General features: G+C 34.1%; 49 protein-coding genes and 1 pseudogene (2 of these 50 cut by a window edge). 23 read left to right on the top strand and 27 right to left on the bottom strand.

Going from position 1 to position 57,671, the window contains the following annotated elements; all coding sequences use genetic code 11:
• The 4 genes in view from ftsY to AAC084_RS13445 are tightly spaced (at most 59 nt apart) and all read left to right on the top strand, a layout consistent with a single transcriptional unit that may run on beyond the window.
• Positions 1-734 carry the 3' portion of a signal recognition particle-docking protein FtsY gene (ftsY, locus tag AAC084_RS13460; RefSeq protein ID WP_339840730.1) on the top strand. Its footprint begins 223 nt before the window's first position, so the window shows 734 of its 957 coding nt (coding positions 224-957); its start codon lies beyond the left edge, outside the window; its stop codon occupies positions 732-734.
• Positions 735-793: 59 nt separating this feature from the next.
• A complete protein-coding gene (locus AAC084_RS13455) occupies positions 794-1,618 on the top strand; it encodes a DUF2911 domain-containing protein (RefSeq protein ID WP_339840729.1) in 825 nt (274 codons plus the stop codon).
• A gap of 5 nt (positions 1,619-1,623) precedes the next feature.
• The gene (locus AAC084_RS13450; protein ID WP_339840728.1) at positions 1,624-3,303 is read left to right on the top strand and encodes an amidase family protein; all 1,680 of its coding nucleotides are present in this window, start codon (positions 1,624-1,626) and stop codon (positions 3,301-3,303) included.
• 15 nt (positions 3,304-3,318) lie between these two features.
• Positions 3,319-4,164: a metallophosphoesterase gene (locus AAC084_RS13445; RefSeq protein WP_339840727.1), complete on the top strand. Its 846-nt coding sequence runs from the start codon at positions 3,319-3,321 to the stop codon at positions 4,162-4,164.
• Between the two features lie 11 nt (positions 4,165-4,175).
• Here AAC084_RS13445 and AAC084_RS13440 read toward each other — a convergent pair whose 3' ends face one another.
• Both AAC084_RS13440 and AAC084_RS13435 read right to left on the bottom strand, forming a co-directional pair.
• Positions 4,176-4,778, bottom strand: a complete 603-nt coding sequence (locus tag AAC084_RS13440) for a nitroreductase family protein (protein ID WP_339840726.1) — start codon at positions 4,776-4,778, stop codon at positions 4,176-4,178.
• Between the two features lie 101 nt (positions 4,779-4,879).
• Positions 4,880-5,995: a serine hydrolase gene (locus AAC084_RS13435; protein ID WP_339840725.1), complete on the bottom strand. Its 1,116-nt coding sequence runs from the start codon at positions 5,993-5,995 to the stop codon at positions 4,880-4,882.
• A gap of 117 nt (positions 5,996-6,112) precedes the next feature.
• Between AAC084_RS13435 and rimO the strand changes: the two genes are divergently transcribed.
• Positions 6,113-7,414, top strand: coding sequence for a 30S ribosomal protein S12 methylthiotransferase RimO (rimO, locus tag AAC084_RS13430; RefSeq protein ID WP_339840724.1), 1,302 nt, complete (start codon positions 6,113-6,115; stop codon positions 7,412-7,414).
• A gap of 384 nt (positions 7,415-7,798) precedes the next feature.
• Here the strand turns inward: rimO and AAC084_RS13425 are convergent, their stop codons facing one another.
• From AAC084_RS13425 to AAC084_RS13410, 4 genes are all read right to left on the bottom strand, one after another.
• Positions 7,799-8,959, bottom strand: coding sequence for a DUF3999 family protein (locus tag AAC084_RS13425; RefSeq protein ID WP_339840723.1), 1,161 nt, complete (start codon positions 8,957-8,959; stop codon positions 7,799-7,801).
• Positions 8,960-9,011: 52 nt separating this feature from the next.
• On the bottom strand, positions 9,012-11,378 hold the full coding sequence (locus tag AAC084_RS13420) for a DUF2339 domain-containing protein (protein WP_339840722.1): 2,367 nt from the start codon (positions 11,376-11,378) through the stop codon (positions 9,012-9,014).
• Positions 11,379-11,552: 174 nt separating this feature from the next.
• Positions 11,553-11,747 carry a DUF4177 domain-containing protein gene (locus AAC084_RS13415; protein ID WP_339840721.1) on the bottom strand — a complete coding sequence of 65 codons (195 nt, stop codon included), beginning with the start codon at positions 11,745-11,747 and terminating at the stop codon, positions 11,553-11,555.
• An 8-nt stretch (positions 11,748-11,755) separates the two neighbouring features.
• Positions 11,756-14,209 carry a M14 family metallopeptidase gene (locus AAC084_RS13410; protein ID WP_339840720.1) on the bottom strand — a complete coding sequence of 818 codons (2,454 nt, stop codon included), beginning with the start codon at positions 14,207-14,209 and terminating at the stop codon, positions 11,756-11,758.
• A gap of 170 nt (positions 14,210-14,379) precedes the next feature.
• Here AAC084_RS13410 and bshC point away from each other — a divergent pair, with 170 nt between their 5' ends.
• Both bshC and AAC084_RS13400 read left to right on the top strand, forming a co-directional pair.
• On the top strand, positions 14,380-15,984 hold the full coding sequence (gene bshC, locus AAC084_RS13405) for a bacillithiol biosynthesis cysteine-adding enzyme BshC (RefSeq protein WP_339840719.1): 1,605 nt from the start codon (positions 14,380-14,382) through the stop codon (positions 15,982-15,984).
• A gap of 3 nt (positions 15,985-15,987) precedes the next feature.
• Entirely contained in the window at positions 15,988-17,361 is a 1,374-nt protein-coding gene (locus AAC084_RS13400) for a glycosyltransferase family 39 protein (protein WP_339840718.1), read from the top strand.
• On the opposite strand, the gene AAC084_RS13395 is transcribed toward AAC084_RS13400, so the two are convergent.
• A complete protein-coding gene (locus AAC084_RS13395) occupies positions 17,358-17,903 on the bottom strand; it encodes a pyridoxamine 5'-phosphate oxidase family protein (RefSeq protein WP_339840717.1) in 546 nt (181 codons plus the stop codon). The two genes, AAC084_RS13400 and AAC084_RS13395, sit on opposite strands and share 4 nt — an antisense overlap.
• Positions 17,904-18,309: 406 nt before the next feature.
• Positions 18,310-19,035, bottom strand: a complete 726-nt coding sequence (locus AAC084_RS13390) for an SIMPL domain-containing protein (RefSeq protein WP_339840715.1) — start codon at positions 19,033-19,035, stop codon at positions 18,310-18,312.
• A 76-nt stretch (positions 19,036-19,111) separates the two neighbouring features.
• Between AAC084_RS13390 and guaA the strand changes: the two genes are divergently transcribed.
• Genes guaA through AAC084_RS13370 form a run of 4 tightly spaced genes read left to right on the top strand, consistent with a single transcriptional unit; the run spans position 19,112 to position 23,759 of the window.
• Positions 19,112-20,644, top strand: coding sequence for a glutamine-hydrolyzing GMP synthase (gene guaA / locus AAC084_RS13385; RefSeq protein ID WP_339840714.1), 1,533 nt, complete (start codon positions 19,112-19,114; stop codon positions 20,642-20,644).
• A gap of 1 nt (position 20,645) precedes the next feature.
• Entirely contained in the window at positions 20,646-22,832 is a 2,187-nt protein-coding gene (locus tag AAC084_RS13380) for a LysM peptidoglycan-binding domain-containing protein (protein WP_339840713.1), read from the top strand.
• 1 nt (position 22,833) lies between these two features.
• Positions 22,834-23,238: an OsmC family protein gene (locus tag AAC084_RS13375; RefSeq protein WP_339840712.1), complete on the top strand. Its 405-nt coding sequence runs from the start codon at positions 22,834-22,836 to the stop codon at positions 23,236-23,238.
• On the top strand, positions 23,226-23,759 hold the full coding sequence (locus AAC084_RS13370) for a DUF922 domain-containing protein (protein WP_339840711.1): 534 nt from the start codon (positions 23,226-23,228) through the stop codon (positions 23,757-23,759). The genes AAC084_RS13375 and AAC084_RS13370 overlap by 13 nt, the downstream gene beginning before the upstream one ends.
• 75 nt (positions 23,760-23,834) lie before the next feature.
• Here AAC084_RS13370 and AAC084_RS13365 read toward each other — a convergent pair whose 3' ends face one another.
• Positions 23,835-24,704 (bottom strand): TIM barrel protein, encoded by an 870-nt coding sequence (locus AAC084_RS13365; protein WP_339840710.1) that lies wholly within the window; start codon positions 24,702-24,704, stop codon positions 23,835-23,837.
• Between the two features lie 49 nt (positions 24,705-24,753).
• Here AAC084_RS13365 and AAC084_RS13360 point away from each other — a divergent pair, with 49 nt between their 5' ends.
• From AAC084_RS13360 to yidC, 3 genes are all read left to right on the top strand, one after another.
• Positions 24,754-24,996: a DUF3820 family protein gene (locus tag AAC084_RS13360; protein WP_339840709.1), complete on the top strand. Its 243-nt coding sequence runs from the start codon at positions 24,754-24,756 to the stop codon at positions 24,994-24,996.
• A gap of 50 nt (positions 24,997-25,046) precedes the next feature.
• On the top strand, positions 25,047-26,684 hold the full coding sequence (locus AAC084_RS13355) for a CTP synthase (RefSeq protein ID WP_339840708.1): 1,638 nt from the start codon (positions 25,047-25,049) through the stop codon (positions 26,682-26,684).
• A gap of 68 nt (positions 26,685-26,752) precedes the next feature.
• Positions 26,753-28,606 (top strand): membrane protein insertase YidC, encoded by a 1,854-nt coding sequence (gene yidC, locus AAC084_RS13350; protein ID WP_339840707.1) that lies wholly within the window; start codon positions 26,753-26,755, stop codon positions 28,604-28,606.
• Positions 28,607-28,961: 355 nt separating this feature from the next.
• Here the strand turns inward: yidC and AAC084_RS13345 are convergent.
• Both AAC084_RS13345 and AAC084_RS13340 read right to left on the bottom strand, forming a co-directional pair.
• Positions 28,962-29,201, bottom strand: a pseudogene (locus AAC084_RS13345) (fasciclin domain-containing protein); the annotation flags it as partial.
• 18 nt (positions 29,202-29,219) lie between these two features.
• Positions 29,220-30,833, bottom strand: a complete 1,614-nt coding sequence (locus AAC084_RS13340; protein ID WP_339840706.1) for a fasciclin domain-containing protein — start codon at positions 30,831-30,833, stop codon at positions 29,220-29,222.
• Positions 30,834-31,174: 341 nt separating this feature from the next.
• Here AAC084_RS13340 and mnmA point away from each other — a divergent pair, with 341 nt between their 5' ends.
• Positions 31,175-32,365 carry a tRNA 2-thiouridine(34) synthase MnmA gene (gene mnmA, locus AAC084_RS13335; protein WP_339840705.1) on the top strand — a complete coding sequence of 397 codons (1,191 nt, stop codon included), beginning with the start codon at positions 31,175-31,177 and terminating at the stop codon, positions 32,363-32,365.
• Positions 32,366-32,432: 67 nt separating this feature from the next.
• Positions 32,433-33,374 (top strand): nitronate monooxygenase, encoded by a 942-nt coding sequence (locus AAC084_RS13330; RefSeq protein WP_339840704.1) that lies wholly within the window; start codon positions 32,433-32,435, stop codon positions 33,372-33,374.
• A gap of 32 nt (positions 33,375-33,406) precedes the next feature.
• Here the strand turns inward: AAC084_RS13330 and AAC084_RS13325 are convergent, their stop codons facing one another.
• On the bottom strand, positions 33,407-36,802 hold the full coding sequence (locus AAC084_RS13325; RefSeq protein WP_339840703.1) for a HEAT repeat domain-containing protein: 3,396 nt from the start codon (positions 36,800-36,802) through the stop codon (positions 33,407-33,409).
• A 198-nt stretch (positions 36,803-37,000) separates the two neighbouring features.
• Here AAC084_RS13325 and AAC084_RS13320 point away from each other — a divergent pair, with 198 nt between their 5' ends.
• The gene (locus tag AAC084_RS13320; protein ID WP_339840701.1) at positions 37,001-37,939 is read left to right on the top strand and encodes a DUF1080 domain-containing protein; all 939 of its coding nucleotides are present in this window, start codon (positions 37,001-37,003) and stop codon (positions 37,937-37,939) included.
• A gap of 51 nt (positions 37,940-37,990) precedes the next feature.
• On the opposite strand, the gene AAC084_RS13315 is transcribed toward AAC084_RS13320, so the two are convergent.
• The 5 genes from AAC084_RS13315 to AAC084_RS13295 form a co-directional block, all read right to left on the bottom strand.
• Positions 37,991-38,218, bottom strand: a complete 228-nt coding sequence (locus tag AAC084_RS13315; RefSeq protein WP_339840700.1) for a DUF2007 domain-containing protein — start codon at positions 38,216-38,218, stop codon at positions 37,991-37,993.
• A 7-nt stretch (positions 38,219-38,225) separates the two neighbouring features.
• Positions 38,226-40,418 (bottom strand): transferrin receptor-like dimerization domain-containing protein, encoded by a 2,193-nt coding sequence (locus AAC084_RS13310; protein WP_339840699.1) that lies wholly within the window; start codon positions 40,416-40,418, stop codon positions 38,226-38,228.
• A 25-nt stretch (positions 40,419-40,443) separates the two neighbouring features.
• The gene (locus AAC084_RS13305) at positions 40,444-41,547 is read right to left on the bottom strand and encodes a Gfo/Idh/MocA family oxidoreductase (protein WP_339840698.1); all 1,104 of its coding nucleotides are present in this window, start codon (positions 41,545-41,547) and stop codon (positions 40,444-40,446) included.
• A gap of 17 nt (positions 41,548-41,564) precedes the next feature.
• A complete protein-coding gene (locus AAC084_RS13300; RefSeq protein WP_339840697.1) occupies positions 41,565-42,935 on the bottom strand; it encodes an ATP-binding protein in 1,371 nt (456 codons plus the stop codon).
• Positions 42,936-43,378: 443 nt separating this feature from the next.
• Entirely contained in the window at positions 43,379-43,669 is a 291-nt protein-coding gene (locus AAC084_RS13295) for a pirin family protein (RefSeq protein WP_339840696.1), read from the bottom strand.
• A 182-nt stretch (positions 43,670-43,851) separates the two neighbouring features.
• Here AAC084_RS13295 and AAC084_RS13290 point away from each other — a divergent pair, with 182 nt between their 5' ends.
• A complete protein-coding gene (locus AAC084_RS13290; protein ID WP_339840695.1) occupies positions 43,852-44,313 on the top strand; it encodes a hypothetical protein in 462 nt (153 codons plus the stop codon).
• 2 nt (positions 44,314-44,315) lie between these two features.
• On the opposite strand, the gene AAC084_RS13285 is transcribed toward AAC084_RS13290, so the two are convergent.
• From AAC084_RS13285 to AAC084_RS13260, 6 genes are read right to left on the bottom strand one after another with little or no spacing between them, the layout of a single operon-like run.
• Positions 44,316-45,650, bottom strand: a complete 1,335-nt coding sequence (locus tag AAC084_RS13285) for a DUF58 domain-containing protein (protein WP_339840694.1) — start codon at positions 45,648-45,650, stop codon at positions 44,316-44,318.
• Between the two features lie 6 nt (positions 45,651-45,656).
• Positions 45,657-46,655: a MoxR family ATPase gene (locus AAC084_RS13280; RefSeq protein ID WP_339840693.1), complete on the bottom strand. Its 999-nt coding sequence runs from the start codon at positions 46,653-46,655 to the stop codon at positions 45,657-45,659.
• Complete coding sequence (locus AAC084_RS13275; RefSeq protein ID WP_339840692.1) at positions 46,645-47,865, bottom strand: DUF4350 domain-containing protein; 1,221 nt, start codon at positions 47,863-47,865, stop codon at positions 46,645-46,647. Before AAC084_RS13275 ends, AAC084_RS13280 begins: the two co-directional genes overlap by 11 nt.
• Before the next feature lies 1 nt (position 47,866).
• On the bottom strand, positions 47,867-48,589 hold the full coding sequence (locus tag AAC084_RS13270; RefSeq protein WP_339840691.1) for a hypothetical protein: 723 nt from the start codon (positions 48,587-48,589) through the stop codon (positions 47,867-47,869).
• A 1-nt stretch (position 48,590) separates the two neighbouring features.
• Positions 48,591-49,529 carry a hypothetical protein gene (locus tag AAC084_RS13265; RefSeq protein ID WP_339840690.1) on the bottom strand — a complete coding sequence of 313 codons (939 nt, stop codon included), beginning with the start codon at positions 49,527-49,529 and terminating at the stop codon, positions 48,591-48,593.
• On the bottom strand, positions 49,492-50,478 hold the full coding sequence (locus AAC084_RS13260) for a stage II sporulation protein M (RefSeq protein WP_339840689.1): 987 nt from the start codon (positions 50,476-50,478) through the stop codon (positions 49,492-49,494). The genes AAC084_RS13265 and AAC084_RS13260 overlap by 38 nt, the downstream gene beginning before the upstream one ends.
• Positions 50,479-50,511: 33 nt before the next feature.
• On the opposite strand from AAC084_RS13260, the gene AAC084_RS13255 reads away from it, so the two are divergent.
• Both AAC084_RS13255 and AAC084_RS13250 read left to right on the top strand, forming a co-directional pair.
• Positions 50,512-51,237 (top strand): RDD family protein, encoded by a 726-nt coding sequence (locus AAC084_RS13255; RefSeq protein ID WP_339840688.1) that lies wholly within the window; start codon positions 50,512-50,514, stop codon positions 51,235-51,237.
• A 3-nt stretch (positions 51,238-51,240) separates the two neighbouring features.
• Positions 51,241-51,852, top strand: coding sequence for a trimeric intracellular cation channel family protein (locus AAC084_RS13250; RefSeq protein WP_339840687.1), 612 nt, complete (start codon positions 51,241-51,243; stop codon positions 51,850-51,852).
• A gap of 42 nt (positions 51,853-51,894) precedes the next feature.
• Here AAC084_RS13250 and AAC084_RS13245 read toward each other — a convergent pair whose 3' ends face one another.
• On the bottom strand, positions 51,895-52,626 hold the full coding sequence (locus tag AAC084_RS13245; RefSeq protein WP_339840686.1) for a peptidylprolyl isomerase: 732 nt from the start codon (positions 52,624-52,626) through the stop codon (positions 51,895-51,897).
• Here AAC084_RS13245 and AAC084_RS13240 point away from each other — a divergent pair.
• Together AAC084_RS13240 and AAC084_RS13235 are read left to right on the top strand one after the other, a co-directional pair.
• Entirely contained in the window at positions 52,625-53,266 is a 642-nt protein-coding gene (locus AAC084_RS13240) for a CoA pyrophosphatase (protein WP_339840685.1), read from the top strand. The two genes, AAC084_RS13245 and AAC084_RS13240, sit on opposite strands and share 2 nt — an antisense overlap.
• Positions 53,267-53,292: 26 nt before the next feature.
• Complete coding sequence (locus AAC084_RS13235; RefSeq protein ID WP_339840684.1) at positions 53,293-54,099, top strand: lysophospholipid acyltransferase family protein; 807 nt, start codon at positions 53,293-53,295, stop codon at positions 54,097-54,099.
• Here the strand turns inward: AAC084_RS13235 and AAC084_RS13230 are convergent.
• The 3 genes from AAC084_RS13230 to AAC084_RS13220 form a co-directional block, all read right to left on the bottom strand.
• The gene (locus AAC084_RS13230; protein WP_339840683.1) at positions 54,096-54,746 is read right to left on the bottom strand and encodes a hypothetical protein; all 651 of its coding nucleotides are present in this window, start codon (positions 54,744-54,746) and stop codon (positions 54,096-54,098) included. The two genes, AAC084_RS13235 and AAC084_RS13230, sit on opposite strands and share 4 nt — an antisense overlap.
• A gap of 4 nt (positions 54,747-54,750) precedes the next feature.
• Positions 54,751-55,245, bottom strand: a complete 495-nt coding sequence (locus AAC084_RS13225) for a sigma-70 family RNA polymerase sigma factor (RefSeq protein ID WP_339840682.1) — start codon at positions 55,243-55,245, stop codon at positions 54,751-54,753.
• A gap of 126 nt (positions 55,246-55,371) precedes the next feature.
• A complete protein-coding gene (locus AAC084_RS13220) occupies positions 55,372-56,799 on the bottom strand; it encodes an amidohydrolase (protein WP_339840681.1) in 1,428 nt (475 codons plus the stop codon).
• 100 nt (positions 56,800-56,899) lie between these two features.
• Here AAC084_RS13220 and AAC084_RS13215 point away from each other — a divergent pair, with 100 nt between their 5' ends.
• Positions 56,900-57,671: the 5' portion of an NAD(P)/FAD-dependent oxidoreductase gene (locus AAC084_RS13215; protein ID WP_339840680.1), read on the top strand. 521 nt of this gene lie beyond the right edge of the window; the window shows 772 of its 1,293 coding nt (coding positions 1-772); it begins with the start codon at positions 56,900-56,902; its stop codon lies off the right edge, out of view.

Genomic DNA, 57,671 nt, shown 5'->3' with positions numbered 1-57,671 from the left:
CTCGCGATAAATATGTAAGTACCGATGAACTCAATTCAATTTTAAGGGAAGAAATAGCAGGGTTATTATCTGAAACTAATGATTCTGATGATTCCGAATTGGAAATACCAAAAGATAAAAGACCATATGTAATAATGGTAGTGGGTGTTAATGGAGTTGGTAAAACAACAACTATCGGTAAACTTGCTTATAGATTTAAAAAACAAGGTTTAAAAGTAGTTTTGGGTGCTGCCGATACATTTAGAGCTGCAGCTATAGATCAATTACAAGTTTGGGCGGATCGGGTAGATGTACCAATAATTAAGCAACAAATGGGGAGTGATCCTGCATCAGTTGCTTTTGATACATTAAGTTCTGCCGTAACACAAGATGCAGATGTAGTTATTATTGATACGGCCGGGCGGTTGCACAACAAGGTCAATTTAATGAATGAGTTGACTAAAGTCAAGCGAGTAATGCAAAAAGTAATAGAGAATACACCTCACGAAGTATTATTGGTTCTTGATGGTTCTACTGGTCAGAATGCTTTTGAACAAGCAAAACAGTTTACGAAAGCTACTGAGGTTACAGCACTTGCGATTACGAAGTTAGATGGTACAGCCAAAGGAGGTGTGGTCATCGGTATTTCGGACCAGTTTAAAATACCTGTTAAGTATATTGGTGTAGGTGAAGGTATAGAAGATTTGCAAGTGTTTAATAAGCATGAGTTTGTAGATTCTTTCTTTAAAATATAAAATTGAAATTCGTTAGGTTTATTGTTCCATTTTTTACCATTAGTCTTTGTTGGGGCCAGATGAGTCATCCGAAGGCTAGTCCTTTTGCAACAATAGAGCAGGAAGTCGGACTTTCAAAAATCATTGTAGAATATTCTCGACCATCGGCAAGGGGGCGTACATTATTCGGTAATCAGACTAATGGAGAACTTGGCTTAGTGCCTTATGGCCGTATTTGGCGGGTAGGAGCAAATAAATCTACCAAAATCACATTTGATACTGATGTTCAGATAGAGGGGCAAGACCTCCAAAAAGGTACATATGCCTTGTATGCATTTCCAGAGGAAAAGGAATGGCAAATTGTCTTTCATAAAAACACTACACATTGGGGAGACGGTAGATTAAATTATAATCCTCAAGAAGATGCTTTAAGACTTCATGTAATCCCAATAGAAACATTAGAATTCCAAGAAAGTTTTTTGATTTCGTTTGATGATATTAATCACAACGGAATTACAATGATTTGGAGATGGGGCAACACTAAGGTGTCAATTCCTATTCTGATAGATACACAGTTACTAATGCAAGAGCAGATTACTGAAAAACTATCTAATTCACCTTCTGCACAAACCTACTATGAAATTGCAAGGTATTTTCAAGAACAGAAAATCAAAGGTGTAGAGTCGCTAGGGTATGTTAATAAAGCTTTACAAATAGGAGGTGATACTTATTATTTTCACCGAGTTCGATCACTAATTTTAGCAGATTTAGGGGAGTACTCAAAGGCGATTGCAGCAGCTCGAATATCTTTAGAATTGGCTGATAAAGAGGGTAAAGATGAATTTGTAAGATTAAATAGCAACAGTATTAGAGATTGGAAAATTTTAGAATTAAAAAATAAATGAGCATTATGAAAAAGCATTTGTTGTTAGTGGTGATCATTATATTGAGTGCGTGTAAAAATGAGAAAGATTCAATGAAAGATGAACTGATTTTATGGACTCCATATAATGATTCAGTGGAAGTAGCAGCAAATGTAGACCATGAAAAAGGACGTATGCAATATAAATTGATTCAGTCTAAGGTGCTTGATAAAAATGACGTATTCAAACCTTTGTACGGTGAAGTTTCGAAATTAAGTGAGGCTGATTATGAGGCCTTAATTCCTATGATATTGGAACAGAATATTTTCACTATTCGTCATCACATTCAAGAGAATGAACTGACCTATGAAAATTTGGTATTATTTTATTTGTATCGTATTTATAAGTATGAGTTGAACAATGCTACTACCTTAAATACAATTATAGCACTAAATAAAGATGTTGTTAGGGAGGCACGAAGGTTAGATGAAGAAAAGAAGTTGGGAACCGCTTCACAATTACAACATCCTATTTACGGTATGCCAATTTTATTAAAAGATAACATCAATACCGCTGGTATGAAAACTACGGCTGGGTCTATTGCGTTAACTGATAATGAGGTTGAAGATTCGTTCATTGTAGAAGAATTAAAAAAGAATGGTGCGCTTATTTTAGGTAAAGTGAACTTAAGTGAATGGGCTTATTTCTTATGTTCGGGATGTCCTGTTGGGTATAGTGCTTATGGAGGTCAAACTCTAAATCCTTATGGGCGTAGAGTTTTTGAAACTGGTGGGTCAAGTTCAGGTAGTGGTACCGCTGTTGCAGCCAATTATGCAGTCGCTGCAGTTGGTACAGAAACTTCAGGGTCAATATTATCACCAAGTAGTCAAAATTCTGTAGTAGGTTTAAAACCTACAATCGGCTTGTTAAGTCGCTCTGGTATAGTTCCTATTTCTAGTACTTTAGATACTCCTGGCCCGATGACTAAGAATGTTGTTGACAACGCTATTTTATTGTCTGCTATGCTGGGTTATGATGAAATGGATTCAAAATCAGTTGACGACGACTTTCCTGGGATATTATCCGCAGGTCTTCATCCTAAGTCATTCAAAGAAATGAGATTGGGAGCTATTAACGAGTTAATGGAAACAGATAGTATATATCGAAAAACTGTTGAAGGTTTGGAAGATGCCGGCGCTACAATAATAGCGTTTACACCGCCAGAGGTTTCGATGGATGGTTTTCTAAGCATTCTGAATATTGATATGCGTATTGATTTACCTGCTTATTTAAAAGAATATACGAATGCTGATTTGGTAAAAATCACTTCCATTGCTGATGCGATTGCATTTAATAAGGCTGATTCTTTAACTAGAATTCCTTATGGTCAAGCACTTTTTGAAGGTATTATTTCTGATTCTACATCGGTGCAACAATTAGAGGAAATAAAATCAACTCTTGAAAAAAATGGGCGTGCTTTTTTTGATTCAGTAATGGATCAACATAAGTTAGATGCTGTATTATCTATCAATAATTATCATGCGGGTTACGCGGCCGTTGCCAAGTATCCAGCTCTTACAGTTCCTATGGGGTATAAGGCTTCGGGAGAACCAATTAGTCTTACTTTCATCGGCAAGCAATTTTCAGAAGCTAATTTGTTGTGTATTGGTAGAGCTTTTGAAAAACATTCAAAAATTCGAGTAATGCCTGCCGGATACGATAATTAAATTCTTTAGTTAAGAATGAAAAGGAGAAGGTTTATAAAGAAAACTTTTCAGTGGGGAGTTGGCTTAGGTGTTTTAACAGGATTGTATAGTTGGCAGATTGAACCTTTTTGGATGGAATTTGTTCATGTAAAAATGCCATTGAAAAATTTACCAAAAAAGCTTGTAGGTAAAACCTTAATGCAGATAAGCGACATACATATTGGTAATAGTTTTGATTACCAATATATTATAGATTCTTTTAAAGAGGCACAAGAGCTTAAGCCTGATTTTGTAGTATATACAGGTGACTATGTTAGCTATGATAATAACGAGCAAATTATACAATTGCAAGAGGTGCTGAAGCATGTAGTAACTGGTAGTTTAGGAATAATTGGTGTACTAGGGAATCATGATTATGGTTTAGATTATTCAGAAGAGTCGGTTGCGAGAAGCATTACAAAGAGTTTAGAAGATGTTGGTGTTACAGTATTAAGAAATGATGCTGTTGAGTTGAACGGAATCAATTTTTTAGGCATAGATGACCTTTGGGGAATAAATTTTCAACCTGAAGAAGCAACAAAGAAGTTTGATGCTACAAAGGCGAATATAGCTCTTTGCCATAACCCTGATGTTTGTGACCTGTCTGTTTGGAATAATTTCAAAGGTTGGATTCTTTCTGGGCATACCCATGGCGGACAAGTAAAACCACCTTTTTTACCTCCACTATTGCTTCCTGTAAAAAATAAAAAGTACGATGCGGGTGAAATAGACTTAGAAGACGGTAGAACACTTTATATAAATAGTGCTTTAGGTTGCCTTCTTCAGGTTCGTTTTAATGTTAGACCAGAAATAACCTTGTTTGAATTAATGAGGGAAGAATAACTATCTCATGCTTATTCAATAGAATTTATAACCTTATTAATTGCTAATCTAGATTTACCATTTATTTTAGGTTGATTACCATCTTCGGGATCACGATATCCTATGGCAACAGAAAATAACACCTTATGGTCTTTTATTTTGAGAATTTCCTTATATTTTTCTGGCTCAATACCTTCCATTGGGGTAGAATCTATTTCCATTGCAGCACAGGCAGCTAAGAAAAATCCTAGAGATAAATATACTTGTTGAGTCAGCCAATTAATGGTTTTTTCCGCAGGTTGCTCTTTAAGAAATTGCATATAGTAATTAACGGAACCCTCTGCTAAATTTTCCTCTACATGGCGTTCGAATTGTTCGAGATTGTCCTGAACACTAAAAACGACTAGATGACTTGCATTATTTATCTTAGGTGCGTTAAAGAAAGATGCTTCAGCTAATGCCTCTTTTGTTTCTTTATGAGAAACAAATGTAAATAGCCAAGGTTGGCTATTAATAGATGATGGGCTAAGCTTTAAAATATGCTTTAAATCTTCGATATGTGCTTCTGAAATCTTCTTGGAAGCATCGTACTTTTTTGTGGTATATCTTTTTTCAGCAAATTTTCTAAAATCCATCAAATTCTTTTTTTTACAAAAATAGGAATTGTTACTTCCTAAAATTGCACTAGGCTCTTAAGATATTTGTAAAAAGGATAATCGAAGTTTTAAAATTAAACTTATTGTATGATTTCGTTGATCAGTTCCCATAGTTCATTATCAAAACTTGAAGGACCTAATAGAATTTCGTTGCTAGCGCCACCCATTCTAACCACTACCAAGTCTAAACTTGGTACCATATATAATTTCTGGTCGTTTTTTCCTAAGCCAGCGTATAGATCTGCAGGTGCATTAGGTATTAAGCTTCCTGTAAATTCAACTTCAGAACCTGGTAATCGATAACTACTCTTTCCATTTAACCAATACAAATAACCGTAAGAAAGGTTTAAGTCTTGAGAAGAATTGGTCATAGAATTAAAATAGGAGATATCAGATAGGATAATCGTGTCATTCCAAACGCCTTTATTTAAATTTAAAATCCCGAATCGGGCCATACTTCTAGCCGTGCTAAAGAAAACATTGTTGTAGCCAACTTCGATAAACAAACCTTGCATACCAGTAGGCTCTTTTATTTTCTCAGAGAAATACGAATTAAAATCTGTGTTGGTAGCATTTGCAATTACGTCATCAAGTAAAGTGTACGGAGCATTATGATAAAACCAAGTGGTGCTTATTTCATTTAAGTAATTTAAACATTCAGGGTCTGTACAAAAGGCATCTTCGACATTATAATCTAAACCGGTGGTCATCGTTAGTTGATTTTCTATCGTAATGCTTGATTCTTGGTCGATTGTCAAACTTGACCAACCTTCACCTAAATAGTTCGAAGTAGCATCGGTAATGCTGATATATTCTTCCTGTTGTGCAATACCAGTCAGCATTGAAGTCAGGTTTTTTCCGGCAGAATTCCAAGCATGATTATCATCTTTAGTGAAATCCCCAAAATATTTTTCAATGACAATTCTACCGTCTTTCAAGATTAAGAAAGCATCAGTATCATTATCTTCTAAATAGGTATATAAATTATCGACTTGGTTTTCATCCCATCCAAAAGTTTTCATTGAAACAGTTTCCCATTCGTCTGTTCTTGTTGTTGGTGGAAAATAAGTGTCAAGAGGTACTGGAGTAATAACAGCTGGTGTTCCACTTTTTTCAGTATCAGAATCAGATTCACTCGAACAGGCAAAAAGTAATGATGACACGATAAGTAAGCTGAAATATTGGGGAAATTTCATTGTCAAGTTTTAGTTTGGGGTATTATTTTAAATAATTGGTAAAAGATTACTGGTAAATTTGTCCATATCTAACGTTTTTAAAGACCCAAATCGTATTTTTGCACCCCAATTAAAATTATGAGGACAAAAACCCTTAAGAAGAACAAAATCAACGTAGTAACTCTAGGTTGTTCAAAGAATGTTTATGATTCTGAAGTACTCATGGGTCAATTAAAGGCCAACAACAAAGAAGTTGTACATGAAGAGGAAGGAAACATAGTCGTTATTAATACTTGTGGTTTCATTGCAAATGCCAAAGAAGAAAGTGTTAATACCATTTTAGAGTATGTTCAAAAGAAAGAAGATGGAGTAGTGGATAAAGTTTTTGTTACTGGCTGCTTAAGTGAGCGTTACAAGCCAGATTTACAAAAGGAAATTCCTAATGTTGATGAATACTTCGGTACTAGTGAGCTACCAGGTTTGCTAAAAGCCTTGGGTGCTGACTATAAGCATGAATTGATAGGAGAGCGATTAACGACTACACCAAAGAACTATGCTTATCTTAAAATAGCTGAAGGTTGTGATAGACCTTGTTCTTTCTGTGCAATTCCTATAATGCGTGGTAAGCACAAAAGTAAATCTATTGAGGATTTAGTGACGGAATCGGAGAAATTAGCTGCTAAAGGAGTAAAAGAGCTTATTTTGATAGCACAGGATCTTACTTATTACGGTCTTGATTTATATAAGAAAAGAAATCTTGCTGAACTTTTAGAAGCTTTAGTAAAGATAGAAGGTATTGAATGGATACGTTTACATTATGCATTTCCTACAGGTTTCCCGATGGATGTGTTAGATGTAATGAATAGAGAACCAAAAGTTTGTAACTACTTGGACATTCCTCTACAACATATTTCTGACCGAATTTTGAAAAGTATGCGTCGAGGTACCACTGAGGCCAAAACAACTAAGTTGTTACAAGAATTTAGGGTTGCAGTACCAGAAATGACGATTAGAACAACGCTTATAGTTGGTTACCCAGGCGAAACTGAAGAAGATTTTGAGACACTTAAAAATTGGGTTGTTGCCATGCGTTTTGAGCGGTTAGGTTGTTTTACTTATAGCCATGAAGAAAATACACATGCATTTTCTTTAGAAGACGATGTGCCAGAGGAAACAAAACAGGAGCGAGCCAATATTATCATGGAAATTCAATCTCAAATATCTTGGGAACTAAACCAGAAGAAAGTAGGAGAAACTTTTCGTTGTATTATTGACCGTAAAGAAGGAAACTATTTTATTGGTAGAACTGAGTACGATTCGCCAGATGTGGATAATGAGGTTCTTATTGATGCTGCAAAGCATTATGTGAAGCAAGGTGAATTCATTAATATAAAAATTACGGAAGCAGCAGATTTTGACCTTTATGGTGAGCCGGTTTAATTATTTTATAAAATGATATTCGTATAGGTTGTAAAGTCATAAACCAAACCAACTATAAGTTTTAAACAAGATTTTTATGTTTCGGCAATATCTGTTACGCTCATCTTAGGCGTAAGAGTAAATACTTGAACACTAGCGATAAAAAAATTGAGACATATTATTTAATGTTCATTTTTTTAATATTTTGGCTGTGGACAGTTTGGAATACATAATATATTGCTAGTTTGATATAGAAAACTCATTCAATTAACACATGCCGATCTATTGATACCCAGATCGGAAAGAAATGGCTAAAACAGTAATAAAAGCAAAGTTATCTGATAGATAATTAGGATAGAAAAATGGATCTAAGTCAAAATGTATTTACAGACAAGGTTAGATTTTCTATATTTCTTTTTTCATCATTCTAATTGTAAAATAACCCAATAAAGCAATAATGATCCCAAGAACAGACCAAAGCCACAATTGATTTTCGAATAGAGGTTTTGCGGTGTCGATTGTCGGTTTTGGAATGTTAGTTGCATCGCCGAATTGTAGACTGGAAATGTTTTCTGGAATAGAAATAGAAGTTTTCGCTATATCATAATTAGGCGCTTTATCATTTGTTTTACCGTAAACAAGAAAATATGTTGTTGGTTCGGTAAAGCGAGCTGTCAATGTATGTATATACCCTTTAAGATTAACATTAGAAATTTTCAGAGGTTGATTATCATTGTTAGAAATAATGATGCGAAGTTTTTGAGCCATAATGCTAGGTAACTGAAAACTGTTTTCTTCCATAGAAGAAAGCGTTCTTGTGGCTAGCGATCTGTAGTTGTAGTGATATCCTTTTTCTGTTTTAACACTGTCTGCAAGGTATTGTATTGAAATAGGCCTGTAGTAGTCAATGTCGTCATCTACGGTAAGTTTTAAAAGGTTTAATGGAGCCCTACTTTTTAAATCTACCTGAATAATAGTGTTCTTTTTTTCTTGCGAAACATTAAATGAACTGACGGAATACTCACGGTATAGCGCTAATTTTTTCGCTTTCTTTAAAACTTTTACAGATTCTAATGTTGGCTTCTCAATGCTTTTAATCAATAGCCTATAATATTTGAAATTAGCATCAGGAAATTTCAATCTAGTAAATGAGTAATCTGTTTGATCGTTAACAATAGAAAGAATACGGTAATCATCTAAAACGGTGAACCATTCTGTTTGATTTTGACTTCCTTCAAGAGTAACAAGCCAATTAAAATTGGGTTCTTCGAAGTTTAATTTTATCTCATTAATGGTTTTATTCTCGGGTAATTCATAAGTATAGAAAAACCCCTGGGCATTATTGACTGTATTCAAAAGATTAAAAGAAATCGATGAGTTTGCCTCTACTGCTTTTGATACCTTATGAAGGTAAGGCGCTTCAATTGTATCGGTTGCGGTTAAGCCGTAAATTCGGATATCGGTAAAATTCGAATTTACATTTTCTAAGACTTCATTTGGTAATTCAATTGTGTGCCATTGATTCTCTATTCCTTTTAATTCTATTTTTTTTGAATAAGATTTCATCTGGCCAAAGCAAAATGATGTAGACAAAAAGATAAAGAATATGAGAAGGCTGTTATTTACTTTCATCTGCGATAATGTATTTGTATTTATTATAAAGAAAAGAAATGATCAGTAATAAAACTCCGAGCGAGACAAATACAATAGTTTTAGAAATAGTATTCAATGATGAAATGTCATAGAAAAATAACTTGATCAAAGTGAAAGAGAAAAGAGTTATCGCACCAATACGAAGGTGTTTTTTCTTTTTCCAGATGCCTAAGGCAATTAGTAAAAGAGCATAAAGACCCCATAAGATACTCAAGCCTAATTTATACGATTGCTCTGAACCTGCTAAATCCATCCAATTTAATAACTCACTACTTGCTATCCAGATAATGGATATATGCAAAAGAATTTCGAAAGGTACTTTATAATTGATTTTCATGAAGTTTCGTCGAACTAATCTATGAATTGAAAATAATAAGAATGCAAAAAAAGCGAAACCAATATATCTGATATATATGTTGTAATTGCCTATTTGATAATATTCAGAAAGTTCTTGTGTTATAAAATTTTCTCTTAGTTCACTAAAGGTGTAAAGCCCGTTACTAAGAAACGCTAATACAACGAATAGGCTAGAACATAACGCAACTATGCCTAACGCTTTGTTTTTAATTTTAAAGGTATTTAGTAAGCTGAGAACACTAACGAAAAGCATTGTGTAGATAAACTTCCATATAATTCCTAAATCTATTAAGTTGTAATTATAATCAGGGTAATAACTGTCAGTTTCTAAATGCTGTATTTTAGATGCTTGAAAAGCATCGTTCCAGTAATAGCCTATCTCTAAATAAAATGAGAAATATAGTGTCAAAATAAATATAGCGGGTAGCCCAATCTCCATCAATTTATTGAGTGCCGTCTTCTTTTCTAGATTAAATTTCATCTGAATCCAAGTCATAAAACTAAATGCAATAACACAAAGTAAAGAAGTGAGCAATGTAATATTGAAGAATGGTTTGGGTTTTTCTAAACTATCATATGAGCCTATATGTTCATACGTATATGTCCAATCCATAATCAAACTTAAAATGGCTAATACCATCATTATGTAAGATAAATGTTCGTAGAACGAAACCTTTTTAGTTCGTCCTATCCAAAAAAGTAGCGCAGCTTCAAATGCCCAAATGAGAGTTACCCAGTTACCATCTAATTGTACTGGTATGGCAATGGTTATAAACGTAAGTACAAAGCCGGAGGTTAAAAAGAATAATTTTCGGTCTGCTAATTTTTTCTTGTAAATGAACAATGTTACCGAAAAATGTATCAATGCATTTATTATCGTGAAAAGTCCTAAATATGACTCGCCATTTTCATAATCGTACAGCCAAGCAATTCCAAGGCCATAAAAAATGAATGAATTCAATAAAATTAAGATGATATCTCCAACCTTAAATTGTTCTGATTTTAGCAATTTGAAAGCTAAAAATGTTGCATAAAAGATGAGAAAGAAAACTGTGAGAAAAGTAAAGCCCATATAAAAATCTGCGTCTATGCTATTAAACGCATACCAAGCTCCATATATCAACCAAGTAAAGGTAAATGAGACATAATAAAGAGCTTTCCAATATTTTTTTAAAGAGATGACTAGTATTCCAATATTTATAAGGGCCATGTAGCTGAATAAAACTGTGGTGTTTCCAGAATTATTACTCAGTAAAAATGGCACACCATATGCACCAACCAAACCAATATGCGCTATTACTTGTTTATTATAGTTAAGGGAGGCTACAACTCCAAAAACAGTGCATAATAGCATAATGCCGAATGCGAATAGTTGCGGAAAAAGTCCGTATAAGTCATAAGCAGCGAATGTGATAAAATATAAGATGGCCAATGCACCACTTATTAATACTGCGCTGTAACTTTCATATTTTACTTTTAATTTAAAAGCAAAACCTAATAAGCCTAAACCAACTAAATAGCCAAGGATTATTCGAGTAAGCGGACTTATTAAATTGTTTTCTATAGAGTATTTTGCGCCAATGACAACACCGATTACAGTAATTAAAATTCCAATTTTATTAATGAGGTTTTCTCCGATGAATTCTTCAAGGCTTGATTTTCTTTTTGGAGCGGAAATTTTCTTAACAGATTTATCAATAGGTTGTTCTTGAGCAGCAACCGGGACTTCATTGGCCTCATTTTGTGTTTGTATTAATTCAGGTTCATTGAAAACAGTAGGATTTAATACGTGTTCCTTTTCAGGTTCATTGGCTGGTTCTTCTTGTGCTTGACTAAACTTAATTGCCTGAGTATTTTTGAGTATTTGAATATCTCTGCGAATTTCATTAACCTCAATATTAAAATCTTGCTGCTTTTTTAAAAGAAGTTCTAATTTTTGCAACAGTGTATTAATTTGGTCTTGGTCGTTAGCCATAAAGATTGGTTTATTGTAGCTTTTAATTAAGTTGTCTTAAGATAAACGTAAAAGATGCAAATATGTTGGCAAGAATATTCAGCTTATCTTAAATAAAATATCCCTGAAACTGGTTTAAGTGTTTCAGGGATATTTAGGTAAAATTGTTTTGCAACGAAAATCAATGGCAGGTGGTTATTTTTCAAAATATAAATAGATGTACATAGCGGCACCAAAGTTAGAAGCATCGGTAGATGCTAATCTCCAACCGTCTTTTGCATAACTGTTTAATTTTTCTTGAATATCTTTTTTCGAAGAATCAACAATATGATATTTATCGAAGGTTAATTTAGAATAATAAATAAGAGTTTCAACTTTGTATTCTTTCATTGGTTTTTTTATTTGACCATAAAAAGGGCATTTGCGAAAAATAGTTTTCCATTTTCCCAAAAGCCTCTAAAAAGTGGATTGTCAATCATATAGATTACTTGACCTCGACCCATATCTTCAGTTCCGAAAATTAATGTTTCAGCTATTTCCTTTTTAGCTTCGCTACCAGCGAAACCAGATACCGGTTCGTTCGCACCTTCACTAAGATAAACGGCACTACCATTTTCTAGATATTTATATGCTCTAGCTCCCAATTTTAAAGTGAAATAGGTGTCGTCATAACCATATGCTAAAGGATTTGTATTATCTACCGTAGCTTTAAAAATAGCCCCTGTAATCGTTGATTTAATCTGTTCTCTTTCAGATATTTCAAAAGAGGATATCGTATTGGTTGAATCTTTTTTAATTTCTTTTGCTGTTAAAGAGAAATCTTTATCTGATGCCGTTAAACCGTCAATAGCACCACCCATCGCAATTAATTTCCCTCCACGTTTTACCCAGTCTTTTATTTTTTCTTTAATTTGAGTTGATAAAAAGCTGTTATAACCTCGTCCATCGGGTAGAATAAGAATATCATATTTAGTTAAATCAACTCTAGCAAAATAATCCTCATCTAATACTGATATAGGGTAGTTTAATTGTTGTTCGAAAAAGTTCCATATTTCTCCAAATCGAAGGGTAGAGGTAGGTTCCCCTGATAGAACTGCAATGTTTAAGTTTTGAATTAGATCAACATAACCAGAACCAAAGTCCTTACCACTTTCTACAAAACCTGTGTTTGTTGAGATTAGGTTTTTATTGTGATTTTTCGACGCATTTGTCAATAACTCATTAAAGTTCTTCACTTGTTTGTTATCACTTTTAGTAATAATTAGCGTACCGCGTTCATGAGCTATACCGTCTAGTGTGAAAGGCTTATGCGCATATCGAACACGAATTTTATTTCGTAGTAGTTCGGCTAAGAATTGTGCATCTTTCATACTGTTCCAATCAGCTAAATATGCATAGCTATCTGGTTTTGCAGTTTCAGAATTTGTATTAAAAGTGTTAGCGATAGTACCGCTAACATTACTCTCACTTGCAATTGCATCTAGACCATAGGCATAAGGTAAAGACCAGGCCGTAATATCGTACGTAACCGAATCACTTAGCTTAGCTCTAGGTTCAAATAACACCTTTACCAAGGTACTTTTCGGTTGATCGGAAGAAATAACGATGCTCTTATCTGAGCTTCTTAAAGTTCCAGATTTTCCTGTTGTATAATTGTATCCTTTTACAGAGCTATTACTACCGATTTTATATTCTATTTCGTGTTTACTCAACAGAGTTGTTAAAGCTTCTAGTTTATCAGGGTTGCCATTTAATACATAACTATTGTATTTATAATCCTTTTTTTGATGAAACTTCTTAAACTCATCATTTAACTTGTTTACATTTTTTGAAGCTACTTCTACAGTTGACAAACCAGTGGTGTAATGATGAGCTATACGATCTTTTAAAGTAAGAGTATCTCCAATACCAGTGATGATACCTAGGCCAGCTCGACCACCGCCACCTTGCTCATACGTCATACCAATGCCACCGTTATACGTGGGGTAGGTATCTCCATAACTTGGATAAAGAAGGTCGAATACCTCTTTTGTAAAATAGAACCATCCGTTTTGGTCAAAATATTTAGCATGATTTTTTCCAATAGTCTCTTGAAATTCTCTCTGAAAATCGGTAATAACTTCATGAAATGGTTCCGCTGCCGGAGCAAAATAGTATGGATTATCAACGCCTTGCTCGTGAAAATCTACATGTACGTGAGGTAACCATTTGTTGAACTGTTTTAAGCGTTGTTGACTTTCAACTTGTGTTAACCAAGCCCAATCACGATTTAAATCGAACATGTAATGATTACTACGACCGCTCCACCAGTTTTCATGATGCTCTTTACTATTAGGGTCTATTTGGTTTGGTGAATTTTTGAATTGGTTGTACCAGTTTACATAGCGATCTCTACCATCAGGATTAATACATGGGTCTATTAACACAACAACATCTTCAAGGTAACTACGTTTTCCTGTCAATAAATCGTAAATGGTTTGCATTGAAGCCTCAGTGCTTACACTTTCATTACCATGAACATTGTAACTAAGCCAAACAATAGCTTTGTCAGGTGTACCTTCTCCTTTAATACCTTTCAAATGTTCTAACCTTATTTGTTCTAGGTTATCCATGTTTTCTTTGGTAGAGATGGTGGCTAATAATAATGGTCTACGCTCATTGGTTTTACCGTACTCAATAAGATTCATTCGTTGTGGTTCAGCTTCCGACAAATATTTGTAGTAATCAACAACTTCGTGATGTCTGGTAAACTGTGTTCCTAATTCATAACCCAAAAATTCTGAAGGTGATTTTAATTGGGCTATACTTAATAGAGGAATAAATAGAAGGGCGTAGCGTAAAATTAGTTTCATATGGTTATTTGTATTCTGTACTAGTCAAATCTATTAAATTATATGCAAAATTTGATGTATTTTACAGGTATTTCACCGAGTAAATGAGTATTTAATACTTGTTGTAATTAACTTATATTTAGGAAATGTAAAACGAAAGGGTTTTATATTTACCAAGTTTTAATTTTTATATGGATATTGACTGTTTGCCTTTAGAAAAGACTGGTTATTTTTCAAAACTAATTTGCGATTATATTGCTGCAGATTCTAACCTAAAACCATTATATAATCGGTTTCCCGATATAGAAGGTTTTAAGGGACAAATAGAGGAAAAGAGTAAAAACTTCACTGACGAGCATAGAGATGTTTTGTATGGTTCAATGATGAATCAATACCGAAACACAATTAAATCTAAAAGTACTACTGATAATATTGAACTTTTAAAAGAGAACAATACGTTTACAATTGTAACAGGTCATCAATTAAATCTGTTTACGGGGCCTCTATATTTTTTATATAAAATTATTTCTACGATTAATCTGACTAAAGAATTGAAGAAAGAATATCCGAACAAGAATTTCGTACCTGTTTATTGGATGGCTACTGAAGATCATGATTTCGATGAAATTAATTACTTCAATTTTAAAGGTTTAAAGTTTCAATGGAATAAGCAAGTGTCAGGAGCTGTAGGGCATTTGGCGACGGAAGGTTTAGATGAGGTATTTACTTTGTTTGCAAATTCTATAGGTGATAGTATCAATGCCAAAGAGTTGAAGCAGATGTTTGAAAATGCATATTTAAAGCATGGTAATCTAACGAGTGCTACACGATATTTGGCGAATGAAATATTTAAGGATTACGGGTTGGTAATTGTTGATGGGGATGATAAAAACTTGAAAAAATTGCTTGTTCCTTATATGAAGAAAGATATTTTTGAACAAACCGCCTTTGAAACTGTTTCTGCAACTATTGAAGAGTTGCAAAAAATTTCTACTGATTATTCAGTTCAAGTAAATCCGCGCGAAATCAATTATTTTTATTTGAAAGATGGTATACGTGAACGTATTATCGAAAACAAAGAAAATTATATTGTCAATGATACATTAATTTCTTTTTCAAAGGAAGAATTGATTGAAGAGATGGAAGCTTACCCTGAGCGCTTTTCTCCGAATGTAATAGCTAGACCTTTGTATCAAGAGGTGATACTACCTAATCTATGTTATATAGGTGGTGGCGGTGAAATTGCTTATTGGTTAGAACTAAAGGCGGCATTCGAAGCAATGAATGTACCTTTTCCTATTTTACTAGTTAGAAATTCTGCGCTAATTATTACCGAAAAGCAAGCTGATAAATTAAAGCGAATGAATATTTCTATTTCAGATTTATTCTTAAAGCAAAATAGTTTAATCAACAAAAAAATCCGCGAGATTTCAAATATCGATATTGATTTTGGTCCTCAAAAAAAACTACTAGAAGATCAGTTTAAGGACATGTATGCGTTAACCGAAAAAACGGATAAGTCATTTTTAGGTGCTGTTAAGGCACAAGAAGTCAAGCAAAAAAAAGGTTTGAATGCTTTGGAGAAACGCTTGTTACAAGCGCAAAAGAGAAAATTAAAGGATCAGGTAGTTCGCTTAACAGATATACAGAACGAACTTTTCCCCAATCAATCATTACAAGAACGTCAGCTTAATTTCTCAGAGTTTTATTTAGAATACGGTAAAGAATTACTTCCAATGTTATTCGAAGCACTACGGCCGTTAGAATTGAATTTTACAGTGATTACCAAAAAATAGAGTATGGGCAAGAGTGTATCTCTTAATAAGATAACAGTACTTGCCTTTATTTCATTTCTTGCAATTACTTTGATTACCTTATTTAAGAATGCGTTGGAGTTAGAAGACGCAGAACAAGCCTATTATTCTCAATGGTTACGATGGGGTTATGATGACCAACCACCATTATATACTTGGCTACAATACGGTGTCAATAAAATTTTCGGAATAAACAGAATCTCATTTTCCTTCTTACGAGGAATTTTATTTGCAGGAATATTGCTGTTTCTCTATCGCTTCTCAGTAATGAGAATAAAGTATGTGGACAAATCTAAACTAGCTATATTGTTGCTGGTTTTAATACCAGTGTTTATCGATTTTACATTTAGAAGGCTATCGCATACAAGCCTTTTGTGTTTTAGCATTATTGGCACTTATTATTGTATTCAATTAATGATTCGTAAAAAATCGTTTTTGAATTACCTGCTATTTGGTGCATTTATAGGTGTTGGCTTGCTTTCGAAATACAATTATATTTTCTTTTTAATATCGTTCATATTAGTTTCTGTTTGGGACAAGGAGTTAAGATGCGCTGTTTGTAATCCTAAAATTCTTGTTTCCATTTTAGTTTCACTTTTGTTGATAGCTCCTCATAGTTACTGGCTAATAGGGCCAGAAGGGTTTGAGTCTTTTTTGCAAGAAAGTGTAAAGGAGAAAGTCGGTAATGATAAAGGTTTACATGGTTTTACTTTTGTTCCTGTTTTGGTTTATTTAAAAGGATTGTTATCCTTAAGTTTTATGATTCTGGTATTATTGGTAATAGCTTATTATTTGAAAATCTTAGAATTTAAGAAGCCGGGTTTCAATTGGTTTACTAAAATGTTGTTGGTGCAATTACTTATTTTAGGATTATTTTTTCTGATTTTTCAAAGTCCGAAGGTAGAAACTAGATGGCTATTACCTTTATGTATCCCTTTTACTGTTTTGTTGTTAGAATCAGTTGAGCTAAATCGTAGTAATAAGTTAGTTACGATAGGTTTTTGGCTCTTTTATGCTGTAATCCTTATACAAACGGTTAGAACTCCGATTGAAAAGCTTCTAGAAATTCCATCTTCCGTACATTTTGGTTTTCAACCAGTAGCGAATAAGTTATCTTCAAAGTATATCGATTATCAATGGGTGTTGCCTAATGTAACTTACGCGGGTAATGTGCGTTTGTTGCATCCTGAAAAAATCATATTCTCTACAGATGATTATTCGTTGTCTAACAAGAATAATAAAAATAAGGAATCGATTAAAGTTTCAATAGATAAGTCCATCAACCAAAGTAGTATAGCTGTTGATAGCATCATTGGTTTTGGGAAGGAAAAGGAGAATCTTTATTTCTACATCAACTAAGGAACTAGAAATGTACCGTTCCATACTTCATCTGATTTAGTAAATGCTATACGTATATGATTAGGTTGCTGTAGTTTTAGGTATTCTATTTTAGTAGGCGTTATGTCTATCATTGCAAAATAGTTTTCATCTTCAATATATTCTACCTGATCAGGATTTTTAATATTGCTACCTGGGCTATTATTTGTGATGTAATCTTTTTTATTGTTTGGTTGAATATTATTCCAATACTTTTTCAGTCTCTCAGTATCGCTAATTATTTTTGCAACGCCATCAATTTTTAGTTGCAATAATTTCTCAGGATGATAAAGAAGTAGGCTTATCTGATTATTTTCATTAATGTGATTTATTTTTTGAGTACGGCTATCGGTATATATGGTTAATTGTAACTCTTTTGAGACATGCCTTAATACGACTGTTCTTAGCCTTGCTATAGTTTCATTACCTACAGTTGCCATTGTAAAGAACCTAAATGGATGTCCTCTTTGTTCCACACCATTATGTATTTCCTTACTTAATTCGTCAAAAAAGGAATCAATCATTGCAGTTTTTTTCTAAAGGTAAAAATAATAGGATTTAAAAGTAGGGTAAAAGATAAGCTGGTTGTTATATAGGAAAGAGCTATGAAAAAGGAATTGACTTAGTTCAATTTTTTGGTTTAAAGTTGGTTTTTGATTTAGTAGAAAGCTCAGGGTGGTTCCTGAGCTTTACTTTTTTTAAAACATAGTTGTAAGGTTATTGAAAGTTTAGCGACTCAGTTATTGAATACAGATTGCTATGAAAAAGATTTTTTAAGGTATTCGGTTTAATAATTGTTTGAATAGAAAGCCCGGGTGATTCCCGGGCTTTTGTTTTTTATACTTTAAAATTAAAATTTTTAGAAAGGCAAGTAGTGGTATACTTTGTTCTTTACCAGATCAATAAAACCTATTGATCAAAGTAGCACTATCACTTCACCTTATATTCTAGGCGCATTGTAATAGATGCAGTTTTATTTTTAGAAGAAGTGTTATAAGCGCCACCCCAACTATAATCTTCTCCAGAATTTTGACCTGTAATCTGAAATACACCCATATTGGCAGAAACTAAATCACCTAAATTACTACCTGCATTTTCGGCTATTTTTTCAGCACGAATTCTAGCATCTTCTGTAGCTTTTGATATCATTTCAATCTTCAAATCAGCCAATTTGGTGTAATAATATCTTGGCGGAGATGAATTAAATTGAACACCTTTATTTAATAGCTCTGTAATTTCACGAGATACTCCTTCAATTAAAGCTACATCTTCAGATTCAATATTGAGTGTTTGTATTAGTTGATAACCACGAAAAATGTCTCCAACATAATTGCCATTTTCATATTGGTTATCACGCAGTTCATTGGTCTGAACACTATTGAAAATAATACTGGTTGCATCAATTCCTTTTGATACTAAATACTGGCGGACAATTTCTTTATCGTTGTTCAACTGGTCGAAAGCAGTCTTTAAAACCGTACTATTCGTGGAAAATTGACCATCCCAAACAATAAGGTCAGATGTGAAATTTTCATTTCCCAAACCGGTAACCGATATGATTTGAGGTGGGCTCGCTCTCTGCACATAAGCATTGCCTAAAAAATAGGCAGCGATGATAATAGCTGCGCCAAAAATAATTGCACTTACTTGTTTCATTAAAATTTTTTTTAAATCCGATTTAAATATAACTAAAAGATACTTTTCAAGAACCGTCAATTTGCTATTTTTGCCCATGCAAAATAAAGTCCTAATACTAGATTTTGGTTCACAATACACTCAATTGATTGGTAGACGTGTACGTGAGCTGAATATTTTCTCTGAAATTAAACCATATAATAAATTACCAGAAGATCTTTCTGAGTATAAAGCTGTGATTCTTTCAGGATCTCCTTTATCCGTAAGAGGTGATGATGCGGTACACCCAGACTTATCAGAAATTCGAGGTAAAAAACCGTTACTTGGTGTTTGCTATGGTGCACAGTATTTGGCGCACTTCAATGGTGGTAGTGTAGAAAAATCTAATACTAGGGAATATGGTCGTGCCAATCTTAGTTTTGTAAAAGAAAACGAACCATTTTTCGCTAATGTAAGTTTAGGTAGTCAAGTTTGGATGAGCCATGCTGATACAATAAAACATCTTCCAGAAAATACAAAATTATTAGCTAGCACCCATGATGTGGAAAACGCAGCTTTTAAATTCGATGGTGAAGAAACATATGCTATTCAGTTTCATCCAGAAGTTTACCATTCTAAAGATGGAAAACAAGTTTTAGAAAACTTTTTGGTGAATATTGCTAAGATGGAACAAACATGGACTCCTGACGCTTTTGTTGATAAAACAGTAGCGGAATTGAAGGAGAAAATCGGAGATGAAAAGGTAATATTAGGCTTGTCTGGCGGTGTAGATTCTTCAGTAGCAGCAGTGTTATTACATAAAGCTATCGGTAAAAACCTTCATTGTATTTTTGTGAATAACGGACTTTTACGAAAGAATGAATATACCGATGTTCTAAAGCAATATGAAGGAATGGGACTTAATGTGAAGGGCGTTGATGCTTCGGCACGTTTTTTGGATGAACTTGAAGGAGAGAGTGATCCAGAAACTAAAAGAAAGATTATTGGCCGAGTGTTTATAGAGGTTTTTGATGATGAATCTCATTTAGTAGAAGGTGCAAAATGGTTGGCACAGGGTACAATTTATCCTGATGTAATTGAATCTGTATCAGCAACAGGTGGACCATCACAAACAATAAAGAGTCACCATAATGTTGGTGGATTACCCGATTTTATGAAATTAAAAGTCGTGGAGCCTTTAAAAATGTTATTCAAAGATGAGGTAAGAAGGGTAGGGGCAAGTTTAGGTATTGATAAGGCATTGTTAGGTAGACATCCGTTCCCAGGGCCAGGTTTGGCAATTAGAATTCTTGGAGACATTACCAGAGAAAAAGTAGCGATTTTACAAGAGGTAGATGCTATTTTTATAGATGGGTTAAAAAAATGGGATTTATACGATAAGGTATGGCAAGCAGGCGCAATGCTTCTTCCTGTAAATAGTGTAGGGGTAATGGGCGACGAGCGTACCTATGAAAAATGTGTAGCTTTAAGAGCCGTAGAAAGTACAGATGGTATGACAGCTGATTGGGTGAATTTACCCTATGAGTTTTTACAAAAAACATCAAATGATATCATTAATAAAGTCCCTGGAGTAAATCGTGTCGTATATGATATAAGTTCAAAACCTCCTGCAACTATAGAATGGGAATAATATGAGATATATATTTAATCAAGTTTACATCATTTGGGCATTTTGCTTATTGGTCTCTTGCACTGCAATGGCCCAAAAGTTTAATACTCATCAAGTGAAATCAGGAGAAACTTTAGAAAGCATTTCTAAAATGTACGGAGTTTCACCTGCCAATATACTTCAGTATAATAAGGAAATAAAGGAAGGTCAAAAACTAAGACCTAATACTATTTTGGTCGTGCCAGGTAAAAAAATTGCAGCGGAATCTACAACATCAGTTTCGAGTCTTGGTAAAAAAGTGCTTCAAGATTCAGTCGTAGCAAGAGAGCCCATAGGTTATACCTCACATAGGGTAAGGAAAAGGGAAACAATTTTCGGTATTACCCAACAATATAAAATTACCGAAGAGGAGCTTAAAAAGTATAACACACAGTTATATGCATCACCATTACAAAAGAAGATGGAATTGCGCATACCTAAGTATAGGGCTCTAAAAAAGGAAGAGGTAGGGTTGAATGAAGATGATTATGAGAAGTATATTGTAGCGCCAAAAGAAACAAGGTGGAGCATCGCTCACAAATACGGAATTACCATTGATAGTATGTTGGTCTTGAATCCTAGTTTGTCTAAAACCAATAATTATCTTTCTGAAGGTTTTGAATTGTTGATGCCTAAAATTGCAGGTAGTAGTGTACAGAATCAGGTAACACAGTTATATACTTCATATACAGTACCAGCTAAGATGAATTTTTATCGTTTAGAACAAGACTTTGGTGTGAAATCAGATGAAATTGTTCGTTTGAATCCAGAAATTACGGAACGTGGTGGATTGAAAGAAGGTATGGTAATTCGTATTCCTGAGCAGAAAGTGGAAGCAGGAGTAATTAATACAGATAATTATATTTTTTACGAAGTTAAGCCGAAACAGAATGAATTTAGGCTTACTAGAAAATTTGGAATGACCTGGGCAGAATTGGTTCAGTTGAATCCTGATTTGAAAGACGGTTTAAAAGCTGGCATGATTTTGAAATTACCAAAAGACAAAGTGGGAGATTTTGAAGTGAAAAATTCCTTAGTACTAGATAAAGTGAACTTGATAGATAGTATTGATGTTGCCATGGTACCAAAGGTGTTATTCTTGTTGCCTTTTCGGTTAGATAAATTGAATTTAAGTGATAAAGAAGCCACAGAAAAGACTATCGATTCTAGAAATAGTTTAAAGTATAGTTTAGGTCTTTATTCAGGTGCACTCGTAGCAATAGATTCATTACAATCTTTAGGGGTTTCAATTGATGTGAAAACTATCGATAATCAACTAGACCTGGTAAGAACAAAACAAGTACTGCAAGGAGAAAATTTAAGCAGTTATAGTGCTGTTTTTGGGCCGTTAGATATGCCTTCTTTAAAAGAAACTGCTGTACAGGCAGCTAAATTTAATGTCCCTGTAGTGGCTCCTGTGCCGGCCAAGAGTGATATTAGTTTAAATAATGTATTCTTTTCATATACAGATGAAGAAGTGCTGTGGAAACATATGCTAGATTATGTTGAAACCAATCATAATGAAGAAACATTATTGGTAATTGCAGATGAAGAAAACAAGAACGGGAAAGAAGCTATTTTAAAAAGATTTCCTAATGCAAAAGTTGTTGTTGTAAAAGAGGAAGAAAAGAATGTAGGTATCAATAGAGACAAGTTACAGACCTTACTATCTGATAAGGTACCTAACTGGGTATTTGTTGAATCTGATAATTATAAACTGATTGCAAGTGTTGTTTCTATTTTGAATTCATTTAATAATACTGCTTTTGACCCAATATTAGGGAAGGATAAAGTAAGTGTGCGAATGTTTACTACAGATATGAATTCGGCATTTGAGAATGATGTAATATCGAATACACATTTGTCTAATTTGAAATTTACCTATCCATCGGTAAATCGTCAAGTAATTAATAATTCATTTGTTGAGCGCTATAGAAAACGTTTTGGTGATGATCCAGATCGATATGCGGTTAGAGGTTTTGACCTTACTTATGATTTGTTGTTGAAGTTGGCCTATAAAAATGATTTAATTGATGTTTCTAGATTTATTGGAGAAACGGAGTACAATGGGAATAAGTTCAATTACGAGAGAAAAGGGGTTGCTGGGTATTATAATCAGGCATCTTATATAATGATGATGGATGATTTAAGAATTAAAGAACTAGAATAAAATGACATCAAAAGTTACTTATAACGGGGAATTAAGAACAGAATGTGTACATCTTAAATCGAATGATTCATTTGTGACAGATGCTCCTGTAGATAATAATGGCTTGGGACAAGCATTTTCACCTACTGATACGGTTGCTACTGGTTTAGCGAGTTGTATGTTAACTATGATGGGGATAAAAGCAAACGGATTAGAGGTAGATCTAAAAGGTACTACAGCTACTATAACTAAGCATATGGCTGCTTCACCTAGAAGAATATCTAAAATAGAAGTAGAGCTCCATTTGCCAAAAGAAGTATCTGATAAGAATAGAAAGATTTTAAAACATACTGCAGATACTTGCCCTGTGCATTATAGTTTACATCCAGATATTGAAAAAGTAATAACTTACAATTGGGATTTATAAAAAAACCATATTTCATTCTTATTCTATCGGTGCTTTTCAGCATTTCAAATCTTCAAAGTCAAGAAGAAGTTGTTTGGGAGCCCGAGTTTCGATTTACATGGAATGATTTTAAAGGGGCAGTGCCAATAGGTTCAACTGCTGCTGCAACAACAGCTAGTGGAATCAGTTATAATTTCTCGACGTTCTATGAAAATGATGAATTGACTATCGATTATAAGGTTTACGCATATTTTTATCCTACTCGTTCTTGGTATAGGTCCGATGTTTGTAATGAAGTAACCTTATTACATGAGCAGTTACATTTTGATATTACTGAGCTATATGCCCGTAAAATGCGTAAAGAATTAGCTGAAGCAAAGTTTACTGAAAATGTAAAGGCAGAAGTTCGTAAAATATATAAGTCAACACTACGTCAGCTTAATGATTTTCAAAATAAATACGACTCAGAAACTAATTACTCTAGAAATTTAACTGTTCAAGAAAGATGGGTAAGTGATATTGAATCTGCACTAATAGAGTAGAGATTAGTCTAGTTCTGTAAATTAAAAAAGCACTTCTTTAAGAAGTGCTTTTTTATACTTTAAATCTATTGATAACTACACATCACAAATAGTAATGCCTTGTTTTAAAGCAGCCAATTTATCGTCCCAACTTGGTACGAATTCTTGGGCAACATGGCCAGTGTATCCGGTTTCTAAAATAGTTTTCATTACTGCTGGATAAAAAATTTCTTGTGTTTCATCAATTTCATTTCTTCCTGGGTTTCCACCTGTATGATAGTGACCGTAATATTGGTGATAATCTTGTATATTTCTAATAATATCTCCCTCCATAATCTGCATATGGTAGATGTCATATAATAATTTGAAGTTTTCTGAACCAACAGTTTCACAAAGAGATACACCCCATTCAGAGGTATCGCACATATAATCCTTATGATTTATTTTACTGTTCAAAAGTTCCATTTGTAAAACCACTCCGTGTTTCTCGGCTAAAGGCATCAATTGTTTTAGTCCTTTTGCACAATTTCTAAGTCCTACCAAATCAGCCATTCCATTTCTGTTTCCACTAAAACAAATTAGGTTAGTATATCCTGCTTCGGCTACCAATGGTATTACGCGCTCGTAATCAGCAATTAACTCTTCGTGTAACGAGAGGTCGTTCCATCCTTTTTCAATTCCCATGCCCGCACCCCAGCACATAGAAGCGTGAATGTTATATTTTTTTAGAAGCGGAAATTCATCTGGTCCTACCAAATCGATAGAACGTATGTCAAGTTCCACTAAATTTTTTAAAAAATCTTCAAAAGGGATGGTTCCATAGCACCAATAACAAACACTATGATTAATATTGTACTTTAATTTATCTGCTGTTTCTGTCTTTTTATTGTTTGCCGTAGCAGCTGAAGTGGTTAAGAATCCGACAGAGGCAGCTGCTGAAGTCCCAATAAAATTTCTTCTTTTCATGTTAATTGAGTTGTTGAATTCTTAAAGATAATTTTTTTTAGATTTAAAAATGGAAATAAAACCCGATAGGCAAAAGTTAATAGAATTAGCCCATTACCGAATGCCTTTTGGTAAATACAAGGGTAGGTATTTGGTAGATTTGCCGGAGTCCTATTTGGTTTGGTTTCAACAAAAAGGATTTCCTGATGGTAAATTAGGAGATTTATTGCGATCTACGTTAGAAATCAGAACAAATGGTCTAGAATCCATAATTCGAAAAATACAGAAACATTTTCCTAAAGAAACCCGTTAAGTTCTAACCTCAATTTGTAACTTTGTATCCCGTAACATAGAATTCTATACATGGCACAAACCAAATACATCTTCGTTACGGGAGGCGTTACTTCATCATTAGGAAAGGGCATTATTGCTGCATCCTTGGCGAAATTACTGCAATCTCGCGGCTACAAAACTACCATTCAAAAATTGGATCCCTATATAAATGTGGATCCAGGAACACTTAACCCGTATGAACATGGTGAATGTTATGTGACCGATGACGGCGCAGAAACCGATTTGGATTTAGGCCATTACGAGCGATTTTTAAATGTTCGTACTTCTCAGGCTAACAATGTTACTACCGGTAGAATTTATCAAAGCGTAATTGAAAAAGAACGTAGAGGTGAGTTTTTAGGTAAAACGGTACAAGTGGTTCCCCATATTACTAACGAAATAAAAGAACGTGTTCAGTTGCTAGGTAATAGTGGTGAATATGATATTATTATCACCGAAATAGGTGGTACAGTAGGGGATATTGAATCGCTACCTTATATTGAAGCTGTACGACAGTTACTTTGGGAATTAGGAGATAATAATGCCATAGTTATACACTTAACATTGGTGCCTTATCTTTCTGCTGCAGGTGAATTGAAAACAAAACCTACACAGCATTCTGTTAAGACTTTGATGGAGAGCGGAATAAAAGCCGATATTCTTGTATGTAGAACAGAACATGAGATATCTGATGAGATTAAGGATAAATTAGCATTGTTCTGTAATGTAAAGCGCGAGGCGGTTATACAAAGTATAGATGCATCTACGATTTATGATGTTCCTCTTTTAATGCAAGAAGAAGGACTTGATACGGTTACATTACAAAAATTAGCATTGCCGAATACTGTTGAACCTGATTTAGACCGTTGGAACGAATTTCTTGCGAGGCATAAGAACCCAAAGAATGAGGTGACTATTGGTTTGGTAGGTAAATATGTAGAATTACAAGATTCTTATAAGTCTATTTTAGAGTCGTTCATACATGCAGGTGCTACTAACGAAGTTAAAGTGAATGTAAAATCTGTGCATTCAGAGTACATTACATCTTCAAATTACGAAAACAAATTAAAAGGTTTAGATGCAATTTTAGTCGCACCTGGTTTTGGTGAGCGTGGTATTGAGGGTAAAGTAAAAGCTGTTGAGTACGCACGAGTTATGAAAATACCATTTTTGGGTATTTGCTTAGGAATGCAAATGGCGGTTATAGAATACGCACGTAATGTCTTAGGCCTTACTGAAGCAAATTCTACAGAGATGGATGAGAATACTCCAGATCCTGTAATCAGTATCATGGAAGAGCAAAAAAATATTACAGATAAAGGGGGTACCATGCGTTTGGGAGCTTGGGACTGTGAATTGAAAGAAGGCAGTTTAGTTCAAAAAATGTACAATGGTGCTACGCAAATATCTGAACGTCATCGTCATAGATACGAATTTAATAATGCTTATTTAGAGCGATTAGAAAATGCTGGTTTACTTGCCACAGGTTTTAATAAAAAAACTAATTTGGTTGAAATAATAGAGTTAAAAGACCACCCTTGGTTTATTGGTGTACAATATCATCCGGAGTATAAGAGTACGGTAGCTAATCCTCATCCATTATTTGTTGGTTTAGTTAAGGCGGCTTTAGAACATAAAAAGGCACAAACTAATGCCACTATGGCATAAACTTCATATTTGGGCATATATTTGCTTTCTTAAAATTCAAATATTCCCAATTAATATAGAAATACCACATGGAAGAAAAGAAATTTGATGTTAAATCCATCATAGGCTTTGTGCTTATTTTTGGTATACTGATCTTCATGTTTTACCAAAATCAACTAACTCCAGAAGAGTTAGCGGCAGAAAAGGCAAAACAAGAGCAGGTTGAGGTTGCTAAGACATCTGAAAATTTAGAAACAGAAACTGTAGTCAATGATGTTCCTCAGTTAGACTTACAAGATTCTACAGCAGTAGCTAATTATCAAGGCAGATTGGGCGCATTTGGTTTTACTAAGCCATCAAATGCAACTACTACATTAGAGAACGATGTACTATTCTTAAAGATTAGTAACAAAGGTGGACAGATAATAGAGGCGAAGATGAAAAAATTCGTTACCTATGATTCTATTCCGGTTTATTTAGTAAAAGATGGTAATGCCTCTTTCGGATTAGATTTTTCAACGGCTGATAATCGCGTTTTAAATACTCAAGATTTATATTTTGAACCTTCATTAACCAATGATAACGGTAATCAAGTTCTTTCTTTAAAGGCTAAAACTGCAAACAATCAATATCTTGAATATAGATATGAAATGAAGCCAAATGATTATTTGGTTGATTTTACGATTAAGTCAAAAGGCTTGGATAATGTAATAAGTTCTAGCAAGCCAGTTCAATTAGACTGGAATTTAAAAGCAATACGTCATTCTAAAAGTATTCAATACGAGAATCGTTACACACGTTTGACGTATAATCATGAAGATGATAAAATAAGCAAACTTTCAGAAGGTAGCGACGATGAGGAAACGGAAGAAGATATAAAATGGATTTCTTACAGACAGCATTTCTTCAGTAGTATACTTGCCGCTGACGAACCTTTTAAAGGTGGTGATTTAACCTCAGTTAATTTGGTTGAGGAAGAAAGTAGAACTTTCGGATTTACAAAAGAATATGCTTCTTCTTTGCCTTTGGAATTGGAAGGTGGAGAGATCTCTAAAGATTTACATTGGTATTTCGGCCCTACAGACGTTGATACACTTTCAAAATATGAAGATTTAGGTTTAGTGGATTCTATTCCTTTTGGGTGGGGTATTTTCGGTTGGATCAACCGTTATGTATTTACCCCTTTCTATTCTTTAATTAGCACTTATTTTCCTTATGGTATTGCCATTGTTATTATGACGATTTTGGTTCGTTTAGCAATGTCTCCTGTAACGTATAAGTCTTACTTGTCTCAAGCTAAAATGAAGGTGTTGAAACCTGAGATTACCGAGTTAGGCGAGAAGTACAAGGATAATGCAATGAAAAAGCAGCAAGAAACCATGAAATTATATGGTAAAGCAGGGGTGAGTCCCATGAGTGGTTGTATACCGGCGGTAATACAGATGCCTATATTTTATGCGCTATTCATGTTTTTCCCAACATCTTTTGCGCTACGTCAAAAATCATTTTTATGGGCAGATGACCTTTCGTCTTTCGATACCATTTATCAATTCCCAGAAGGTTTTTCAATTCCTTTCTATGGTGACCACGTTAGTTTATTCCCAATATTAGCATCGATAGCTATCTTTTTCTATATGATGATGACTACGGGGCAGAATATGCCAACACAGCCAGGTATGCCTAACATGAAATTTATCATGTACTTAATGCCATTTATGATGTTGTTTTTCTTTAATAACTATGCGAGTGGTTTGAGTTTGTACTACTTTGTTTCTAACATGATTACTATTGGTATAATGCTGGTCATAAAGAATTTTATCTTGGATAATGATAAAATTCATGCCCAGATACAGGAAAATAAAAAGAAACCTAAGAAGGAAAATAAATTTCAGAAGAAGATGCGTGAAATGATGGAACAGGCAGAATCTAATAAGAAGAAATAATAGTATTTCATTTGGTTTCAACTTATAAAAAGAAAAGCCCTTTCAAATTTGAAAGGGCTTTTGCCATTGATTAAGGATTGGTTTGGTAAGATTTGGGATGATAAAGATGTAAATAATTTGAAGTTTTAAAAAAACTTAGTTGTCAAGGGGAAGATATTGTATGCTAAATAACCCTGTGATGATGTTAAGAAAGGAATACTTTTTTATATGATCGAAAATTGAATAATATTATTTGAGTATTAATTCTATATTCTTCAACATTTCAGATGATAAATCTGTTCTAGTAGATTGTTTTGAAATAAAAAAAAGCCGCAATTTTAAAATGCGACTTTTCTACATTATCAATTAGGTTAAATTAATTACTTGTATTTGGTATCATTACTGTGTCAATGGCATGTATTACACCATTGTTAGCTTGAACATCAACAGCTATAATTCCAATTTCTGAATTGCCAGAACCGTCTGTGATAGTAACGTTGTTGTCACCATCTATGGTAAAAGTTAAGGTATCACCTTCTAATGTGGCAGGAGAGGTTAATCCGTTGCTTAAATCTCCAGACACAATATTAGTTCCAGAGATAACATGGTGATTTAAAACAGCAGTTAATACATCTCAGCTTGGTACTTCTGCTAAGTTGGCAAATGCTGAGTTAGTAGGCGCAAATATTGTAAATGGAGTAGGGTCGGTCCCGTTTGGTGTGCTCAAAACACTTACGAAATCTGGTTGCCCTTCAGCAGTCAATGCTCCTACGAGTGAACTAAAATTAGGGTCTGCAGTTGCAAAAGTAACTACACTTGGTAAGTCGATTACTGTATCTACAGCGTGAATGATTCCGTTAGTAGCAACAATATCAGCTGCTGCTACCGAGCTTATTCCATTTAATTTTACTCCATCGTCAACATTTACGTAAATACTTAAGTTGTCACCATCTGCGTTAGTTGCTGCAGTATTGAAATACGTGTTTGTAAGACTTGTTGCATTTGCGGCTGCACCAGAAATAACGTGATTGGCCAAAATAGTATTTAAGGCATTATCAGAAGGATTTGTAAAATTGTCAAAAGCAGAATTTAAAGGAGCAAACACAGTGAAATCAGTTTCTGAATCTGATAGTAAGGTAGTGAACGTTGTATTGTTGTCAGCAGTTAATGCGCCAACTAAAGATGTCAAATTAGGGTTAGCTACTGCGTGATCTACAATATTTGGAAGTCCAATTACGGCATCAACAATATGTACGACACCATTTATCGCCTTATTATCTGCAGCAGTAACATTAGAAGTTCCATTTAAAACTACACCGTCTTCTATATTTACGAACATACTCAGGTTTGCATCGTTAGCACCTGCAGTAGAAAGTGTAGAAACGTAACCAGTTGCCAAATCCGTCGATAAGTTTGTACCGGCTACTACATGGTTAAGTAATACTTGTGTAAGTACCTCGGTTGGAATCTCATCAAGACTATTAAAATCATTAGCCATTAAAAATGCTTCAAATGCTTCGTTTGTAGGAGCAAATACGGTGAACGGACCATCATTTGCTAAAACTGTAGGTAAGTCTCCCTCAGCCGCAACTAATGCGTCTACCAAAATACTTAAGCTTGGTACCGATACTGCCAATTCTGTAATCGACACTAACAATACATCGTTTAAGGCATCTAAAGCAGATTGTGGAATTAAAACCTTATCAATAATGTGTACAATTCCATTTTCTGTTTCTACATCAGCTGTAGTTACCGTAGCTATTTCGCCAGCGGCATCTGTAAAAGTTACACCATCTGTTAAGCTAACAGTTAGGTATTCACCTTGTAATGTAGTAATTGATTGTCCTTCTGTTAATTCAACAGAACCTACTGCTGCACCGGGTACAACATGATATGTTAGAATATTCGCTAATAAATCTTGTAGCTGTTCATCGTTAAAATCGTCTAGAGAGTCAAATCCATCCAAACGGGCTAATAAATCTGTAAAAGCTTCATTTGTTGGAGCTAAAACAGTAAATGGACCTTCACTACCTAAAGCAGCAATTAGGTCATTGTTTGCACTTTCATCAGCTTTCGATAAAGCGGCAACTAAAGAACTTAAAGAACTTGTTTTTTGAGCTGCTTCAACAATATTATCGTCATCTTCGATAATTACAGGATTTTCGTTGTCATCATCGCTACATGATGCAGCAAAGATTAGAAGCATTACTAATGCCGTAGATTTTAGAATTTTACCAAGAATTTTCATTTTTTTAGATTTATTGTTTAACAATTATTAATCAAACCTAAACAAAATAATAATTGAAAAAATTAATGATATGTTAAAAAACAGGAGTTAAATATTTAATATTATAGGTTTAATAGCTTTAAAGTATTGATTTTATAATAGCTTTTGGATTTTTAGTATTTAGTTTTGTTTATTAATATTTTAGAAAAGTTTAACAATAAAAATATGGTTCAGAGAGAGATTGTAATTTTTATCAAAATATTTATGCAAATAGAGTCACATCTTTTTTAGGAATCTTGTTACTTATATAAAAGTCTTTCTGAAATGAAATTTTGTAATTTTGTTACGACGAAGTAGATCAGATGAAAAAAGTAGTATTAGGACTTTCTGGAGGAGTAGATTCAAGCGTAGCGGCATACTTGTTAAAAGAGCAAGGTTATGAGGTTATTGGCTTGTTTATGAAGAATTGGCACGATGATTCGGTTACGATATCAGAAGAATGTCCGTGGTTAGAAGACAGTAATGATGCATTGATTGTCGCTGAGAAATTGGGTATTCCATTTCAAACAGTGGATTTAAGTGCTGAGTATAAAGAGCGTATAGTTGATTATATGTTCAAGGAATACGAAATGGGGCGTACCCCAAACCCTGATGTTCTTTGTAATAGAGAGATAAAGTTTGATGTCTTTATGAAAATTGCAATGCAATTAGGTGCGGATTATGTAGCAACAGGTCATTATTGTAGAAAAGGAATTTTACAAAATACTGACGGTACAGAGACATACCAGTTATTGGCAGGTAAGGATGGCAATAAAGATCAATCTTACTTTTTATGTCAATTATCGCAAGAGCAATTGTCAAAAACATTATTCCCAATAGGGGAGTTGACTAAGCCACAAGTAAGGGAAATTGCGGCTAAAATGAAGTTAATTACGGCAGATAAAAAAGATTCTCAAGGCTTATGTTTTATAGGTAAGGTAAGATTACCAGAATTTTTACAACAACAATTGAAACCTAAAACCGGTAAAATTGTTGAGGTACCTGCAGCTTTCGATAGATACGAAAGAGCTACACCTACTTTTGCGGATAAAAATTCTGAGTTAGAATTTTACGCTGAGAAACCAGTCTACCATTTAACCGATGGTAAAGTTGTTGGTGAACATCAAGGCGCTCATTATTTTACCAAAGGACAACGTAAAGGTTTACATGTAGGTGGTACAACAGAACCCTTATTTGTAATTGACACCGATGTAAACGAGAATATAATTTATACCGGTCAAGGTAAGGCACACCCAGGTTTGTATAGACGAACCTTATTTGTGAATGAGCAAGAAATACATTGGGTGCGCAAAGATTTAGCTTTACATATTGATGAAAAGTTAGATGTAAAGGCACGTATTCGATATCGTCAAGAACTACAAGAAGCAACACTATATAAAGTAGATGGAGGAATGTATGTTGATTTTAAGGAAATGCAATCTGCAATTACCGAAGGTCAATTCGTAGCTTGGTACTTAGAGGACGAACTTATTGGTTCTGGTGTTATTTCTTAAATTAGTGGAAACGATTAAAAGAATCTTCTTTTAGTATTTTTAAAAGTTAGTCACATAATATTTTCTCATGCATAATAGAATTACGGAGCTTTTCAAAATCGAATTTCCAATAGTTCAAGGCGGAATGGTCTGGACCAGTGGTTGGCGATTGGCTAGCGCTGTCTCCAATAACGGGGGTTTAGGAGTTATTGGTGCAGGTAGCATGTACCCTGATGTTTTGCGAGAACATATTCAGAAATGTAAAAAAGCTACTACTAATCCTTTTGCGGTTAATGTGCCGATGTTATATCCTGATATTGAAAAGTTGATGGATATTATTATTGAAGAGGAGGTGAAAATTGTTATTACTTCAGCAGGAAATCCGAAAACATGGACATCCATCCTCAAGGAAAAAGGAATAATCGTTGTTCACGTAGTTAGTAGTTTAAAATTTGCAATTAAAGCGCAAGACGCTGGAGTAGATGCTATAGTAGCAGAGGGGTTTGAAGCTGGCGGACATAATGGGCGAGATGAAACTACTACCTTGGTTTTAATCCCGGCAGTACGAGAAAAAATTACTATTCCGTTAATTGCTGCAGGTGGTATTGCAACAGGTAAAGCAATGTTAGCGGCAATGGTTTTAGGGGCTGAAGGAGTGCAGATCGGTAGTCGGTTTGTAGCAAGTGAAGAGGCATCGAATCACATAAATTTTAAAGAGATTGTCGTTGATGCACAGGAAGGTGATACGCATTTGACTTTGAAAGAATTAGCTCCTGTTCGATTGATTAAAAATAAATTCTATCATGAAGTTCAAAACGCATATGCACAGGGTGCTACATCTGAAGAACTTAAAACCCTTTTAGGTCGAGGAAGAGCAAAAAAAGGGATGTTTTTAGGTGATTTAGAAGAAGGCGAGCTAGAAATAGGTCAAGTATCTGCATTGATACATGACATAAAACCAGCTGGTGAAATTATAAAAGAAATTGTTTCGGAATTTAATAAAACGAAAGAAGAACTATGCAATTGGTAGTTTCAAATCCTTCGAATTAAATCGATATTTTTTTAATTTTTCAAACTTCCTAGATACTCAATTAAATCTCTTAATTCTCTTCTAGTTATCATACGTCCCATAGCAGGCATAGCAGACATTGAATTTTCTTGTTTAGCGATTCTTCCTAAAGGAATCTCCAATGGTTCAGCTTCAGAGGTTCTTAATAAGATATCATTAGCACGTTTTTCAATCAATACTCCCTGCACTTTTTGACCATCTTTTAAAGTCAAAGTAACAGTTCCATAGCCTGGAGCTAGTCTCTTACTAGGTTCTATTAAAGCTTCTAATAACTGTTTTCTATCTAAAACATTGGCAATATTATCTAATGCCGGGCCAACTTCGCCACCAGAACCACCTACTACGTGACATCTTACACATTGCGCAGTGGGGTTGTTGTTGAAAACACTTCTACCAGCCCACCAGCTACCCCCGTGTAGAGTTTCTTCGAAAGAATCTGCAGAATATCCTATCTTTTTAAGCTTGTCTAATCGAGCGATTAATTTTGGATTATCGGTCGCATTAACAGATTCCATAAGATCTAAGATTATTCCTTGGTCTAATTGATTTTTACTTGCCTTGTCAATAAGGCTAGCTAAAATGGTATTGCTATTTTCTACGGGTAAATCGCCCAATACATTCAACATTCTTTGCTGTTCAGAAACGGAACCCTTTTTGAAAATAGGTCCGACGATGGCAGGCAATTTTTCCTTTGGAAGATTTAATTGACCTAATAGTCCCACAGCTGAAGTCCTCACTTGTTCGTTTGAATCTTGCATGCCGATAATCATAGCAGCTTCCATCTTATCAAAGTTAAGTTGACCTAGTGTATTTAAAACGGATGCTCTTACATCTGGTGATTTGTTTGTTTTAAATATGTAATACAACTCATCATTATATGTACTTATACCAATAGCGCTAAGGGTTTTTGAAATACCGATGAGAATTTCAGGTTGGCGGTCTCTAAGAAACGCAGGAATATCTTTACCAATTTTATTTTGTAGTAAATTACCTTCTCTAATAATTTCACCTCTATATCTGCCATCTACTCGGTCTAAAAGAGAAGGGTTGTTCCAAGTACCTAATGCAGCTAGAGCTTCACCACGTAAATCACTAGAAACAGTTGGCCTTTTTGCAAAACTAATTAGCATGTCCAATTCATTTTCGCCACCTACTCGTAATGCAGCATTTATTGCACGTCTTAAAAGAGGTTCTGAAGTATATGATTCGTTATTTAATATTGATGCCAATGCAGGTAATGCAACTTCAATAGAAAGGTCATCATTAATGGCTCTTGCTGTTTCCGTAACTATATATTCATCCTTATCTGATAAAAAGATTGAAATTTTCGGTTCCTGTAACTTTCTTAATATTAAAACCGCCGCAAGTCGTAAACTCCTATTTTCACTATTCGAAAGAGCTAAAAGTGGTTCTGCCTTACCTATTCTAGAAAGTGCCAAAACAGCGGCGTGTCTTAAATAAAGATCTTTATCATCATTGGCAACAATCATATCTAATAATGGTTGAATGGCCTCTTCGTATTTAAGTCTACCTAATGCTTGAGCTGCAAAGAATTTAACTCTATCATTTTCATGTGTAGTTAATGAAATTAAAGTATCGGCCGCTGCTTCATATCTCAAATCACCCAAAACCTTTGCGCTTTGCGCTATAATTTCGGGATCGCTATCATTTAATACCTCAAGTAATGGCTTTGCATCATCTTTATCATTCGCGGCAATTTGCCCAATACCCCAAATAGCATGAATACGAGCGAATTGATTTTCGTCGTTCTTAAGAACATCTTTTAATGCGCGGTAGCCCCAAAAGGTTCTCTTAGCTAATTCAAATTGCGCTTTTTGACGTATTCTCATATCGCCGTAGCTTAAAAGCTTTACCAAATTATCATTTTCATCATCTTTGTAATTATGGATCATTAATCTTTGGGTTTCCAATCGCTCTTGTGCTAGGTCATTAGTTTCTTCTGTTACGTCTAACTTCCAAACCCTACCATAATTTTTACTTCCCCAACCATTTACCCAGTCGGCAAGGTATAAAGCACCATCAGGACCAAAATCGATTCCTGTGGGTAATACTCCTGATAAAATCGATTCATCAGTATTCAATTCAAAAGATGCTCCTTTAGGTTTTAAATCAAATGACCAAATGTGTGAACGGCTAGGGTCACCAACAAATTCTACCAAAAAGAATTTATCCATCCATTTTTTGCCTAATGCAGTTCCTGGGTTATACCTCATTCCCGTAGGGCCGTTATGAAAATTTTGAATTGGAGGCATGATATATGCCGCTTGTCCTTCCCAACGAGGAATGAAAAGTTTTTCATCCATCCAAACATTATAACCATTATTCTTTGGGTCAGTATATTTTCCATATTGCCAATTGGCGCGCCATCCAGCATCAGACCCCTCAACAATATGCACTAGTCTTTCACTTTCTCCTTTATGGTCACCATCATTATCAGACGAAATAATATTTCCAAAGGCATCAAATACAAACTCATGAGTGTTTCGAAGTCCGTGTGCAAATACTTCAAAGTTAGAGCCATCAGGATTACTTCTTACAATAACTCCTTCATTCGGGTATTTATGATTTTCACCATCTATTGTGGTAATATTTGCCCCAATATCACCGATACCCCAGTAAATTTTACCGTCTGGTCCTTCGATTGCTCCAGACATGCCATGACCGCTAAAACCGATGTGTACTGCAAAACCAGTCGCAATACTTGTTTTTGTATCTAATATTTTGTCACCATTAGTATCAGTGAGGCGATACATGCCCGGGCCAATACCTACAAAAATATCTTCATCTCGAACTAATAGTGCTCCTGCTTGGTCATTGATTTCATCATTAAAATCATTCATTATTTGGGTAGAGATATCGGCTATACCATCTTTATCAGTATCCTCTAACATCCAAACTTCATCTTGTTCAACTGTTAGATCATGCCAATCATGAATGCTATCATTGTTTAAATCTGGGAACCATTCATTCTCTTTACTTAATTCAGGGGCAAAAGTTTTGTGTAGAAAAGCCCTTCTTTCTTCTACAGATTCTAACGCTATAGATTCGGTCATCCAATCTCGATGGCCACGAATATCGAATTCGGAGTTTTTATTTCTATTAGAACGTGTAATGTAAATATTACCTTCATCATCAATATCCATTGCTATAGGGTCAGGAGCTAAAGAGTCTGATGCCCAGAGGCTTAATTTTAATCCGTCAGCTACTTTTGCTGAAATGCTTTCGCGAGCTAATTTTGCCATTTCAAGTAGCTCGGTACTATCTTGTTGAATGGTTATAGGAATTTCAATTGGTTTTTTTTGTTCGCAGGATAAAGTTAAAAGGCCTATGGTGAGAATACCTAGTAGAAACTTTTGAAATGATGTCATTTTAAAATCAAGTTGGATTGAACTTTAAATGTAAGGATTATTGTAATTAATCAATAATGAAAATCAGTGTCGGTTTAATTATTAACATCATAACTCCAATATGAGTTTTTTCTGATATTCAAAATATTTGTGACGTGAGTGGAAACAGTATTTTAAAACTTCCTTTATATTTGAAAGTATATCAAACATCTAAATAAAATGAATATAATAAAAACAGTTTTGGTTCTTCTTTTTCTTACCATTCTTAATGTAAATGTTATGGCAGCCCAAGAGGGTCATCCTTTAGAGGGAAAATGGAATTTAACTATTGATCAAGAAGGAGAGAAATTACCGTCTTGGTTAGAAATTAGACATTCTGGTACAAACACTTTAATTGGTAGGTTTACTTATGCATTCGGTAGTGCTAGACCTGTTGCAGAAGTTGAAAAACATGGAGATTTATTTTCATTTACAATACCACCGCAGTGGGAACCAGGTGCTTCAAATATGGAATTTGAAGGCAAGATTGTTGGCGACAGACTAGAAGGAACCATGATTTATGTTGATGGTAAAACTTATAACTGGACAGCGACAAAATCACCAATACTACCTTATTACACAAATCCAAAAGAGGGTAAAACAATAGAGCTTTTTAATGGCAAAAATTTAAAAGGATGGACTATGAAACCCGGCAACCAATGGGCTGTATTTGATGGTATATTGACTAGTGCAAAACCAGGAGTTAACTTAGTATCAGAAGAAAAATTTAAGGATTTTAAGTTACATGCAGAATTTCGTTATCCAGAAGGAAGTAATAGTGGTCTGTATTTAAGAGGGCGTTATGAAGTACAAATAGCTGATAATATAGGTTTAGAACCTTCTTCTATATATTTTGGTGGAATCTATGGTCTACTTACCCCTAATGAAAATGCTGCAATGAAGGCAGGGGAGTGGCAAACCTTTGATATTACATTAATTGGTAGGCGAGTAACAATTATTGCTAATGGGAAAACTGTAATATCGAACCAGAATATCGATTCGATGACAGGCGGTGCTTTAGATAACAATGAGGCAGAAGCTGGCCCGATTATGATTCAAGGTGACCATGGTGCGGTTGAATTTAAGAAATTAGAAATAACACCATTATCCAAAGGATAGAGAAATAGATAGTAATTAAAAAGCCTCCTTTTAAGGAGGCTTTTTTTGTTTTTATTCATCCCAATTTAATTGGGTTATTAATGCTAAGGCCTTTACCTCTTCGTCTTCATGAACGAAAATTTGAATAAGATCTGGTAGAGGAGTTCCAAAACCTGCCAAGCGAGACGATTCACTTTCATCTTTAAGAATAGGTTCAATATTATTATCCTTTAGCGTAAGTTCAACTCGGTGGGCTTCAATACTATTGCCGCCAAATACCTTTTTGTATTTTGAATCCATATTTTTTTTATTTAATACTCGCATTCATTTCTTTTATAAATAAATTGAAATTCTTGAGGGTATTTGTTAATATTTCAATTTGTTCTTGTGCTTCTTTCCAATCTTTTTGCTCAATAGCTTCTCTAACTCCTGGTAATGTTTTTACGCCGTAACCAGTATAAAATCCTGGAGCATAAATTTGATGTTTGAACCAAGGTCTTCTAGGCAATCCTTTTTCTGAAGTTAACATTTGTTCAGCTTTCATTAGCTTTTTATTAAGCTCAGTTTTTATTTTGCTTGTAAGTGCTGATGTATTCTTTTTCTCGAATTCAGTAATAGTTTCATCAAGTAGAACCATTTCATTTTGTAACGGAGAAAAGTCAATAAATGGAATTATTTCTTTTTTTGAAGGACTTTTAATCTTTTTAGTAGGGTCAGCTGCTAATTGAAATGAGTTGTTAGCTACCATTTTGTTATGCTTAATAACAGCTTTTCGCATACTCTCCGTTTCATCGATGATTTCTGTTAAATAGCCTGAAACGGTAGAATGCCATTGCGTGAAATTTAGTGGAATTACATCTGCATTAGCCAAACGTAATGTAATAAGTCCCGCAGTATTTGCTAATGCTACACCATATGCAAATTCAGGATCTTTAAATCTTTTATAATGAGGGTAAGTATCATAAATAGTGTGATATTCACCACCACCATTTTCACCACCAAAACCTAAATTTAAAGCTGCAATACCTGCGTGCTGTATAAAAGGAGTATAATCTGAACCAGAACCTAAAGCATATAATTCAAAAGAGTCTTCTCCACCATTAACCATGTTAGCTGCAATTCTTCGTTCCTTTACCGATACCTTAGTTTGTGGGTCGGTTACGGCACCTGCAACTTCACTGACCATTGCTTGTAAGGAATGTGAACCACCTGCACCTAAAAATCCGCGACCGTTACCATCAGTGTTTATGTAAGCAACCACTTTTTCTTGCAATTCTTTTTTATGATCTTCAACCCATTCTGTAGAACCAATTAGACCAGGTTCTTCAGCATCCCAAGCACAAAATACAATTGTTCGTTTTGGTTTTTGGCCTTTCTTAGCCAATTCGCCAATGGCACGTGCTTCTTCCATAAGCGCTACAAGACCGCTAATTGGGTCATTTGCACCATGTACCCATGCATCGTGGTGATTTCCGCGCATAACCCATTGATCAGGCAATTCACTTCCTTTTAAGGTAGCAATAACATTATGTGCAGGAACAAGTTTCCAATCGAAAGTAAGTTTCAAATGTACTTTTGCAGGTCCTGGGCCAATATGATAAGTTATTGGTAATCCTCCTCGCCATGATTCTGGCGCTACTGTACCATCTAAAGCTGATAAAAGGGGTAGGGCATCTTCGTAAGAAATAGGCAATACAGGAATTTTTGTAATAGTCGGAGCATCTTTTCTATCTAACCGCTTTGCGTCTTTGGTAGCACCATAACCAGGCGTTAATACATCACCAGGATAAGTAGGCATATCCATTACAGAACCTCTCTGAACGCCTGTTTTGTTTTTGTAAGCTCCTTTTGGGTAAACATCACCTTGACCGTAACCATCGTCTTCAGGATCTGAATAAATGATACAACCTATGGCTCCCTTTTCTGCAGCTAACTTTGGTTTAATACCTCTCCATGAACCTTGATATTTAGCAATAACAATTTTTCCTTTTACGCTTATACCAAGTTTTTCTAATTCTTCATAGTCTTTAGGGATACCATAATTAACAAATACCAGTTCGGCTTCTACATCACCATCTGTTGAAAATGCATTGTAGCTAGGTAAAAGTGCATCACCTTGAGCAGTAAAAGGATCTCCCTCTACAGGAACTGCGGTTAATTTTGCAGTATACTGTGTAGGTCCTGTTAGTTCTAAGATTCTTTCTTTCGGATATGGAAATAAAATGTGATAGGTTTCAATTTTTGTGTCATAACCCCATGACTTGAATTGACTTTGAATCCATTTAGCATTTTTCTCGCCAAATTCTGTGCCAACCCAATGAGGCTCTGCAGCCATTTTTTGCATCCATTGATCTAGGTTGGTGGCATTTAATTTTTCTTCAAAACTTTTTTCTAGTTGAAGTTGTTTGTTGGCATTTTCCGTAGAAAATCCAATAATCGAATTTTGAGAAAAACCCGTGAGAAATGTAATTAAGAATAGAGTAGTTAGAATTTGTTTCATAGTGTTAAAATAAAGATGTTGAAATTTAATTAGTTTTAAGTTTAATAGTTGTGCCAGTTTTAGAGCTAGTTATAGCTGCTTGTAAAATCTCCATAGTAATCATATTATTTTCTAGGGAGTAAACATTGTAGGGTTCTAAATTTAATTCGTTATTGATTACAGCGGCAAAAACTGAAAAAGGGTCATCAAATGGTTTTTGTCGTTCCCCTAAAAGAAATGTCTCTTCGGTATAATCGCTGTATCCTTTTGAAAGCCTTAACCGTAATTGGGTAGGATTGTCGGAATAAATAGCACCTTTTGTACCATAGAGTTCCATATCTTTTCTTCCAATGGGCCAGTTCCAAGAAGGTTCTAATATGGCCATTTCATTATTATAGGTTAGAATAATAGTTGCATCATCATCTACATTTGGGTTGTTTTCTGGTTGAAGCTGTTGAGTAACGGCAGTTACACTATTTGGTCGTTTACCTTTAGTTAACCAAGTCATTAAATTAGCACCATAGCAACCAAAATCAGTAATGGCACCACCGCCATTTAATTCAGGATCAGTTAGCCATTCTAAAAATTCATCGGATACCCCAATTTTCTTAGGGCCCTTATGTCCATCTCTAATAATTACTTTTCTTAAATCACCGATGGTCCCTTTTTCTAAAAAATCATTTGCCATTACATTAGTTTCGTACCATGAAGTTTCATAATTCGTTAGTACATGAATTTTATATTTGTTAGCTAAAATTCCGATTTTTTTAGCATCTTCAAAATTAGTAGCTAATGGTTTTTCTACCATAACATGAATGCCTTTCGGAGCGCATGCTTGTACCACGCTTAAGTGATCTTTTATATTACCAAAGGCAGCTACTGCATTCGGTTTAGTTTTGGCTATCATTTCATCCATAGTATCAAAAACGATATCCATAGAAAATCCAAATTCATCAGAGAGTCTATTTGCTAATAATTTATTGGGTTCAACTATGCCAACCATTTTAATATCTGATTGAGTTTCTCTACTAAGAATCCACCCAACATGACCATGTGTAAGCCCGGCCACCCCTAATTTCAACGTACTTTCTTGAGCTATGTTAGTATTTAAAGAAAGTATCAATAAAAGGTATATAAAAATCTGTTTCATATGAAGCTTTTTAAGTATTAAATAGGTTCTTCAATTATTTTGTGTTCTATTAAATCTGTACTAATTGTAAAATAGAAAGTACTGCCTTTATGTTCTTCAGACTCTACCCAAATTTGACCTTGGTGGTGATCGATAATTTTCTTACTACCGTAAAGACCTATGCCAGAACCTTCAAATTTCGATTGGTTGTGTAATTTATGAAATGCATTGAAGATATTATTTTTTTGATCTTTAGGTATACCTATACCATTATCCTCGACACTAAATTGAAAAAAGCCAGGGACTTTTGTAGAACGAATTGTAATGCGCGGTTCTTTATTTGATGATTTAAATTTTAATGCGTTATGTATTAAATTTTGAAAAAGCATTCTTAGGTCATTAATTCTTCCAACCAATACCGGCATTTCTTCAATACTAATTTTAGTATTATTAGCTTTTATACTTTCAGACAAATCATCTAAAACAAGGGTGATAACCTCATTTATATTTACACTTTGCATTTGGCTTGAATTGCCAATTTCTGCATATTTTAATAAACCTTGAACCAAATTTGTCAATCTTGCAGAGCTACCATCTAAATGCTTTAAAAAGCTATCGAAATTTTTATAATTGGCTGATGAATGTTGATTCTGCAATTCTTTGGCAATAACATTTATATTATTTAAAGGCCCTCTTAAATCGTGGGTTACGATAAAAGTGAATTCCTCAATATGTTTATTTTTTAATTCCAATTCATGGTTTAAAACAGCCAGTTTATTATTTTGATTTTTTAAACTAACCTGTGTCAATTGAAGGTTGGACTCGCTATCTTTTAGTGCTTTATTGTTTTTCTCTAGAGCATTAGTATACGTTCTGGTTTTAGTTTCATCATACATTTTAAATGTTAATGAAAGCCATGCTAAGCAAGCTATAAATACAATGATTTCATCAAAGGGTAAGTCAATTATACCTAATAATGGGCCGTAAATGGCAATGTATATTGTAGGTAAAATAAATGCCAGAATATCATACGTAATAATAATAATTCTCAATTTTCTATTTTTACGATATCCAATAAATGCTAAAAAAGCCATTGTCGCAAAACCAACTGCTTGACCAAAAAAACCGCCTATTAATAAAATAAGCACCATAAATGTCGATGGTGCATAAATTGTCATGTAAAACCTAGTGGCTTTATTAAATCTTAGGCGATTCAATAGAAAACCAACTCCGAAACCTATGGCAATAATTAATGCGATAATTTGTTCTTGTGGAGAGTAAAATAAAAGAGTGTCAACAAACACAATAAATGAACCAAGCATAGAGATAAGGGTTATCAGACCAAAATCATTTTGTAGCCTACCTCTTTCAAATATGGAATGTGTTGATTTAGTATTAATGCTAGCCAAGTTGTTAAATTAAAGTTTTAAATAAAATCTTATAAGTACTATTAAAGTGTTTGAGTTTTTCTTTTTAAGGGGGCTTAATAATTCCCTCTATTGTATATTGAAAATATGAATTTGGGGGAGTTTATTTTGAATAACATATTTTACCTAAATATAAGAAAGTAGTTGCTTTAAAAATCGATAAGGCGACTTTTTGATACATAATTTTAATGTGCTCTAAAAAGACGTTAGTTACCCATTGGTACTTCTATTACCAATACCTTGGCAGAACTGTCCGCTGTTAAAATAAACGAGTCGGTTTTCCCAATTTCAAGGCCATACCATTTATTTAAAATTTTGTCAACTATCTCAATATCAATTCTTAAAACAAATATGTGAACACCATTGTCTTCTTTCTTTAGTGCGTAGAAATCTGTTTTTCTTAATTTGTAATTTCCTAAATGAAACTATGTATCTTGATGAATCCAGACTCCGTCTTCACCTCCGTTAGGAGATAGTATTTGATAAAGACTATTGTTGGTTTCTATATTTTTAATAGAAATTATTTCCATATTACTATAAGGATGAGTGTCAAACCCAAGACCTACAACAACCATATCATCATTCAAAACTCTTAAGACTCCAAAAAGCATACGTTCTGGATTATGATAATGAGTAAAACTAAAGCAACGATATGAATTTAACCATTCATAATCAGCATGACCTCTAGTATCTGATTTATGTAAAATTGTTTTCATATTATATTATTTGAGATTTAAAATTAGTCAAGTATTTAACCCAAAAATGTACAGTTGATAAATCATCCGAAAATTCTTGTCGGGTCCGGCTTATTTGATTTAGATTGCTTATTAATGTGATTGATATAGAGTATAATTTAATCTATTAAAGCACGTTATATAAAAAAACCTCCATTCAATAAATGAAATCAATTCTTTTTCTTGTAGTATTAATTATCAGTACAAATTTGACAGCTCAAGACCCTGGAGACGCTGCTAAGCATATTGGGGCCGGAGTTGTTATTGGTGTTGCCGGTGGTTTTGCTGCCCACAAATTAACGAATGGTCAAAGAGGTTGGAAATGGGCAGGAGCAGTCGGAAGTAGTTTAGCTGCCGGATTAGCAAAAGAAACATTTTATGATAAACCAAGAGGCAATGAATGGGAGGCGAAAGATGTGCTTTATACAACCTTAGGTGGAGTGCTTTCTGGTATGGCTTTAGACATTTTAACGAGTAACAGTAGAAGAAGAAATGGTAACGGTAGAAAATGTGGTTGTCTGGTAGCTGAATTAGATTTTAATCAAGAATTAGATTTGCCGACATTTGTAGAAAATGGAACGGGAGATATTTCCTCAGAATTACAAGCTGCCTATATGTTAAAGTAAGCTTATAATAGTCCCTTTGCCTTTATCTCTAAATATTTATTTACTGTATTTATGGTCAAATCTTCTGGTTTGGTAAGAATAGTCTGTATACCATACTTTCTTAATTCATTTACTACCAATTGTTTTTCATAAATAAATTTCTCTGCGATGGTTTGCTCAAAAATTTCTAATGTGTTATTTGATTTTTTCTGGGTATAAGAAATGAGTTCTGTATTCTCAAAAAATATAACAACTAGTAAATGTTGTTTTGCGATTGCTTGTAAATAGGGTAGTTGGCGGTGTAATGCGTCTAAAGTTTCAAAATTAGTGTAAAGTAAGAGAAGACTTCTTTGGGGCAGATGTCTCTTTGTGTCTATATACAGTCTACTAAAATCACTTTCTACAAAATTTGTTTTAAGGTTATATAGCGTTTCAAGAATAAGATTCATTTGTGAACTTCTACGTTCGGCAACAACTCTATTTTCTATTTTATTGCTAAAGGCGAACATACCCGCTTTATCATTTTTCTTCAAAGCAATATTGCTGATTACCAGTGTAGCATTTATGGCATAATCTAATAAGCTAAGTTCGTTAAAAGGCATTTTCATTACTCGCCCTTTATCAATTATTGAATATACAGGTTGAGACTTTTCATCTTGAAACTGGTTAACCATCAATTGACCTTTTTTTGCAGTGGCTTTCCAATTGATGTTTCTTATATCATCCCCTTGAACATAATCTTTAATTTGTTCAAACTCCATCGTATTACCGATACGGCGTATTTTTTTTATTCCATACTCAAAAAGTCTATTGCTAAATGCCAATAGGTCATACTTTCGAAGCTGCAAAAAAGAAGGGTATACCGGTACTTCTTTGTCTTGGTCAAAGGTGAACTTACGGGCAATTAAACCTATAGGCGAACATGCGAAAATATTTAAATTGCCAAAAATATAAATACCTCTTTCTACAGGTCTAACCGAGTAGGAATATAATTTTTGATCACCAGTTTTTAAACGACTATTAAAGCTAAGGTCTCTCCTCTGAAATTGAAAAGGAAGTTCATCTATTATATTCAAATGACTTGTAAATAGATATTGATTGGTAACCTTAATTTCAATAGTATTTTCGTCTCCGTTAGAAAGTTTATCAGAAACAATTCTAACTGCAATTACACCACCTTTCGATAGAAATAAGAGAAGTAGATCTACTAGGCATAATGCTAAGAAAATATAGAAAAATGACTTGGCAAAAAATGTAATATTCTCAAAAATATAAGAAATTAGAAAACAGAAAATTACCCCTGTCAGTGCAAAGAAAAATCTCTTTTGTAGAAATATGTTTTTGAACGCCATTTTCATGATTACTTATCTAGGAATCTCAATGGTTTGAATCAAGTCTTGTATCATTTTTTCGGCTGTCAAGCCTTCCATTTCTCGCTCTGGTGTTAGTATAATACGGTGACATAAGATGGGACCAACTACTTTTTTAATATCATCAGGGGTGATGAAATCTCTACCATTAATTGCCGCTACAGCCTTTGATGCCTCTAATATGGCAATTGAAGCTCTTGGAGATGCACCTAAATAAAGATTTGCGTTGGTTCTAGTATTATTGACTATTGCAGCAATATATTTCAGTAAATTATCTTCTACGATTATATCCTTTATTACTTTTTGGTAAGCAGCTATCTGCTCTGCCGATAACACAGAATCAATAAGAGTTTCAACATTAGTGGTTTTCTGTTGGTGCTTATTTTCTAGAATTTGAATTTCTTCTTCAAGAGTAGGGTAATGAACATTAATCTTGAATAAAAAACGATCTAGTTGTGCTTCAGGTAATCTGTAGGTGCCTTCTTGTTCTATAGGATTTTGGGTTGCAAAAACCAAAAATGGAGGTTGCAATTCAAATTCATTACCATCAATAGTAATCTGTCGCTCTGCCATAGCTTCAAAAAGAGCTGCTTGGGTTTTTGCAGGAGCTCTATTAATCTCATCAATTAGAATAATATTCGAAAAGATTGGTCCTTTTTTAAACTCGAATTCAGATGTTTTTACATTAAAAATAGAAGTACCTAAAATATCACTAGGCATTAAATCGGGTGTAAATTGTATTCTACTGAAATCAACATTCATGGTCTTTGCCAATAACTTTGCCGTAACAGTTTTGGCAACACCAGGTACACCTTCAATTAAGGAATGCCCATTTGCCAAGATAGAAACAATTAATAATTCTATCATGTCTTGTTGACCGATGATTACTTTGCTTAATTCTGTTTTAACCCGAGCTACCGATTCTTGCAGCTTAGAGAGGTCAATTCTCGAGTTAAATTCTAAGTTATTTTCATCTTGTGTATTATCTTCCATAAGATTGTTTAAATGTGTTTATTTTCTTCGCTAGGTTTAAAGTATCCTGTTCTGAATGTATAGGTTTGTTTTTTAGACTCAATATGAAGTCTATTAAAGATTTTGTTTCTTCAATGTTTTTGCCTGCTTTCGCTGCTAATTGAGCTACTAACCTTTCATCTAAAACAGTTGTATTTAGATAATATCTATTTCTTAAATAGATTAAAAAGTAATTTATCTTTTTGCTATTTAAGTTGGTGTAGTCTTTACTTTGATGATAGAGAGATCCTACGGTTCTTGCGAACTCGACCGATGAATTTTCTAAAGGTATTATAACGGGTATAATTCGTTGTTCACGCTTCGCTTTAAAAATTACAAAAAGCAGGAGTCCGAACAGTACTAGATAATAACTCCATTTTAAAGCAGGTTGGTTTAAAACAAATCGCATTGGCGACGATATTACTTTTCTACCCGATTTTTTATAATCATCCCAATACAGCAAATTATTTTTTAGATAAGAAAAACTACTTGCGCTATAGCTACTATTAGCGCTTAATAAATAATAATTTGTGAATGCAATTGGTAAGGTATTGATGATAAAGCTTCCTTTACCGAACGATGTTTTAATGAAATTTGGTTTAACTTGTTTTACTTTCTTTTCATTGTTTAACAACGTGTTGTCCTTAAAATGTATATGACCTAAAATTTCAGTGTTTAATGTATCTAAACTCGTGAAGTAGGCAGTATTGACCCCTCTTTCAAATTCATATATACTTTTATTTAATTCGCTGTGAGTAAAGTCTACACTTACGGTATCCTCTTTAATAGTATACTCCTGTAAAATTTCAATATTAAGAGTGTCAGCTAATTTACCTCTTAGCTCTGTAGTTGCTATAAATACTTGATTGCCTTTTGCGACGTAATTTAATATTTGATTTGTTTCTTGTTCATCTAAATAAATATTTTCGTTTATTAAAAGATAATTAGAAGTTTTCAAAGAATCACTTTTTATAAGCACGTCATAAATACTTTCTTCGACCGATTGTATTTCACTATTCGGAAAAAGCGATGGCAGTTCATTAAAAAGCACAAAGCAACCAAATGGTATCTTTGAAATGGAAGTATAGGAAGGTCTCCAATTAATGGGCCTAGGGCGTACAATTTCGGTCACGATAATACCAACGAGTACCGCAATTAAAATTCCAAGAATTATTTTCGAACGCCTCTCCAATTTATTGTTTAATTAGTTTGTTAATAGCTTCAAAATCTAAAACTGATTTTTCATATTTAATTAAGTCAATAGTCTGTTCGCCATACCATATGTAATCGTATAAATAGGCTATCTTTTTAAAGCCTTGTTGTATGGTGGGTTGTGCGATTTCTATTAAGTAATCAGAATTCGTTTTATCAAAATGCCATTGAATAATATCGTTTTTTGAAAGCTTTTGAAAAGTGAGTAGAAACTGATATCGAATAGCAAGTCGGTAATCAGCACTTTCTAATGCTACATTTAAAAGATTGTTGACATCAATAGTTTCGATATGCTCTTTTGTAAGATTTATATCGTGAAATGTTTTAGCCTTTTTATTAAAAATTGAATTGAAATTTTCATTAATCAGCATTTTCACAATTAAATAAATGGCCAATATGACCAACAGAAAATAGATAAGGTATTCTATTACTTGAAGCAGTTGAGGTGATAATTCAATGCCAAAAATGCTGAATAAACCTTTACCTACCCAATTTATAAAACGAGCTAAAAGGTTTTGTGATTCTCCAGTTTTTGTAGCGTAATTAAATTCTTCTCCAATATATTTTTTAGTATGATTGTCATCTAACTGGCGCATGGTTAATACAGATGATGTATCAATGCTAACAATACTGTCTTCTGCCCCTTGTGCAAAGGAGCAAAGGGTAGCAAATTGAAATAGTATAAGAAGAAAAATATTTTTCAAATTAGTCGTTTTGGCCTATTTGCGCTATGGAGGCCCTTGTGCTTTCGTTGTATGTTTTTTCATGTAAAGCATAGTACAATATACCATTGACAAACTGAGATAGACATTGGCCGTAAACTGCGATAATTAATATGAAACAAGTACCTAACGTATATACAATAGTTGTTACTATGGAATGAGAATAATCTACATTATTTTCAACTACATGAAATGTGTACACTCCAATTATTATTGCCGGAACTATAAGGGCAATCATCAGTAAAATTCCCAGTAGTAAACCTAATATGAAGTTTACTCCCACAGATTTCCAAAAATTTGCGGTAACTAATCTCCAGCCTTCACCCAATGCATCTGAAATTCCTTTTTTCTTTTCTAACATATCGAAAAAAGAGACGCCTATCCATGCTGAAATAAAGAATTGAAATATGTATTGTGCAAATATCCCTAGAATAGGAATTATGGCTAAAATGAATGAAGCTATTAAGATTACCAGATAAATTGGAATTAGTAATAGTACGAAGAGTACAATTTTGCTGAATTGGCTTTTTGCAAACTCCCACACTTCTTTCTTGTCAATATCTGAACTTTTCTTTTCTACATATTTTATCATATAGCTACTCGATAACGAATAGTTTAAAACCGCAACACAAATGAAAATGCCAAAGAAAAGAAAACCGCCAATACCCAAATAGAGGTAATAATTTTGTTCTAACCCAAGCTCACCTGAAACGCTCTCATAATTATATTCATGAGCAATCATCCCAATAAAACCAGAGACCAATAGATAACTTGCAATTAATAATCCTACTAAGAATATGCCATTATAGCTAATGAAAACATTGGTAAAGTTTTTAATATTCTGTTTAAAAAAGTCAAAATATGTAGAGATTATTTCTCCGAAATCACGGTTTACCCGTAACGGTATGTAATTGTCTTTCATGTTTGTTGTTGAGTATTATGGGGTATACTATATAATAGAATACAATTAAAAATAAAGAGGCGGCAATGATTAAAAATGCCAACCAATTAGGCATATCGGTATAACGAGTTATAAAACCTTCGATAAAACCAGCAATTATAAAAAAGGGTATAGTGCTTACAACTACTTTTAATCCGTCTTTAGCGCCTTTCATAAAAGAGATGTGTCTAGAATAGGTTTTAGGAAATAGAATGCTATTTCCCATTATTAAACCAGCACAGCCTGCAATGATTATTACCGAGATTTCAATAGTACCATGTAGCCATATTTGTTTATTAGCTTCAAAGAAAACGCCTTTGGTATAGAAAAATGTAATGAATGCGCCAAGCATTATACCGTTACTAAAAAGAATATAGGCAGTACCTATACTTGTGATAACACCAAAGGCAAAGGCTAAAAAGGCTACTCTAATATTGTTTATGGTAATCCCTAAAAAACTACCTATTTCACTGCCACCTTTATAAATCGCTGCGGGATCACCATTGGCGATATTATTTAAGGTTTCGTTGACATAGGCATCTCCTAAAATTAGTCTGACGAAAGAAGCATCGTTTAATGCGGATAACGAACCGATTGTACATGCGATTATAAAAATCAAAAAGGTAATGCCTAAGGTTTTGTGATATTGTTTAAAAAAAAGCGGGAATTCAGTCAGCCAGAAATCAATAACACGATTACGGCTTTCCTTTTTATTTTTATATATTTTTTGGTGTGCTTGTGAAGCCAAACCATTTAAATACAATAAAGTCTTACTTTCTGCGTAATAAGTTTGCGCATAAGCTAAATCATTAGTCAGTTGAATATAACCATTGGCAAGATCATCTGGATTTGTGTTGGCCCCAAGGTTAATGGCCTTTTCAAATGCTATCCATTTTTCCTTATTTTGCCTTACAAAAGCAGCTTCGCGCATAAACAGTATTTACCTTGTTAAATTTAAGACTTAATGAATAACCTTCAAATCAATACAACGCAAAATGTTAATCTTAATTATACGATTGTTAGTATTGGTGAACGAATCGTAGCATTTTTTATTGATGCTTTTATTTTATATCTGTATTCTCTTTTGGTGAATATAATAGGCGATGCTATCGGTTATATTTATGATGATGGCTGGACACAACGAGGATTAATGGCTTTAATTTTCTTGCCTGCAATGTTCTATAGCTTATTAATGCATATCATTTTCAATGGCAGAACGGTTGGTAAAATGTTACTTAAAATGCGAGTGGTAAAAGTCGATGGGTCGCCTGTACATTGGAGTAATTATTTAGTTCGTTGGATGTTACGCTTGGTCGATATTTGGCTATTTGTTGGTTCGATAGGTATTTTATCCATTCTATTTTCTGAGAAGAGACAGCGTTTGGGTGATGCCGCTGCAGGTACCGTGGTTATTAGTACAAAGAATAATACAACCGTTTCTCATACTATTTTAGAAGAGGTTGAAGATACGTACGTTCCTCAATTTACCAATGTCACGATATTGACCGATAAAGATATACGGTTGATCAAAGAAACCTTTATTATAGCAAAAAAAAGTAATGATTTTAAGACATTAAAAGTATTAAGAGAAAAGGTTGATAGTATCTTGCAGACGAATTCTAATTTATATGATATGGAGTTTTTAGATATTGTTATCAAAGATTATAATTATTTCACCCAAAAGTTCTAAGTAATGTTTTATTTCATCATTGATATATTAGGTACTATAGCATTTGCCATATCTGGGGTTTTGGTGGCCATGGATAAAAAGTTAGATGTTTTTGGAGTATTTATAATTGCCTTTGTTACAGCCGTAGGTGGTGGTACTTTGCGAGATTTACTAATAGGTATCACACCTGTAGGGTGGCTAAATGCTCCAATGCATTTACTCATAATAGTTGTTACTGTTTTATTAGCGATAATCTTTGTAAAACAATTAAAACACATTAGAAAATCTCTTTTTCTGTTTGATACTATTGGTATTGGTCTGTATACTATGGTAGGTATCGAAAAAGGTTTGGCAGCAGATTTATCACCTGTAATGTGTATAGTCTTAGGTACTATAACCGCTTGTTTTGGCGGTGTACTACGGGATATATTATGTAATGAAATCCCCGTAATTTTTAGAAAGGAAATTTATGCTACGATATGTATTCTAGGTGGATTAGTTTATTTTCTTCTAATTCAATTTCCTATTGATAATACGATTTCTTATTCCATGGCAATACTAATCATAATAATTATGAGGGTTTTGGCTGTTCGGTTTAAAATTTCATTGCCAAATATATATCGTAATAGCAATTAATGAAAAAACGGCTAATCTTATAAAGACTATTGCTGCCAACAACTACTCAACAACTTCTGCCTTCTCAATATAAATATTTTGCATTGGCCAGTCGCCTTCACCAACAGGTTGGTTATTTATTTTGTCAACCACGTCCATTCCTTCAATGACCCTACCAAAAGGTGTGTATTCATCATCAAGATGATACGAACCTGGGTCTGTAACTACTATAAAAAATTCGAAGGGTGAAGCCAACATATGTGGGTTGTCCATTTCACTGCTTGGCATAGAAATAGTTCCACGGTGGTGTTTGTGCCCTTTTCTGGTGTCAGGCGGTAATAGGTATCTACCAATATTAGTTCTTTTCTTTCCTGTCTTACGGTCATCTGAATTTCCACCTTGAATAATAAAATTTTTCACCACCCTATGAAATTGGGTAAAATCAAAATAACCTTTTCGGGTTAGGTAAATAAAATTTGCACGATGATATGGTACATTGTCATATAATTCTACGGTAAAGCTTCCTAAATTTGTAGTGATTTTTACCTTATTCGATTTTAAGGTTTTTTCATAGTTGAAAAAGAAGTCTATGGCATTGTCCTCAGTTAGTTGAAATTCTTCTTCTTCTTCTTCTTCTTCTTCTTGTAGCAAATTAGTATTTGCTTCGTTTTGAGTCGAATCTATAGTTGCCGTTGGCGCAGATGTTGTACTTTCAGATTTCTTAGAAGTATCTTTGCACCCTACAGTAAATATGACTGTTATAAAAAAATACAAATACAATTTAAGTGAATTCATGGATTTTAATTTTTTTGAAGAAAGAATATCAAAAATAAAGGATCTACCGCTTCCGGGAGAGGCTTCGCAATATAAAATGGCACCAGAAGGTCGTTTCGAAGAATTTAAAGAAATAAATCTAGAAAAAAGAAATCCGAGAAAGGCAGCTGTAATGGCATTATTTTATCCTACGATAAGCCAAGAGACCAATTTATTACTTATTCTTCGTAAAACATATAAAGGTATTCATTCTAATCAAGTTGGGTTTCCTGGCGGTAAGGCTGAAAAGTATGATGACGGTCTTCTGTCAACGGCACTACGTGAAACGCATGAAGAAGTAGGGGTGGCCCCAAATGATGTAACAGTGATCAAAGAAATTTCAGAAATTTTTATACCGCCAAGTAATTTTATTGTACAACCGTTTATCGGACTATATAAAAAACCGAAACCTTTTATTAAACAAGATCATGAGGTTGAATTGATTTTAGAGATACCATTATTAGATTTTTTAGACGAAAATAAAATCGTATCCAAAAAAATAACTACATCATACGCCGTTGATATTGAAGTACCTGCCTTTAAATTAAACGGTTATATTGTTTGGGGAGCCACGGCAATGATGTTAAACGAGATTAAAGAGCTATTAAAGCAGGTGTTATAAGGCATAATTTTTTATTTTAGCATTCTATGGGATTATTTAAGACAAACCCTTTCGGGCATAATTTATTTATAAAAAAATGGCTGATTCGTATTTTAGCGGTGCTATCGCATCAACGCTATAAACGTTTCAATACATTAGAGATAGAAGGTTCTGATATTATAAGGAACTTGCCAGATAGAAATGTACTATTTGTAAGTAACCACCAGACGTATTTTGCTGATGTAGTGGCTATGTTTCATGTGTTTAATGCAAGTTTAAGTGGTCGTGAAGATTCGATTAAAAATTTAGGATACATATGGCAACCTAAATTGAACATGTATTATGTGGCGGCTGCCGAAACCATGAAGAAGAGTCTTTTGACCAAAATAATGGCGTATGCAGGTTCTGTCAGTGTTGAGCGAACTTGGCGTTCAGAAGGTCAAGATGTGAAAAGACAGGTTAAAATGAGCGATATTTCTAGTATTGGTAAGGCTTTGAATGATGGTTGGGTGATAACCTTTCCACAAGGCACTACCACACCATGGAAACCTTTAAGAAAAGGAACAGCGCATATTATTAAGAAATATAAGCCTGTTGTTGTTCCTGTTGTAATTGATGGTTTTCGTCGTTCATTTGATAAGAAAGGACTTCGTATTAAGAAAAAGGGAATCCTTCAATCTATGGTTATCAAAGAACCATTGCAAATAGATTATGATAATGAAACTTCAGAATCAATAATTGAAAAACTAGAATATGCTATTGAACAGCATCCTTCTTTTCTAAAGGTGATTTCTAAACAAGACTTATTAGCATACGAAGAAGAGAACAAGCAACGTAAGTGGAAAAAAACCTAAATTTCAAGTTGTCTTAGTTCACTATAATTTTTCTTTAATTTTCTTAGTAGTAGACCGTATAATAGAAAGTATATACCTCCCATGAATAAGGTTAGTATTATTCCAAAAATACCTATAGATAGCATTATTGCAATCTTGAGTTTCTCTTGAGATACGTTCTTTAAACCTTCTTTCAATTCTGGAAAAGCAAGAGCAATATTATCATTCAAATAAACACCAATAACGATAATGACAATGGTTACCATTATCATTGATAATGAGAAAATAACATAGTGTTTAACCGTTCTTCTTGTTTTAATGATTTTCCTCATTAAATTTTTCGAATTATCAAGAACCGAGATTTCTTTAAATCGTTGGTAAAACTGAAAAATGAAATAAAAGGCAACAGAATAAATAAATATGGAAAGACCAAGGAGATATTTGGAAACTCCAATCTTTTTATAAACCTCCAGGCCCTCTTGCATAGATGGTAAAAGATATAGTAAATGAGGTAATGTAAATTCTAAAATACTGATGATAAGAATCCATTTCACAATAGAGGAAGATTTCTTCCATATCATTTTATGAATATCCTCATAGCTTAATTTAGGAACATCAAACTCCTTCTTTTGCCAGTCTTTCTTTAATAACTCCAGTTCATCCGTCATACGCTTATGGATTCAAAATGGTTCTTAATTTTGTTTTGATACGGTTCATTTTCACGCGTGCATTTACTTCTGATATACCTAATGTCTCTGAGATTTCTGAATAGTTCTTGTCTTCTAGATATAAGAAGACCAAAGCTTTATCAACATCACCCAATTGCTTAACAGTTTTGTACATTAGTTTTAATTGAATTTCTTCTGTTTCATCATATTCATCTGCCTTTACCTTGAAAATGATTGATTCATAATCTGCGGTGTCAATCCTTCTTTTATTCTTACGGTACAATGTAATAGCAGTATTTAATGCTACACGATACATCCAAGTACTAAATTTTGCATCACCCCTAAATTTGGGATAGGCTTTCCATAATTGTATGGTAATTTCTTGAAACAAATCGTTGTGAGAGTCGCGGTCGTTTGTATACAGCGTACATACCTTATGGACAATGTTTTGATTGTCTTGCAGCTCGGTCACAAATTTGTGTTCAAGTTTTTTGTTCACTGTTGGTTGGTTGATCTTACAAGGTTAGTCTTGCAAAAGTTTTATTTGTTACAATTAATTCTATTATAAATAAAAAAAGTGCTCAAGATTACCTTGGCACTTTTTCTATACAACTATAATTTAATTTTAATTTCTATAATCTAATGCGGGTGCTCTATCTCCTAAAAGAGGAATGTATTTGAAGTCTGCACCTCTTTGCTCTAAAAATTCAGCTTTAGCTGTTTCTATCAATTTTTTATCCTTAAATAAATCTATTGCTGTTTTCGTTAATGTTTTGGCAGCAACCATCATTCCTTTTCTACCAATAGATGTTCCGCCAGCAGCAACTGCTTGCCAACTATGTGCAGAAGTACCAGGAACCCATGTTGCAGTACCAAAACCAACTGTTGGTACAGTAAAGCTAACATCACCGACATCGGTAGAACCAAAAGCTTTTGCTTCCGTTTTATAAGGTTGAACATTTTTTGCAGTAGCAAGGTCTGCTTTTTCTTGTCCTAATGAAATGGCAATTTTATCGGCAAATTCTTTTTCTTCGGTAGTGTATTCAATGCCGCCGACTTCAGATAAGTTATCGTGCATTAATTTTTGTAAAGTAAGGTTAGGTAATAATTCATGTGTGCCACCAATCATTTCATAGTCCATTGTCGTGCCAGTACCTAGAGCAGCGCCTTCGGCAGCTTTTACCATGCGGTCGAAAATATCGATAACTACGTCACGTTTGTTATGACGAGCATAGTAATAAACTTCTGCAAAATCTGGAACTACATTTGGTGCTTTACCACCATCTGTGATTACATAATGAATTCTAGCTTCTTGAGGAATGTGCTCACGCATCATGTTTATCATCATATCCATAGCCTCTACACCATCTAATGCGGAACGCCCCTTTTCTGGAGATGCAGCAGCATGGGCAGAAACTCCGTGAAATCTGAATTTAGCAGATTTATTTGCCAATGCTGCACCAGCACTAGCTGCATTTTGTGCACCTGGATGCCAGTGAAGCGCAATATCTACATCGTTAAAAAGACCCTCACGAACCATATATACTTTTCCAGAACCACCTTCTTCAGCTGGTGTTCCGTAAAATCGAATGGTACCTTTAGATTTATTAGCTTCCAACCATTCTTTAGTTGAAATTGCCGCAGCGGTTGAAGCTGTACCGAATAGGTGGTGTCCGCAAGCATGGCCAGCTGCCTTATTTGCAGATTCCTTTACGGCTACTGCTTTTTGAGATAATCCAGGTAAAGCATCGTATTCACCCATAATAGCAATTATAGGACTGCCACTGCCGTATTCTGCTATAAATGCAGTTGGTATACCGGCAACTCCTTTTTCAATGGTAAAGCCAGCGTCTTGTAATGTTTTTTGTAATAGAGCAGAGCTTTGCTCTTCTTGGTAGCCCATTTCTGCGAATTCCCAGATATTTTGAGCAATATTTCCATAATCCTCACTTTTCTGCTCTAGATTTTTAAGAATATCTTTTTCACTCTTTTGAGCTTGCATTGTAAAAAAAGAAGTACTTAGTACTCCCAATAAAATTAAGGCTTTTTGCATTTTAAGTGTTGTTTGAGTTTAGACTATAAATATACTAAAAACACATTATTATTTTAAAGTGGAACGGCATTTGTTTAGTTTTGCAAATAATTAATACATTATGAACATACCACTTTCAAGCTATCCTAGAATTGTAATTATTGGTGGTGGATTTGGCGGAGTTTCTTTAGCCAAAAAACTAAGTAAAAAAGAAGTACAAGTCGTGCTTTTAGACAAGAATAATTATCATACTTTTCAACCCTTATTATACCAAGTTTCAACAGGCGGTCTTGAGCCAGATTCTATTGCCTATCCGTTACGAAAGGTTTTAATTGGATATGATAATTTTTATTTTCGTTTAGCTGAAGTCGATAATGTTGACCCGCTTAAAAAGAAAATCAATACAAATATAGGTGACCTTTCATATGATTATTTGGTTGTAGCTACCGGCTCTGAAACCAATTTTTACGGAAATGAAGAAATTGAGAAGAATGCCATGTCGATGAAGTCCATTCCGCAGTCGCTTAATCTTAGAAGTTTAATTCTTGAAAATTTTGAGCAAGCACTTTTAACCGATGAATATCATGAGCGAGATGCTTTAATGAATTTTGTTATCGTTGGTGGTGGTCCAACAGGGGTCGAGCTATCTGGCGCATTGGCAGAGATTAAGAAGGGTATTCTGCCTAAAGATTATCCAGATTTAGATACAAGAAGGGCACAAATTAATATAGTACAAGGCGGTGATTGTCTTTTGCCAGGATTTAGCAGTCAGGCTTCAAAAAAAGCGGAAGATTTTTTAGAGGAATTGGGAGTTCAAGTTTGGAAAGGTGTTCGGGTAACTGGTTACAATGGTAAAACCGTAACAACAAAAACCGATTTGGTTTTCGAAACTG

The organism is uncultured Maribacter sp. (assembly GCF_963977385.1).
Taxonomy (GTDB): domain Bacteria; phylum Bacteroidota; class Bacteroidia; order Flavobacteriales; family Flavobacteriaceae; genus Maribacter.
Note: the sequence above shows the minus strand (reverse complement) of the source record. Positions and strands in the feature narration are given on the sequence as shown.

Bases quoted from the DNA above. Each gene is read 5' to 3' on its own strand.
- AAC084_RS13455 (WP_339840729.1), top strand. From the start codon at position 794: ATGAGTCATCCGAAGGCTAGTCCTTTTGCAACAATAGAGCAGGAAGTC.
- AAC084_RS13450 (WP_339840728.1), top strand. From the start codon at position 1,624: ATGAAAAAGCATTTGTTGTTAGTGGTGATCATTATATTGAGTGCGTGT.
- AAC084_RS13445 (WP_339840727.1), top strand. From the start codon at position 3,319: ATGAAAAGGAGAAGGTTTATAAAGAAAACTTTTCAGTGGGGAGTTGGC.
- AAC084_RS13440 (WP_339840726.1), bottom strand. From the start codon at position 4,778: ATGGATTTTAGAAAATTTGCTGAAAAAAGATATACCACAAAAAAGTAC.
- AAC084_RS13435 (WP_339840725.1), bottom strand. From the start codon at position 5,995: ATGAAATTTCCCCAATATTTCAGCTTACTTATCGTGTCATCATTACTT.
- rimO (WP_339840724.1), top strand. From the start codon at position 6,113: ATGAGGACAAAAACCCTTAAGAAGAACAAAATCAACGTAGTAACTCTA.
- AAC084_RS13425 (WP_339840723.1), bottom strand. From the start codon at position 8,959: ATGAAATCTTATTCAAAAAAAATAGAATTAAAAGGAATAGAGAATCAA.
- AAC084_RS13420 (WP_339840722.1), bottom strand. From the start codon at position 11,378: ATGGCTAACGACCAAGACCAAATTAATACACTGTTGCAAAAATTAGAA.
- AAC084_RS13415 (WP_339840721.1), bottom strand. From the start codon at position 11,747: ATGAAAGAATACAAAGTTGAAACTCTTATTTATTATTCTAAATTAACC.
- AAC084_RS13410 (WP_339840720.1), bottom strand. From the start codon at position 14,209: ATGAAACTAATTTTACGCTACGCCCTTCTATTTATTCCTCTATTAAGT.
- bshC (WP_339840719.1), top strand. From the start codon at position 14,380: ATGGATATTGACTGTTTGCCTTTAGAAAAGACTGGTTATTTTTCAAAA.
- AAC084_RS13400 (WP_339840718.1), top strand. From the start codon at position 15,988: ATGGGCAAGAGTGTATCTCTTAATAAGATAACAGTACTTGCCTTTATT.
- AAC084_RS13395 (WP_339840717.1), bottom strand. From the start codon at position 17,903: ATGATTGATTCCTTTTTTGACGAATTAAGTAAGGAAATACATAATGGT.
- AAC084_RS13390 (WP_339840715.1), bottom strand. From the start codon at position 19,035: ATGAAACAAGTAAGTGCAATTATTTTTGGCGCAGCTATTATCATCGCT.
- guaA (WP_339840714.1), top strand. From the start codon at position 19,112: ATGCAAAATAAAGTCCTAATACTAGATTTTGGTTCACAATACACTCAA.
- AAC084_RS13380 (WP_339840713.1), top strand. From the start codon at position 20,646: ATGAGATATATATTTAATCAAGTTTACATCATTTGGGCATTTTGCTTA.
- AAC084_RS13375 (WP_339840712.1), top strand. From the start codon at position 22,834: ATGACATCAAAAGTTACTTATAACGGGGAATTAAGAACAGAATGTGTA.
- AAC084_RS13365 (WP_339840710.1), bottom strand. From the start codon at position 24,704: ATGAAAAGAAGAAATTTTATTGGGACTTCAGCAGCTGCCTCTGTCGGA.
- AAC084_RS13360 (WP_339840709.1), top strand. From the start codon at position 24,754: ATGGAAATAAAACCCGATAGGCAAAAGTTAATAGAATTAGCCCATTAC.
- AAC084_RS13355 (WP_339840708.1), top strand. From the start codon at position 25,047: ATGGCACAAACCAAATACATCTTCGTTACGGGAGGCGTTACTTCATCA.
- yidC (WP_339840707.1), top strand. From the start codon at position 26,753: ATGGAAGAAAAGAAATTTGATGTTAAATCCATCATAGGCTTTGTGCTT.
- AAC084_RS13340 (WP_339840706.1), bottom strand. From the start codon at position 30,833: ATGAAAATTCTTGGTAAAATTCTAAAATCTACGGCATTAGTAATGCTT.
- mnmA (WP_339840705.1), top strand. From the start codon at position 31,175: ATGAAAAAAGTAGTATTAGGACTTTCTGGAGGAGTAGATTCAAGCGTA.
- AAC084_RS13330 (WP_339840704.1), top strand. From the start codon at position 32,433: ATGCATAATAGAATTACGGAGCTTTTCAAAATCGAATTTCCAATAGTT.
- AAC084_RS13325 (WP_339840703.1), bottom strand. From the start codon at position 36,802: ATGACATCATTTCAAAAGTTTCTACTAGGTATTCTCACCATAGGCCTT.
- AAC084_RS13320 (WP_339840701.1), top strand. From the start codon at position 37,001: ATGAATATAATAAAAACAGTTTTGGTTCTTCTTTTTCTTACCATTCTT.
- AAC084_RS13315 (WP_339840700.1), bottom strand. From the start codon at position 38,218: ATGGATTCAAAATACAAAAAGGTATTTGGCGGCAATAGTATTGAAGCC.
- AAC084_RS13310 (WP_339840699.1), bottom strand. From the start codon at position 40,418: ATGAAACAAATTCTAACTACTCTATTCTTAATTACATTTCTCACGGGT.
- AAC084_RS13305 (WP_339840698.1), bottom strand. From the start codon at position 41,547: ATGAAACAGATTTTTATATACCTTTTATTGATACTTTCTTTAAATACT.
- AAC084_RS13295 (WP_339840696.1), bottom strand. From the start codon at position 43,669: ATGAAAACAATTTTACATAAATCAGATACTAGAGGTCATGCTGATTAT.
- AAC084_RS13290 (WP_339840695.1), top strand. From the start codon at position 43,852: ATGAAATCAATTCTTTTTCTTGTAGTATTAATTATCAGTACAAATTTG.
- AAC084_RS13285 (WP_339840694.1), bottom strand. From the start codon at position 45,650: ATGAAAATGGCGTTCAAAAACATATTTCTACAAAAGAGATTTTTCTTT.
- AAC084_RS13280 (WP_339840693.1), bottom strand. From the start codon at position 46,655: ATGGAAGATAATACACAAGATGAAAATAACTTAGAATTTAACTCGAGA.
- AAC084_RS13265 (WP_339840690.1), bottom strand. From the start codon at position 49,529: ATGAAAGACAATTACATACCGTTACGGGTAAACCGTGATTTCGGAGAA.
- AAC084_RS13260 (WP_339840689.1), bottom strand. From the start codon at position 50,478: ATGCGCGAAGCTGCTTTTGTAAGGCAAAATAAGGAAAAATGGATAGCA.
- AAC084_RS13255 (WP_339840688.1), top strand. From the start codon at position 50,512: ATGAATAACCTTCAAATCAATACAACGCAAAATGTTAATCTTAATTAT.
- AAC084_RS13250 (WP_339840687.1), top strand. From the start codon at position 51,241: ATGTTTTATTTCATCATTGATATATTAGGTACTATAGCATTTGCCATA.
- AAC084_RS13240 (WP_339840685.1), top strand. From the start codon at position 52,625: ATGGATTTTAATTTTTTTGAAGAAAGAATATCAAAAATAAAGGATCTA.
- AAC084_RS13245 (WP_339840686.1), bottom strand. From the start codon at position 52,626: ATGAATTCACTTAAATTGTATTTGTATTTTTTTATAACAGTCATATTT.
- AAC084_RS13235 (WP_339840684.1), top strand. From the start codon at position 53,293: ATGGGATTATTTAAGACAAACCCTTTCGGGCATAATTTATTTATAAAA.
- AAC084_RS13230 (WP_339840683.1), bottom strand. From the start codon at position 54,746: ATGACGGATGAACTGGAGTTATTAAAGAAAGACTGGCAAAAGAAGGAG.
- AAC084_RS13220 (WP_339840681.1), bottom strand. From the start codon at position 56,799: ATGCAAAAAGCCTTAATTTTATTGGGAGTACTAAGTACTTCTTTTTTT.